This is a genomic window from Streptomyces sp. NPDC057010, from assembly GCF_042673805.1.
Lineage (GTDB): Bacteria > Actinomycetota > Actinomycetes > Streptomycetales > Streptomycetaceae > Streptomyces.
Window position 1 is genome coordinate 65,405 of record NZ_JBHUSC010000021.1, and the last position, 41,302, is coordinate 106,706.

General features: G+C 69.8%; 37 protein-coding genes and 4 tRNA genes. 15 read left to right on the plus strand and 26 right to left on the minus strand.

Translation table 11 applies throughout. The features are described from left to right. Nucleotides 1-209 precede the first annotated feature (209 nt). From ACFTXQ_RS19410 to ACFTXQ_RS19440, 7 genes are all read left to right on the plus strand, one after another. Complete coding sequence (locus tag ACFTXQ_RS19410; RefSeq protein ID WP_382642283.1) at nucleotides 210-2,657, plus strand: YfhO family protein; 2,448 nt, start codon at nucleotides 210-212, stop codon at nucleotides 2,655-2,657. 150 nt (nucleotides 2,658-2,807) lie between these two features. Further along, the gene (locus ACFTXQ_RS19415) at nucleotides 2,808-3,530 is read left to right on the plus strand and encodes a Crp/Fnr family transcriptional regulator (RefSeq protein WP_382642285.1); all 723 of its coding nucleotides are present in this window, start codon (nucleotides 2,808-2,810) and stop codon (nucleotides 3,528-3,530) included. Nucleotides 3,531-3,646: 116 nt separating this feature from the next. Continuing rightward, a complete protein-coding gene (locus ACFTXQ_RS19420) occupies nucleotides 3,647-4,417 on the plus strand; it encodes a hypothetical protein (protein ID WP_382642286.1) in 771 nt (256 codons plus the stop codon). Then, nucleotides 4,414-6,555 (plus strand): hypothetical protein, encoded by a 2,142-nt coding sequence (locus ACFTXQ_RS19425; RefSeq protein WP_382642288.1) that lies wholly within the window; start codon nucleotides 4,414-4,416, stop codon nucleotides 6,553-6,555. Before ACFTXQ_RS19420 ends, ACFTXQ_RS19425 begins: the two co-directional genes overlap by 4 nt. Before the next feature lie 29 nt (nucleotides 6,556-6,584). Next, a complete protein-coding gene (locus ACFTXQ_RS19430; RefSeq protein WP_382642290.1) occupies nucleotides 6,585-7,715 on the plus strand; it encodes a hypothetical protein in 1,131 nt (376 codons plus the stop codon). Then, entirely contained in the window at nucleotides 7,712-8,212 is a 501-nt protein-coding gene (locus ACFTXQ_RS19435) for a Pycsar system effector family protein (protein ID WP_382642292.1), read from the plus strand. The genes ACFTXQ_RS19430 and ACFTXQ_RS19435 overlap by 4 nt, the downstream gene beginning before the upstream one ends. A gap of 301 nt (nucleotides 8,213-8,513) precedes the next feature. Beyond that, nucleotides 8,514-9,329: a M48 family metalloprotease gene (locus tag ACFTXQ_RS19440; RefSeq protein ID WP_382642294.1), complete on the plus strand. Its 816-nt coding sequence runs from the start codon at nucleotides 8,514-8,516 to the stop codon at nucleotides 9,327-9,329. A 59-nt stretch (nucleotides 9,330-9,388) separates the two neighbouring features. Here ACFTXQ_RS19440 and ACFTXQ_RS19445 read toward each other — a convergent pair whose 3' ends face one another. The 11 genes from ACFTXQ_RS19445 to ACFTXQ_RS19495 form a co-directional block, all read right to left on the minus strand. After that, nucleotides 9,389-13,288 carry a DNA-directed RNA polymerase subunit beta' gene (locus ACFTXQ_RS19445; protein ID WP_382642296.1) on the minus strand — a complete coding sequence of 1,300 codons (3,900 nt, stop codon included), beginning with the start codon at nucleotides 13,286-13,288 and terminating at the stop codon, nucleotides 9,389-9,391. Nucleotides 13,289-13,383: 95 nt separating this feature from the next. Continuing rightward, nucleotides 13,384-16,866, minus strand: a complete 3,483-nt coding sequence (gene rpoB / locus ACFTXQ_RS19450) for a DNA-directed RNA polymerase subunit beta (protein WP_382642298.1) — start codon at nucleotides 16,864-16,866, stop codon at nucleotides 13,384-13,386. Between the two features lie 586 nt (nucleotides 16,867-17,452). After that, nucleotides 17,453-17,839 carry a 50S ribosomal protein L7/L12 gene (rplL, locus tag ACFTXQ_RS19455; protein WP_382642300.1) on the minus strand — a complete coding sequence of 129 codons (387 nt, stop codon included), beginning with the start codon at nucleotides 17,837-17,839 and terminating at the stop codon, nucleotides 17,453-17,455. A 110-nt stretch (nucleotides 17,840-17,949) separates the two neighbouring features. Next, a complete protein-coding gene (gene rplJ, locus ACFTXQ_RS19460; protein WP_382642302.1) occupies nucleotides 17,950-18,480 on the minus strand; it encodes a 50S ribosomal protein L10 in 531 nt (176 codons plus the stop codon). A gap of 261 nt (nucleotides 18,481-18,741) precedes the next feature. After that, complete coding sequence (locus tag ACFTXQ_RS19465) at nucleotides 18,742-19,644, minus strand: hypothetical protein (protein WP_382642304.1); 903 nt, start codon at nucleotides 19,642-19,644, stop codon at nucleotides 18,742-18,744. Between the two features lie 50 nt (nucleotides 19,645-19,694). Continuing rightward, on the minus strand, nucleotides 19,695-20,585 hold the full coding sequence (locus tag ACFTXQ_RS19470) for an LppX_LprAFG lipoprotein (protein ID WP_382642306.1): 891 nt from the start codon (nucleotides 20,583-20,585) through the stop codon (nucleotides 19,695-19,697). A gap of 188 nt (nucleotides 20,586-20,773) precedes the next feature. Further along, entirely contained in the window at nucleotides 20,774-21,502 is a 729-nt protein-coding gene (rplA, locus tag ACFTXQ_RS19475) for a 50S ribosomal protein L1 (protein WP_073912938.1), read from the minus strand. Nucleotides 21,503-21,593: 91 nt separating this feature from the next. Then, nucleotides 21,594-22,028: a 50S ribosomal protein L11 gene (gene rplK, locus ACFTXQ_RS19480; RefSeq protein ID WP_382642308.1), complete on the minus strand. Its 435-nt coding sequence runs from the start codon at nucleotides 22,026-22,028 to the stop codon at nucleotides 21,594-21,596. Nucleotides 22,029-22,198: 170 nt separating this feature from the next. Further along, the gene (gene nusG, locus ACFTXQ_RS19485; RefSeq protein WP_382642310.1) at nucleotides 22,199-23,122 is read right to left on the minus strand and encodes a transcription termination/antitermination protein NusG; all 924 of its coding nucleotides are present in this window, start codon (nucleotides 23,120-23,122) and stop codon (nucleotides 22,199-22,201) included. Nucleotides 23,123-23,206: 84 nt separating this feature from the next. Further along, entirely contained in the window at nucleotides 23,207-23,488 is a 282-nt protein-coding gene (gene secE, locus ACFTXQ_RS19490; protein ID WP_030825982.1) for a preprotein translocase subunit SecE, read from the minus strand. A gap of 106 nt (nucleotides 23,489-23,594) precedes the next feature. Then, nucleotides 23,595-23,667 (minus strand) — tRNA-Trp (locus ACFTXQ_RS19495). A gap of 204 nt (nucleotides 23,668-23,871) precedes the next feature. On the opposite strand from ACFTXQ_RS19495, the gene ACFTXQ_RS19500 reads away from it, so the two are divergent. Then, nucleotides 23,872-25,098: a pyridoxal phosphate-dependent aminotransferase gene (locus ACFTXQ_RS19500; RefSeq protein WP_382642312.1), complete on the plus strand. Its 1,227-nt coding sequence runs from the start codon at nucleotides 23,872-23,874 to the stop codon at nucleotides 25,096-25,098. Between the two features lie 331 nt (nucleotides 25,099-25,429). Continuing rightward, on the plus strand, nucleotides 25,430-26,449 hold the full coding sequence (locus ACFTXQ_RS19505) for an adenosine deaminase (RefSeq protein ID WP_382642314.1): 1,020 nt from the start codon (nucleotides 25,430-25,432) through the stop codon (nucleotides 26,447-26,449). Here ACFTXQ_RS19505 and ACFTXQ_RS19510 read toward each other — a convergent pair whose 3' ends face one another. The 10 genes from ACFTXQ_RS19510 to ACFTXQ_RS19555 form a co-directional block, all read right to left on the minus strand. Beyond that, entirely contained in the window at nucleotides 26,450-26,866 is a 417-nt protein-coding gene (locus ACFTXQ_RS19510; protein ID WP_382642316.1) for a hypothetical protein, read from the minus strand. 16 nt (nucleotides 26,867-26,882) lie between these two features. Further along, nucleotides 26,883-28,010, minus strand: coding sequence for a UDP-N-acetylmuramate dehydrogenase (locus tag ACFTXQ_RS19515; RefSeq protein WP_382642352.1), 1,128 nt, complete (start codon nucleotides 28,008-28,010; stop codon nucleotides 26,883-26,885). Further along, a complete protein-coding gene (locus tag ACFTXQ_RS19520) occupies nucleotides 28,007-28,405 on the minus strand; it encodes a DUF3291 domain-containing protein (protein WP_382642318.1) in 399 nt (132 codons plus the stop codon). Before ACFTXQ_RS19520 ends, ACFTXQ_RS19515 begins: the two co-directional genes overlap by 4 nt. A 71-nt stretch (nucleotides 28,406-28,476) precedes the next feature. Further along, complete coding sequence (locus tag ACFTXQ_RS19525; protein WP_382642320.1) at nucleotides 28,477-29,940, minus strand: MFS transporter; 1,464 nt, start codon at nucleotides 29,938-29,940, stop codon at nucleotides 28,477-28,479. Between the two features lie 79 nt (nucleotides 29,941-30,019). Then, the gene (locus ACFTXQ_RS19530) at nucleotides 30,020-30,589 is read right to left on the minus strand and encodes a TetR/AcrR family transcriptional regulator (RefSeq protein ID WP_382642322.1); all 570 of its coding nucleotides are present in this window, start codon (nucleotides 30,587-30,589) and stop codon (nucleotides 30,020-30,022) included. Nucleotides 30,590-30,674: 85 nt separating this feature from the next. Next, a complete protein-coding gene (locus ACFTXQ_RS19535; RefSeq protein WP_382642324.1) occupies nucleotides 30,675-31,103 on the minus strand; it encodes a MaoC family dehydratase in 429 nt (142 codons plus the stop codon). Nucleotide 31,104: 1 nt separating this feature from the next. After that, nucleotides 31,105-31,557 carry a MaoC family dehydratase N-terminal domain-containing protein gene (locus ACFTXQ_RS19540; protein WP_382642326.1) on the minus strand — a complete coding sequence of 151 codons (453 nt, stop codon included), beginning with the start codon at nucleotides 31,555-31,557 and terminating at the stop codon, nucleotides 31,105-31,107. A 148-nt stretch (nucleotides 31,558-31,705) separates the two neighbouring features. Further along, nucleotides 31,706-31,870 (minus strand): 50S ribosomal protein L33, encoded by a 165-nt coding sequence (rpmG, locus tag ACFTXQ_RS19545; protein WP_003956487.1) that lies wholly within the window; start codon nucleotides 31,868-31,870, stop codon nucleotides 31,706-31,708. A gap of 88 nt (nucleotides 31,871-31,958) precedes the next feature. Beyond that, a tRNA-Met gene (locus ACFTXQ_RS19550) sits at nucleotides 31,959-32,031 on the minus strand. A 48-nt stretch (nucleotides 32,032-32,079) separates the two neighbouring features. Continuing rightward, nucleotides 32,080-32,152: transfer RNA gene (locus ACFTXQ_RS19555), tRNA-Thr, on the minus strand. A gap of 339 nt (nucleotides 32,153-32,491) precedes the next feature. Here ACFTXQ_RS19555 and ACFTXQ_RS19560 point away from each other — a divergent pair. Both ACFTXQ_RS19560 and ACFTXQ_RS19565 read left to right on the plus strand, forming a co-directional pair. Then, the gene (locus ACFTXQ_RS19560) at nucleotides 32,492-33,808 is read left to right on the plus strand and encodes an amidohydrolase family protein (RefSeq protein ID WP_382642328.1); all 1,317 of its coding nucleotides are present in this window, start codon (nucleotides 32,492-32,494) and stop codon (nucleotides 33,806-33,808) included. A 54-nt stretch (nucleotides 33,809-33,862) separates the two neighbouring features. After that, nucleotides 33,863-34,519 carry an SDR family oxidoreductase gene (locus tag ACFTXQ_RS19565; protein ID WP_382642330.1) on the plus strand — a complete coding sequence of 219 codons (657 nt, stop codon included), beginning with the start codon at nucleotides 33,863-33,865 and terminating at the stop codon, nucleotides 34,517-34,519. Nucleotides 34,520-34,543: 24 nt separating this feature from the next. On the opposite strand, the gene ACFTXQ_RS19570 is transcribed toward ACFTXQ_RS19565, so the two are convergent. Then, the gene (locus tag ACFTXQ_RS19570) at nucleotides 34,544-34,936 is read right to left on the minus strand and encodes a DUF3574 domain-containing protein (protein WP_382642332.1); all 393 of its coding nucleotides are present in this window, start codon (nucleotides 34,934-34,936) and stop codon (nucleotides 34,544-34,546) included. Nucleotides 34,937-35,022: 86 nt separating this feature from the next. Here ACFTXQ_RS19570 and ACFTXQ_RS19575 point away from each other — a divergent pair, with 86 nt between their 5' ends. Continuing rightward, a complete protein-coding gene (locus ACFTXQ_RS19575) occupies nucleotides 35,023-35,589 on the plus strand; it encodes a maleylpyruvate isomerase N-terminal domain-containing protein (protein WP_382642334.1) in 567 nt (188 codons plus the stop codon). Nucleotides 35,590-35,643: 54 nt separating this feature from the next. Here the strand turns inward: ACFTXQ_RS19575 and ACFTXQ_RS19580 are convergent. Continuing rightward, nucleotides 35,644-35,725: transfer RNA gene (locus ACFTXQ_RS19580), tRNA-Tyr, on the minus strand. Nucleotides 35,726-35,925: 200 nt separating this feature from the next. Between ACFTXQ_RS19580 and ACFTXQ_RS19585 the strand changes: the two genes are divergently transcribed. From ACFTXQ_RS19585 to ACFTXQ_RS19595, 3 genes are all read left to right on the plus strand, one after another. Then, nucleotides 35,926-36,414, plus strand: a complete 489-nt coding sequence (locus ACFTXQ_RS19585) for a YajQ family cyclic di-GMP-binding protein (protein ID WP_150209206.1) — start codon at nucleotides 35,926-35,928, stop codon at nucleotides 36,412-36,414. A gap of 197 nt (nucleotides 36,415-36,611) precedes the next feature. After that, entirely contained in the window at nucleotides 36,612-38,048 is a 1,437-nt protein-coding gene (locus ACFTXQ_RS19590) for a SulP family inorganic anion transporter (protein WP_382642336.1), read from the plus strand. Nucleotides 38,049-38,066: 18 nt separating this feature from the next. Further along, entirely contained in the window at nucleotides 38,067-39,302 is a 1,236-nt protein-coding gene (locus tag ACFTXQ_RS19595) for an APC family permease (protein WP_382642338.1), read from the plus strand. On the opposite strand, the gene ACFTXQ_RS19600 is transcribed toward ACFTXQ_RS19595, so the two are convergent. From ACFTXQ_RS19600 to htpX, 3 genes are all read right to left on the minus strand, one after another. Continuing rightward, nucleotides 39,286-39,810 (minus strand): SMI1/KNR4 family protein, encoded by a 525-nt coding sequence (locus ACFTXQ_RS19600; RefSeq protein ID WP_382642340.1) that lies wholly within the window; start codon nucleotides 39,808-39,810, stop codon nucleotides 39,286-39,288. The genes ACFTXQ_RS19595 and ACFTXQ_RS19600 overlap by 17 nt on opposite strands. Nucleotides 39,811-39,931: 121 nt before the next feature. Continuing rightward, the gene (locus ACFTXQ_RS19605) at nucleotides 39,932-40,324 is read right to left on the minus strand and encodes a YccF domain-containing protein (protein WP_382642342.1); all 393 of its coding nucleotides are present in this window, start codon (nucleotides 40,322-40,324) and stop codon (nucleotides 39,932-39,934) included. Continuing rightward, the gene (htpX, locus tag ACFTXQ_RS19610) at nucleotides 40,321-41,184 is read right to left on the minus strand and encodes a zinc metalloprotease HtpX (RefSeq protein ID WP_382642354.1); all 864 of its coding nucleotides are present in this window, start codon (nucleotides 41,182-41,184) and stop codon (nucleotides 40,321-40,323) included. The genes ACFTXQ_RS19605 and htpX overlap by 4 nt, the downstream gene beginning before the upstream one ends. Between the last annotated feature and the right edge of the window lie 118 nt (nucleotides 41,185-41,302).

Sequence of the window (41,302 nt, forward strand, 5' to 3'; positions counted from 1 at the left end):
GCGGGGCCCGCGGGGGGGCGGGGGGGGGCGGGTGCTCGCGGCGGCGCGCCCCCCCCGCCCCCGGCGGGGGGGGGGGGGGGGGGGGGGGGGGGCGGGGGCCCCCCCCCCCCGCAACGGCGCCGCACCCGACCACCCCCGGCGACCTAAACTGTCGGCTTGCCCCGCGCGGGCGCGAGACGACGACAGCAGGGAGCAGGACATTGGGGACCGTGGCACCGGAGCAGACCACAGTCAACGTCGCTCCCCCGGATCAGGACCGCCCGGCCCCCCGCCAGAGGGTACGGCTGTACGGGCCCCTGCTGGCCTTCCTCGTCACCGCGGCGGCGTTCGGCTCGGCCTGGGCGGCCCGTGGCACCTTCCCCTTCGGGAACACCGGCCGCGCCATCAACGACCAGGCCAACCAGTACGTGCCCTTCCACCGCGCGCTCTGGGACCTGGTCCACGGGCAGGCCGCCGGAGACGTGCTCTTCAGCTGGCGCAGCGGCTTCGGACAGCAGTTCCTGTCCGACTACTACACGTACCTCGGCAACCCGTTCTCCTGGCTGACCGTCCTCGTCCCCCGCGCCCACGTCGACCTCGCCGTCTTCGCGATCACCCCGGTCACGATGGGCACCGCCGCCGCCGTGATGACGGTCTACCTCGGCAAGCTGCACCCCGGGCCGTGGTGGCAGCGCGGGATCCTCGGCGCCACGTACGGCCTGTGCGGATGGGCGCTGAGCGACTCCTCGTACATCCCGATGTGGCTGTGGGGCCTGGTCGCCCTCCCCCTGCTCGGCATCGCCGTCGAGTGGTGCCTGGAGGAGCGCCGCTGGCCGGGCGTGGCGCTGCTGGTCGCGCTCGCCTGGTTCGGCAACTTCTACACCGCGATGATGGCCACGATGGCCGCCTGCGTGCTCCTGGCCATCCGCCTGGCCACCCGCGACATGACCGGCCGGGACCGGCTGCGCGCCGTGTGGCGGGCGGCGACGGCCGCCGGGACCGGGATCCTGCTCACCCTGCCCCTGCTCCTGCCGTCGTTCCTGTCCAGCGGCGCCGCGCAGCCCACCAAGGCCGCCGCCTTCGACCCCGTACGGATCGAGCTGTTCCTGGCGGGCATGCTCCCGGCCACCCACCTGTGGGGCGGCCGCCCGCGCCTCTACGTGGCCTCGCTCGGCCTGATCCTGGCCGGCAGCTTCCTCCTCAACACCGCGATCGCGAAGCGGACCCGCCTGGTCTGGGCGGCGGCGACGCTGCTCGTGGCCGTCTCCTTCCAGTTCCCGCCCACGCAGTACGTGTGGCACGGGCTTGCGGTGCCGAACGGCAACCCGTACCGGGAGGCCTTCGTCTTCAGCGGCATGGTGGTGATCGTCGCCTGGCTGGCCCTGGCCAACCGCCCGCGCCCGCTCCACCTGGCCCTGTCCGCCGCCCTGCTGGTCGCGGCCACCTTCGTGCTGCGCCACGCCGACGACTTCGGCGGCTGGACCTGGCCCGCCGTGCTGGGCGGCGGCGGCGTCTCCCTGCTCGCGCTCGTCCTGCTCCGCCTCGGGGACAAGCGCCGCCACCTGATCCCCGTCGCGGCCGTCCTCATGGTCGGCGTCGTCTTCGCCGAGTCCGCGGTCGCCGCGGCCAACGCGGACGCCCGCCGGGCCCGGGAGCGCTGGGCGAAGCCGGCCCCCACCTCGAACCGTTCGATCACCCACCACTTCGAGGCCGTCCGCGCCGTGTCGGGCTGGCCCGCGTACCGGACCGACTCGGGCGCGCCGCAGACCTCGTACAACGACGCCCTGGCCCTCCGGGCGGAGGGCCCGCAGTACTACAGCAGCTACCTCCCCGAGGCCACGTACAAGGCCCTGGAGCCCCTCGGCTACGGCTTCAAGAACGACGGCCGGACCTTCTTCGGCGCCGACAGCCCGGTCCTCGACGCGATCTTCTCGATCGGTGCCCGGGTCCGCCCCGGCAACGCCCCGGACAGCTGGACGGGCTCGAAGTTCCCGGCGCCCCCGCTGGTCACGGTCCGCTCGGCCCCCTACGCCTCGCCCAACCCGGGCGCCAGCGTCTGGGCCCGCCAGGAGAACGTCCTGGGCGCCACCGTCTACGAGGTCCCGCAGGTCACCCGCGGCGGCAGCGCCACCGAGCAGACCTACACGGCCCGGTGCACCCCCGGCTCCGAGGCCTACTGGTACTCCCCCGCCCTCTACGGCACCCTCGCCTCGGGCGGCACGCACGCGCCCCTGGAGGACCGGATGACGGGGGTCACCCCCCTCGGCACCGTCCCCGCGTCGGGCACGGTCGACGTCACGGTGCACACCCGCACGCAGGGCGCCACGGCCGGCGACCACCCCCTGGGCTGCCTGGACCGTACGGCCCTCGACCGGGCGGTGGCCCACCTGAGCGCCACGGGAGCCACCGAGGTCAAGGCGGGCGGCCACAGCATCGAGGCCACCCTCCCCGAGGGCACCACGGGCACGGCGGTCTTCGCGATGACGGACATCCCCGGCTGGCAGTGCTCGGCCCCGGTCAAGAGCTTCCACGGCCTGGTCTCCCTGGACCTCCCCCGGGCCACGAACAAGGTCTCCTGCACCTTCACCCCGAAAGGCCTCACCCCGGGCCTGGCCGCCGCCGCCCTGGCCCTCCTCACCCTGATCTCGGTCACGGTCGCCTCCCGCCGCCGCACCTGAGCATTCCTCCGGAGCCTCCCGTCACGCGCCGAGGAGCACGGCGGGGGTTTTCCGCACTCTGCGTGATCCCCTGTCTCGAGATCACGCGTTCCGGAGCTACGCGGACCCCGTTGTCAGTACATTAACCGCGCTGATCACCGGGGGGACGTCATGGCTTTGGAACACCTCTTGGGCGACGGAGGGCTGGACGACCGGGTCCCCTTCCTGGCCCGGCTGGAGGACGCGGACGGCAAGGCATTACGCGGGCTCGGTCGCGAGCTGGTCTTCGCGCCCCGAGCTCACCTCATCCACCAGAACGAACCCTCCTCGCACATCCTTCTGATCCTGCGAGGCTGGACCAAGGTCACCGCTGCAGCCGCGAACGGCTACCAGGCGTTGCTCGCCCTGCGCGGGCCGGGCGACATCATCGGCGAATCCGCCGCCCTGACCGGACGCCCTCGGTCTGCCCACGTCACCGCGCTTGAGCCCGTGCAGGCCGTGGCCGTCGACGTCAAACGCTTCCGGGAGTTCCTGGCCGGCTGCCCCGCGGCCGCGCTGCAGTTGCTCGCTCTCACCTCTGATCGGACCCGGGCCGCCGACCGGCGACGCGTGGAGTTCGCCTCCCTGAGCGTCCGCGAGCGACTCGCCGTCCTGCTGCTGGATCTCGCCCACACTCATGGACAGCGCACGGAGGAGGGTCTCGAGATCTCCGTTCCGCTGACGAAACAGGAACTCGCCGGAGCCGTGGGGGCTTCACGCGAAATGGTCCAGCGGCAGTTCAAGGACCTCCGCGAGCGGGGAGTCGTCACCACGGGCCGCCGCGCACTGGTGATCGTACGACCGGATGTGCTCCGGCGGATCGCGCAGGCGCGCCCCCTGCCCACCGAGCCGTGAGCTTCCCCAGCCTTCAGTGCACACCGTCACACTCCGGGTGGGTCATCAGCCCTCACCACGGCGAGCCCACCTGTCGCAGTCTCTTTTCCAGCAGGGATTCCCGACGAGAGGCAATCATGAGCGAGCCACTGCCCCGTACCTTCCTCCTGGTCGACACCGAGCGGTTCAGTGACCGCGACGATGTTCAGCAGGCCTACCTTCGCCGGATGCTCTACGGCATCGTCGATCGCACTCTGCTGGCTGCCGGCATCGACGAGACGTTACGGCTGCGTGCCGACCGCGGTGACGCGATCATGGAGTTGATCGATGTCAGGGCCCCGCTCACCGCTCTGCTTCGGGCTCTCCTCACCGAGGTCCCCGCCCAGCTCCACGCGGTGAACCGGATGGCGGCGAGTACGGCACAGATTCGGCTGCGGGCGGTCCTCGCCACCGGGTACGTGGTGATCGACGAGTACGACGGCTGGGTCGGATCCGATCTCAACCACGCCTGTCGGCTCCTGGACGGCGCACCGCTGAAGGACGCGCTGCGCGAGCGATCCGACGACTACGCGCTCTGCGTCTCGGAGGCGGTGTACACGGGCATCGTCCGCCACGACTACACGGGCATCCCAGCGGAGAAATTCACTCAGATCACCGTCCCCAGCAAGAACGGCCCTCTGCAGGCGTGGCTGTACGGGCCCCCGCCGACAGGTCTCCCCCAACCCTCGGCCGACGCCGCCTCGGCGCCTCTCCCGACTTCTGCCCCTGCCCCTGCCCCTGCCCCTGCCCCTGCAGACCCGAACGGGATCCACTTCCGGGGCGTCAACCACGGCATCGTCGCCGGCCGGATCCAGGGGGACATCAGCATTGGCGCCACGAACCCCCGTCGGTCGGCTGAGCCCTCATGAGCACGCCAGAGCCCGAGGAGCAGCCGCCCGGGCCGGCCACGAACCCGGAGAGCGCCGCGGACCGGACGGTCGGCGAACCCCAGGCCAAAGTGGAGGAACGCGCCCAGCAGGCCTGGGCCACCCACCGCGAGTTGAAGGCCCACGCCCCGCACTCCATGCGGTTCGACGGAACCAACGACGGTGTGGTCGCGGGCCTGATCGTCGGTGACGTCGTCACGGGCGACAGGACCGAGATCAACTACCTGTTCGGGGACCCCGGTGCCACTCACGCATCCGGCGAGGTTCCCGAGACGACCCTGCACCGGCTGGCAGACACGTTCGTTGTCGACGGAACACCCTTCGAGACCCTGCTGGAGCGTTTACGCGAAGAGCGCGTGCTGGTCCTGACCGGTGCGCCCTTCACGGGCCGGCGCACGGCGGCCCTGATGCTGCTGTACCGCGTCGGCGCCTCCCCCGTTCACGCACTGGACCGCGAAGCCTCGCCCGCCGCACTCAGCCGGCAGTTCACCACGCCCGGCAAGGCGCGCGGTCATCTCCTGTGCGACCTGGACATCCGCCGCGACCAGCCGCTGCGCGAGGCACATCTACTCGCCCTGCGCAGCCGCATGAAGGAGCACGACGCCTACCTGGTGGTCACCACCGGCCACAGCCCTTACATCGAGAACGACATCCGCCCCGCCCCATGGTCGCCGCCCTCAGCCACGGCCGTCCTGTCGGCCCGGTTGCAGCGGCAGGCAGGGGACGAGGCCGCCCGGCGTCTGTTGGCACTGCCCTCCGTCACCGAGTTCCTCTCTCGCAACGACCTTCAAGTGCGCGAGGTCGCGGGGTACGCGACCCTCCTGATCCGTCATGCCCAGGGAGCGGTCGACATCTCCCAAGTCGAGGCGTATTCGCTGCTCAGGCTGGAGGACCAGATCCGGGAGTGGTTCGAGGAGGCGGAGACCGGACTCCATCTGCGGGAGAAGGCCTTTCTGATCGCCCTGGCCTGCTTCGACGGCGGACCTTACGCCCTGACGGCCGAGCTGAGCGACTTCCTGTACGCGGAGCTCCGGCGCACGGGAGACCCGTCCTACAACGAAGCGATCCCCGTCTTCGGCACCCACATCGGAAAGCGTCTCCAGGAAGCGCGGGCTCACACCAGCCCTGCGAGAGAGGACACCGAGTGGGGCCCGGTCACCCAGGTCACCGCCTCCTTCAATGACGACCGCACGCCACCCGTGTTGCTGAGGGAGGTGTGGACCGGGCACCCGTCCGCCCGCCCGGCGCTGGTCAAGTGGCTCGGAAAGCTTGCGAACGACGGTCGGCCCCTGGTCCGGACACGGGCCGCCTCCACTGTCGCCGTCCTCGCGTTCACGGACCTGCCGTCGGCCATGGCCTTGGTCATCGAGCCGTGGGCACTTTCCGCCCAGGCCCGGCAGCGCACCAGTGCCGTCAGCGCACTCACCCTCGCCCACCGCATCGGCGCCCCGAACATTCCTCGGATCATCGACGGCTGGAGCACAGCAGCCGACGAGCCTCGACGCTGCTGGGTCGCGATCCGGGCCCAGGGCCTCATCGGTACCGAACGACCGAAGGAAGCCGTCGCCGCACTGATCGCGCAGGCCCGCCTGCAAAGCGGGAAGGGCAAGCCCGACCAGCTGGTGGCCGAGGAGCTTCCCGAGTCAATCGCCCTGTTGCTGCTTTCCCCCAAAGGCGACGAGATCCTCGCCTTCCTGCTGGGCACACTGAACGACCACCGATCCGCTTTCATGCTGGCCATCGAGGGCTTCCTGGCGGCCTGCCGGCGCATAGAGGAGGCAGAAGGGCACGAGCGTCCGCTGGTCCTGGACTGGTACGCGCGGGCGGCGCACGACCGGACTCCGAGCGCACCGGGCATCGCCCTGCTCCTGCGTACCGCGCTCGACGACCGCAGGTTCACCGCTACCGGGACCGAGATCCTGCGGAGCTGGATCGCCGCGGCCGACCGGGACGACGCAGCCGAGTGGGCGCTGGCGGCCATGCTGCCGGCTCTCGTCACCACGACACGCGAGTACGACCGACTGGACTACCTGCTGCGCAAACCGCAAGGGGAGGTGGATGGTCCGCACCCAACGGTAGCCGACCGGCTACGCGCCGCCCTTCCCGTCCGACCCGTCTGAGCACCCGCATTCCGTCGAGGAGACCTGCCATGGCCAACTTCCTTCGCCCGCCCGACTGGGACCAGCACGCCCATCGCCACAGCGAGTTACCCGACCCGGTCGTCACGGTCCGTCAGCTCGGCCGGTTCGATTTCCTGCCTTCCAGAAGGCTGACCCGGATCGACTACGCACTCGTCTACACCACCCCCAAGGGCGCGCACGAGACGTATCTGCCGCCACTACGGCCGACGACCACCAGGCGCTACACCGCCGTGTACGAGGTGGACATGGGTGTCCACAGGGTCCGCGCGGATCTGCGACTGTCCAGCGACAACGACGCCCTCGAGTTCGAGATGGACGTCGCACTGGACTGGCAGGTCGCCGACCCCGCGCAGTACGTCCGCAGCGGCTGCCGAGACGTACCGACCTTGCTCATCTCAGAATTAGAGCAGGCGGCCCGGCCGGTGGCCCGGCGCTTCCCGATCGCCGAGAGCACGGCGGCGGAAGCGGAGATCCTCACGGCGCTGCACGAACAGAAGCCGCTCGGGGAGGCCACGGGCCTGCGCACCGCCTGGACAGTACGGCTGCGCCGGGACTCCGGCAACATCGAGCACGAGCGGCGACTCCAAGCAATCCGGCATACGACAGAGCAGGAGATACTCACTCAGCGTCGCGGCGCGGAGGTCGACATCGAGACGGCCGCGCGCGCGATGGTGCACGGAAGGCGCCAGCACGAACTGGAGCTCCAGCAGCAGCAGTGGGCGCAGGAGCAGGCTGTCCTACGGGCCCAATACGAGCTCGAACTCCAACGCTATGAAGCCCGGAAGGTCGACTTCTACCAGCGGCAGCTGGCCCAGGGCGGGGTGCAGGCGTGGGCGCTGCATCTGGCTCAGCGCCCTGAGGACACACAATTGGTCCTCAACGGGATGCGGGAACACGAGCTGAACCTGATCAAAGCGCAGATCGACCTGGTCAAACAGCTCCTGGGCGGCGGCAAGGGCGAGGCACACGAGCTGGAGGCACCCAAACAGATCGTGCTCCAGATGATCAGCGACTTCTTCTCCCAGCGCCTGCCGCGGGGAGCCGATGCACACGCTCAGGCCCTCCCGGGCTGGCAACCCCCGCCCGGCTACGGCCAAGCCCCGGTCCAGCCCGAGCCGCCAGCAGGCAGTGCCCCATGAGTACCGCGACCGGCAACGAGGCAGCCCTCCGGCTGCTCGCCGAGCTGCGCGGAGAAATGGCCCGAGCCGACGGCAAGGCCTCGGTCCTGGTCGGAGCCCTGGGGATGACGGTCGGGATGATCAGCGCCCTGCTCGCCGGACAGGGCTGGCGACCCGGCTCGCTCTCCACTGCCGGGGCCGTCATCTTCTACACCGGGGCCATAGCTCTCGCGCTGGCCCTGCACGCCCTCTTGCTGGCGGTTCTGCCCAGATACCGCGTCACCGCGTGGCAGCCGGGAACCCCCCTCTCCTACTTCGGCGATATCCGCTCCGCAGACCGGCAGGGCCACCTCGCGGAAGCTCTGGCCGCGACAGAGTCGGATCCCGGTGCCTCCCTGATGACTGCACTCGCTGAGAACAGCAGGATCGCCGCCCTCAAGTACCAATGGATCAAGGCCGGGCTGATCGCCTTCTGTGCCGGTGCGGTGCTGCTGCCCGCCGCTCTGTTCATCGGCTGAAATCGCGTCCTGAAGGAGCACTGTGCGTCAGACACCCGATCCGCAGCACTCCGGGAACCCGAACGGCCCGGCCAGCGAGCCGCAGTATCCCGAGCCCCCAAAGCCTCCCCCACCGTCGCGGCCTCCCCATGCGCAGGCCGGGCTGCGCCTCGACGACCTGCACTACCGCAACGCCCCAGGCACACGCGTCTTCCTGCGTGCCCGACAGCGCGGCACCGATGCCACAGCCTGGGGCAGGCTTGCCCTGCACCTCCCAGGCTTGCTTCTCAGCCTGGCCGTCGTACTGCTGGGTTGCCTCCTCATGCAAGCCTGGATAGGCCTGCCGTACTGGGCGCCCACAGCCCTGTGGCTCGTCTCCGGCGGCCTGGTCTTCCACCGGCCGAGCGAGAGCTTCCTCGCCCGCCACCTCCTGCGCCTCCAGCGCCCGCTGCCCCATGAGCTGGCCGAGCTCGCACCTGTGTGGCGAGAGGTCACCGCTCGTGCCGGTGTCGATGGCAGCCGCTACGAGCTGTGGATCGAGAACAGCACCGGATTCAACGCCTACGCCGCTGCCGGCCACATCGTGGGCGTCACCCGTCTCGCCCTGGAGAAACTGCCCAGATCCCAGCTCGCCGCCGTACTTGCACACGAACTTGGCCACCACACCGGTGGGCACGCATGGTCCGGGCTGCTCGGCTGGTGGTACGCGCTGCCCGGCCGGATCGTCTGGCGAGCACTCGCCCGGGCGACGGTACTCCTCGTCCGGTTCGCGAGCCTCTACTCACTCATGGCCGCAGCCGGCCTGATCATCGCCCTCGGATACATCGCATTCCTGACGATCAGAGCGACGTACGGGCTACCCCTCCTTCTGTTCATCCTGCCCTACCTCACCGCCGCCGTGAGCCGTCGCAGCGAACTTCGCGCCGACCGACACGCCGCCTCGCTGGGGTTCGCGCCCACGCTTGCCCGAATGCTGCACGAGGTGCTGGCCGAGGAGGAGAGATCCAGAGGCGAACCGTCCGCCACCACCAGGAACGCGGTCCCCGAACCGCGCGCACTGTCCCGCTTGCTCTCCCCCCACCCTGACCACCGGACCCGGCTGCACCACCTCCAGCCGTATCTCACACGGGCACGATGAACGCCGCAGGGCGGCCACCCTCTCGGGTGACCGCCCTGCGGTTACTGCTCTGGTCCGACTCAGCCGTTGTACGGGCCGTAGTCGTAGTCCTCCAGCGGGACAGCCTGGCCGGAGCCGGTGCCGAAGGGCGAGTAGTCGATGTCGTCGTAGCCGACGGCCGAGTACATCGCGGCCTTCGCCTCCTCGGTGGGCTCCACCCGGATGTTGCGGTAGCGGGCGAGGCCCGTACCGGCCGGGATGAGCTTACCGATGATGACGTTCTCCTTGAGGCCGATGAGGCTGTCGGACTTGGCGTTGATCGCCGCGTCCGTCAGGACTCGGGTCGTCTCCTGGAAGGAGGCGGCCGACAGCCAGGATTCCGTCGCCAGCGAGGCCTTGGTGATACCCATCAGCTGCGGACGGCCGGAGGCGGGGTGACCGCCCTCGGTGACCACACGACGGTTCTCGGTCTCGAACTTCGACCGCTCGACCAGCTCGCCCGGCAGGAGCTCCGCGTCGCCGGACTCGATGATCGTCACGCGGCGCAGCATCTGCCGGATGATGATCTCGATGTGCTTGTCGTGGATCGACACGCCCTGCGAGTTGTAGACCTTCTGGACTTCGCCGACCAGGTGGACCTGGACGGCACGCTGGCCGAGGATGCGCAGCACGTCGTGCGGGTTGGTGGCACCCATGGTGAGCTTCTGGCCCACCTCGACGTGGTCGCCCTCGTGCACGATGACCTTGGCGCGCTTCGAGATCGGGAACGCCGTCTCGTCGCTGCCGTCGTCGGGCGTGATGACGATCTTCTTCGTCTTCTCGGTCTCCTCGATCCGCACGCGGCCGGCGGCCTCGGAGATCGGGGCGACACCCTTCGGGGTACGGGCCTCGAAGAGCTCGACGACACGCGGCAGACCCTGCGTGATGTCGTCACCGGCCACACCACCGGTGTGGAAGGTACGCATCGTCAGCTGGGTACCGGGCTCACCGATGGACTGGGCGGCGATGATGCCGACCGCCTCACCGATGTCGACCAGCTTGCCGGTGGCGAGCGAGCGTCCGTAGCAGAAGGCACAGGTGCCGACCGCGGACTCACAGGTCAGGACCGAGCGGGTCTTGACCTCCTCGACGCCGTTGGCGACCAGGGCGTCGATGAGGACGTCACCGAGGTCGACGTTGGCCGGCGCGATGACCTTGCCGTCGATGACGACGTCCTCGGCCAGCATGCGGGCGTAGATCGAGGTCTCGACGTCGTCGGCCTTGCGCAGCACGCCGTCCTCGCCGCGAACGGCGATCTTCAGCTTCAGGCCCCGCTCGGTCCCGCAGTCCTCCTCGCGGATGATGACGTCCTGCGAGACGTCCACCAGACGACGGGTCAGGTAACCCGAGTCGGCGGTACGCAGGGCGGTGTCCGCCAGACCCTTACGGGCACCGTGCGTGGAGATGAAGTACTCCAGAACGGTGAGGCCCTCACGGAAGGACGCCTTGATCGGACGCGGGATGGTCTCGTTCTTCGCGTTCGACACCAGACCACGCATACCGGCGATCTGTCGCATCTGCATCATGTTTCCTCGGGCACCCGAGTCAACCATCATGAAGATGGGGTTCGTCTTGGGGAAGTTCGCGTTCATCGCCTCGGCGACCTCGTTGGTCGCCGTGGTCCAGATCTGGATGAGCTCCTGGGTGCGCTCCTCCTTGGTGATCAGACCGCGCTCGTACTGCTTCTGGACCTTCTCGTCCTTGGCCTCGTAGCCCGCGACGATCTCCTTCTTCGCCGCCGGGACGACGACGTCGGAGATGGCCACGGTGACGCCGGAACGGGTCGCCCAGTGGAAGCCGGCCGCCTTCAGGTTGTCGAGCGTCGCCGCCACGATGACCTTGGGGTAGCGCTCCGCCAGGTCGTTGACGATCTCGGAGAGCTGCTTCTTGCCCACCGAGTAGTCGACGAACGGGTAGTCCTCGGGCAGCAGCTCGTTGAAGAGCGCGCGGCCCAGGGTGGTGCGCAGACGGAAGCTGTCGCCCGGCTGGAACTCCTGCTCGCCTTCCTCGGCGACCGGCGGCACCCAGCCACGCGGCGGGATGGTACCCACCGGGAAGCGGATGTCGACGGACGACTGGAGCGCGAGCTCGCCGTTGTCGAACGCCATGGTCGCCTCGGCCGTGGAGCCGAACGCGCGGCCCTCGCCCTTGACGTCACGGAGCTCACCGTCGGTGGTCAGGAAGAACAGACCGAGGACCATGTCCTGGGTCGGCATCGTGACCGGACGGCCGTCGGCCGGCTTGAGGATGTTGTTCGAGGACAGCATCAGGATGCGGGCCTCGGCCTGCGCCTCCGCGGAAAGCGGCAGGTGCACGGCCATCTGGTCACCGTCGAAGTCCGCGTTGAACGCGGTGCAGACGAGCGGGTGGATCTGGATGGCCTTGCCTTCGACCAGCTGGGGCTCGAAGGCCTGGATGCCGAGGCGGTGCAGCGTGGGCGCACGGTTCAGCAGCACCGGGTGCTCGGCGATGACCTCTTCGAGCACGTCGTACACGACCGTGCGGCCGCGCTCGACCATGCGCTTGGCCGACTTGATGTTCTGCGCGTGGTTCAGGTCGACCAGGCGCTTCATCACGAACGGCTTGAAGAGCTCCAGCGCCATGGCCTTGGGCAGACCACACTGGTGCAGCTTCAGCTGCGGACCGACGACGATCACGGAACGCGCGGAGTAGTCCACGCGCTTGCCGAGGAGGTTCTGACGGAATCGACCCTGCTTGCCCTTCAGCATGTCGCTGAGGGACTTCAGCGGACGGTTGCCGGGGCCCGTCACCGGGCGACCACGACGGCCGTTGTCGAAGAGGGCGTCGACCGCCTCCTGGAGCATGCGCTTCTCGTTGTTCACGATGATCTCGGGCGCACCGAGGTCGAGAAGGCGCTTCAGGCGGTTGTTGCGGTTGATCACGCGGCGGTACAGGTCGTTCAGGTCGGAGGTCGCGAAGCGGCCACCGTCCAGCTGCACCATCGGACGCAGGTCCGGCGGGATCACCGGCACGCAGTCCAGAACCATGCCCTTGGGGCTGTTGCTGGTCTGCAGGAACGCGGAGACGACCTTGAGGCGCTTGAGCGCACGGGTCTTCTTCTGGCCCTTGCCGGTACGGATGATCTCGCGGAGGCGCTCGGCCTCCTCCTCGAGGTCGAAGGACTCCAGGCGCTTCTGCAGCGCCGCGGCACCCATCGAACCGTCGAAGTACGTGCCGAAGCGGTCACGCAGCTCGCGGTAGAGCAGCTCGTCGCCCTCGAGGTCCTGGACCTTGAGGTTCTTGAAGCGGTTCCACACCTCGTCGAGGCGGTCGATCTCGCGCTGGGCGCGGTCACGGAGCTGCTTCATCTCGCGCTCGGCGCCTTCGCGCACCTTGCGGCGCACGTCGGCCTTGGCGCCCTCGGCCTCGAGCTCGGCCAGGTCGGTCTCGAGCTTCTTGGCGCGGCCTTCGAGGTCCGCGTCACGGCGGTTCTCGATCTGCTGGCGCTCGACGGAGACGTGGGCCTCCAGCGACGGGAGGTCGCGGGTGCGGCGCTCGTCGTCCACGAACGTGATCATGTACGCGGCGAAGTAGATGACCTTCTCGAGGTCCTTCGGCGCGAGGTCCAGCAGGTAGCCCAGGCGCGACGGGACGCCCTTGAAGTACCAGATGTGGGTGACGGGAGCGGCAAGCTCGATGTGGCCCATCCGCTCACGGCGCACCTTGGCACGCGTGACCTCGACGCCACAGCGCTCACAGATGATGCCCTTGAAGCGGACACGCTTGTACTTGCCGCAGTAGCACTCCCAGTCCCGGGTAGGACCGAAGATCTTCTCGCAGAAGAGTCCGTCCTTCTCGGGCTTGAGGGTGCGGTAGTTGATGGTCTCCGGCTTCTTGACCTCGCCGTGCGACCAGGTTCGGATGTCGTCCGCGGTGGCAAGGCCGATCCGCAGCTCGTCGAAGAAGTTGACGTCGAGCACTGTGCGTCAATCCCTCTTTCGGGGTCGAGTCTCAATCATGGTCTGAACGGTCCCGGGGCGGCCGGGGGATCACGCGGATCCCCCGGCCAGGCCCGTCAGACCTCTTCGACGCTGCTCGGCTCGCGCCGGGACAGGTCGATACCGAGCTCCTCCGCCGCGCGGAAGACGTCCTCGTCGGTGTCGCGCATCTCGATGGACATGCCGTCCGAGGACAGCACCTCCACGTTGAGGCAGAGCGACTGCATTTCCTTGATGAGCACCTTGAAGGACTCGGGAATGCCCGGCTCGGGGATGTTCTCGCCCTTGACGATGGCCTCGTAGACCTTCACGCGGCCGGTCACGTCGTCGGACTTGATCGTCAGGAGTTCCTGGAGCGCGTACGCGGCGCCATAAGCCTCAAGCGCCCACACCTCCATCTCACCGAAGCGCTGACCACCGAACTGCGCCTTACCACCCAGCGGCTGCTGCGTGATCATCGAGTACGGACCGGTCGAACGGGCGTGGAGCTTGTCGTCGACCAGGTGGTGCAGCTTGAGGATGTACATGTACCCGACCGAGATCGGGTCCGGGAACGGCTCGCCGGAGCGGCCGTCGAACAGGCGCGCCTTACCGGTCGGGAGCACCATGCGCTCGCCGTCGCGGTTCGGGATGGTGTGCTGGAGCAGGCCGGCCAGCTCGTCCTCGCGGGCGCCGTCGAACACCGGGGTGGCGACGTTGGTACCGGGCTCGACCTTGTCGGCGCCGATCGCCTGGAGGCGCTGCGCCCACTCGTCCGCCAGACCGGAGACGTCCCAGCCGCGGCTGGCGAGCCAGCCGAGGTGGATCTCCAGGACCTGTCCCGGGTTCATTCGGGACGGGACACCCAGCGGGTTCAGGATGATGTCGACCGGAGTTCCGTCCTCGAGGAACGGCATGTCCTCGATCGGAAGGATCTTCGAGATAACACCCTTGTTGCCGTGACGGCCGGCGAGCTTGTCACCGTCGGTGATCTTGCGCTTCTGGGCGACGTAGACGCGGACCAGCTGGTTCACGCCCGGAGGAAGCTCGTCGCCCTCCTCGCGGTCGAAGACGCGGACACCGATGACCTTGCCGATCTCACCGTGAGGCACCTTGAGCGAGGTGTCACGCACCTCGCGGGCCTTCTCACCGAAGATCGCGCGGAGCAGGCGCTCCTCCGGGGTCAGCTCGGTCTCACCCTTGGGCGTGACCTTGCCGACCAGGATGTCGCCGGCGACGACGTCCGCACCGATGCGGATGATGCCGCGCTCGTCGAGGTCGGCGAGGACCTCCTCGGAGACGTTCGGGATGTCCCGGGTGATCTCCTCGGGGCCCAGCTTGGTGTCACGGGCGTCGACCTCGTGCTCCTCGATGTGGATCGAGGAGAGGACGTCGTCCTGCACGAGGCGCTGCGACAGGATGATCGCGTCCTCGTAGTTGTGGCCTTCCCACGGCATGAACGCGACGAGCAGGTTCTTGCCGAGGGCCATCTCGCCCTCTTCGGTCGCCGGGCCGTCGGCGAGGACCTGGGCCTCGACGATCCGGTCACCCTCGTTGACGATGACCTTCTGGTTGACCGAGGTGCCCTGGTTCGAGCGGGAGAACTTGGAGACGCGGTACGTGGTGTACGTGCCGTCGTCGTTGGCGACGGTGATGTAGTCGGCCGAGACCTCCTGGACGACACCGTCCTTCTCCGCCTTGATCGAGTCACCGGCGTCGACCGCACAGCGGTACTCCATGCCGGTGCCGACGAGCGGGGCCTCCGCCTTGATGAGCGGAACGGCCTGGCGCATCATGTTCGCGCCCATGAGGGCACGGTTGGCGTCGTCGTGCTCGAGGAAGGGGATCATCGCGGTCGCGACGGACACCATCTGGCGCGGGGAGACGTCCATGTAGTCGACGTCGCCGCCGGCGATGTAGTCGATCTCGCCACCACGACGGCGCACGAGGACGCGGTTCTCGGTGAAGCGCATCTCATCGTTCAGGGCGGCGTTCGCCTGGGCGATGACGAAGCGGTCTTCCTCGTCGGCCGTGAGGTAGTCGACCTCGTCGGTGACGACACCGTCGACGACCTTGCGGTACGGGGTCTCGATGAAGCCGAACGGGTTGATCCGGCCGTAGGAGGCCAGCGAGCCGATCAGACCGATGTTCGGGCCTTCGGGCGTCTCGATCGGACACATGCGGCCGTAGTGCGACGGGTGAACGTCACGGACCTCGAAGCCGGCCCGCTCACGGGACAGACCACCCGGGCCGAGGGCGTTGAGACGACGCTTGTGCGTCAGGCCCGACAGCGGGTTGTTCTGGTCCATGAACTGCGACAGCTGGCTGGTGCCGAAGAACTCCTTGATGGAGGCGACGACCGGCCGGATGTTGATCAGGGTCTGCGGCGTGATCGCCTCGACGTCCTGGGTGGTCATGCGCTCGCGCACGACGCGCTCCATACGGGCGAGACCCGTACGGACCTGGTTCTGGATGAGCTCGCCGACGTTGCGGATACGACGGTTGCCGAAGTGGTCGATGTCGTCGGTCTCGACGACGATCTCCCGGCCCGACTCGCCGACCGTCTCGGTCTCGCCCGCGTGGAGCTTCACGAGGTACTTGATCGTCGCGATGATGTCGTCGGTGGTGAGCACACCGGCGTCGAGCGGCTCGTCGGCGCCGAGCTTCTTGTTCACCTTGTAGCGGCCGACCTTCGCGAGGTCGTAGCGCTTCGGGTTGAAGTAGAGGTTCTCGAGCAGCGTCTGAGCGGCCTCGCGGGTCGGCGGCTCGCCCGGGCGCAGCTTGCGGTAGATGTCGAGCAGCGCGTCGTCCTGACCCTGGGTGTGGTCCTTCTCCAGGGTGGCGCGCATGGACTCGTACTCGCCGAACTCCTCGAGGATCTGCTCGGTGGTCCAGCCGAGAGCCTTCAGGAGGACGGTGACGGACTGCTTGCGCTTGCGGTCGATGCGGACACCGACCATGTCGCGCTTGTCGACCTCCATCTCCAGCCAGGCACCCCGGGAGGGGATGATCTTGGCGGAGAAGATGTCCTTGTCGGACGTCTTGTCGATGGAGGAGTCGAAGTAGACACCGGGGGAACGGACGAGCTGCGACACGACGACACGCTCGGTGCCGTTGATGACGAAGGTGCCCTTGTTGGTCATGAGCGGGAAGTCGCCCATGAAGACCGTCTGAGACTTGATCTCTCCGGTCTCGTTGTTCGTGAACTCGGCCGTGACGAACAGCGGAGCCGCGTACGTGAAGTCGCGCTCCTTGCACTCGTCGACGGAGTTCTTCGCCGGCTCGAAACGGTGGTCGCGGAAGGTCAGCGACATCGACCCGGAGAAGTCCTCGATCGGCGAGATCTCCTCGAAGATCTCTTCCAGACCGGACTTGGTGGGGACGTCCTGTCCACTCTCAAGCGCCGACTCGACGCGAGACTTCCAGGCTGCATTGCCGAGCAGCCAGTCAAAGCTCTCGGTCTGCAGCGCCAGGAGGTTCGGAACCTCGAGCGGCTCCTTGATCTTTGCAAAGGAGATGCGCAGCGGGGCGGTGCTGGCACCGGTGTTCGTATTGGTCGAGGCGTTGCGCGAGGCGGCCAAGAGGGGGTCCTTCCGAGGGCTCGGACTCACTACGCGCGTACCGGTCCCAGCCGACACAGAAGACAGACGCTCCCGTTCTGGCCGAAAGACCAGGTCAGGGCGGATCAATCAGGTGTGCTCGAGCGTGGGCATGACCCTGGCGACGGGCAGGGGTCAGCTAACAGGCAGCGCAAAGGGTCAGTGTAGCCACTTGGCTCACTGATGTCCAGACCAGGTTTCCGGAAACCGGCAACAGGCCTTCCCCACTCGTTTCAACCAACACAGTGATCAAACAACACCGTGCCCAACGCTGCGGCCCTCGTACACAGAGCGCGTATCAGTACTGCCCTCTTCGTAGTCGATCCATGCCTCGGATCTCGAATCGAGGTGGTCGAGCTAGCGACGGGTCTGAGAATTGCGCGCCCGGTCCCGTTCGTCAAGGCCCCCTGCTCCGAGCGGATCAGGTCCCGACCCAGCTTCGAGGCAACGAAGATCACCCTACTCCCCAACGAGAGCAGGGCAAGTCAGGCACTGCGGATACGCCAAAGGGCGACCACCCTTACGGGTGATCGCCCCTGGTTGGAGCCTCTAGGAGGCCCCAGAGGTGTTACTTGACCTCGACGGCCGCACCGGCGCCCTTGAGGGCCTCGGCGGCCTTGTCGGCGGCGTCCTTGGCGACCTTCTCGAGGACCGGCTTCGGGGCGCCGTCCACGAGGTCCTTGGCCTCCTTCAGGCCCAGGGAGGTCAGCTCACGCACGACCTTGATGACCTGGATCTTCTTGTCGCCGGCACCGGTGAGGATGACGTCGAACTCGTCCTTCTCCTCGGCCTGGGCGCCAGCGTCGCCACCACCGGCGGCCGGGGCGGCAACGGCGACGGCCGCAGCGGCGGTGACGTCGAACTTCTCCTCGAAGGCCTTCACGAACTCGGAGAGCTCGATGAGGGTCATCTCCTCGAACTGGGCGAGGAGGTCGTCCTGAGAGAGCTTCGCCATGATGGGCGATCCTTCCACTAAATCGGCAGGTGCCGGATGTATATAGAGGCGGGCGTAACGGCCCGCTACGACCCACGCACTAGGCGGCGTGGATCAGTGCGCGAGCCGAATTACTCGGCACCGCCCTGCTCGGCGAGCTTGGCGCGCAGCGCGTCCGCAGTGCGGACGAACTTCGACGGCAGCGCCTGGAAGAGCGAGGCAGCCTGAGACTGCTTGCCCTTGAACGCGCCGGCCAGCTTGCTGAGCAGAACCTCGCGGGACTCGAGGTCCGCAAGCTTCTTGATGTCGTCGGCGGAGAGAGCCTTACCGTCAAGGACACCGGCCTTGATGATGAGGTTCGGGTTCTCCTTGGCGAAGTCACGCAGGGCCTTCGCCGACTCCACCGGGTCACCGGTGATGAAGGCGACCGCGGTCGGACCAGCGAAGTGCTCGTCCAGCGCGGTGATCCCGGCCTGGTTGGCCGCAATCTTGGTCAGCGTGTTCTTCACCACGGCGTACTGGGCGTTCTCACCAAGGGAGCGACGCAGCGTCTTGAGCTGCGCGACGGTGAGACCCCGGTACTCGGTCAGCACGGCGGCGTTGGAGCTCTGGAACGCGTCCGTGAGCTCGGCCACCGATGCAGCCTTGTTGGGCGTCGGCATAGTGCGTTCGCCTCCTTCCGGGTGATGAGGACCGCTCAGAAGGGGCTGAACAAAACGAAACGCCCCGGCGCAAGCGCACGGGGCTTGGGCTCGACCGAATCACTCCGGGAGCTTCTCCACGAACACCTGCGCAGGACGTCCGCACTCAGCGGATCCTTCGGCCACCGTTCCCTTGCGGGCACGGCAACGACCAGCGGTCTTTGGCTTCTGGGGAACCATACGTGAAGCGGTCGAGCCAAGGCAAATCGCCCCGTGGGGCCCTCAGGAGCGGTTCAGACCGCCGAGACCGGCGTCCTTCAGCTTCTGGTCGGCCTCGTCCAGCTTCCGGTCGGTCTCCTTGAGGCTTGCGTCGATGCCCTTCATGACGTCGTCGAAGTCGGCCACCTGGTCCGCGGGCGGTGCGACGACCGGGGCGGCCGTGCCGTAACCGGAGAACCTGGCGGAGATCTTCGTCGTGCTCTTGTCGATCGTGCGGGCCGAGTCGACGCGGACGGGGTGGCCGTCCTTGCCGATCCACAGGTCCACGTCCAGGCTCGTGACGTCCTTCACCGCCTCGCGGAGGGACTGGCGGTTCGCCTCCTCCATCACCTTGGTGGACTCGTCCGCCCTGAGCAGGTCCGCGTTGGTGAAGCTGCCCTTGAAGTGCTGGGCCGGGCCGCCCTCGGTCTGCTCCGTGCCGACGAGCGTGAGCTTCTCCTGGCCCAGGAGCAGGGCCAGGTACTCGGCCGGGTCGTCGTTGAGGCGGTAGCGGGGCTTCCCGTCCTTGTTCAGGTTCATCTTCATCCAGGACTTGCCCTGCACGGGCTTGTCGCTGTGGGTGTAGATGTCGTCGCCGATCATGATCTGGTTGCCGTCCGCGCCCTGGGCGTCGATGGCGGTGGCGGCCGGGTACCAGCCCTTCGTCCCGGTGAGCCGGTCCGCCTTGCCGGAGCTGCCGGTGATGGTCATGTCCATCGTGGCGAACTTCGCCGGCACCGTCTTCAGGTACGAGGCCTTCACCGCGTCCGCGGGGGTCGGGGCCTTCGCGCCGGCCGCCTTGTCGCCGCCGTCGCCCCCGTTCCCGCCCCCGTCCGCCGCGGCTCCGCCGCAGGCCGAGAGACCGCCCACTAGCAGCGCGACGCCTGCCGCGACGACGCCGGCCCGGTTCCGGACAGCCTTGTTCATCTGTACTCCCCCATGGATGGATCTCCGTGTGTACCGGTGCCGCGGGACGATCAGGCGGAGCCCGGGTCCGAGCCCTCGCCGGCGCCCTTGATCATTTCCGCCAGGTCCACGATCTGATCGGCGGGCGGGGCGGCGATCTCGACGGGCTTGTTGAAGTCCAGGAACTTGATGGTCATGTCCATCGGGCCGGACTTGCCGGCGCCCCGGGTGCGGACCTGCTTGGCGTGGTCGGCCTCGTCGATCCAGATGTCCATGGACAGGCTCTTGATGCCCTCGTCCTCCAGCGTCCTGACGTTCTTCTCCCGGCGCTCCTTGGCCTCGGGGGTCGCCGCGGCGCTCGCGGCCCGCAGCTCCTCGATCGTGACCGTGCCGGCGAGGTGCTTCGTCTTCTGGCCGTCGATGGTCTCCTCGCCGACCTCCTTGAGGTCCTTGGCGGCGCTCAGGCTGTCGGCCGAGTCGGCCGGGGTCTGGCTCTGCCCGGCCGAGCCGAGCGAGTCCAGCTCCTTGGCCTGCTCCGGGGCCAGCGCCTTCAGGTCGAACTTGAGCCACTTGCCCTCGGAGCCCACGTACATGGCGCCGTCGACCAGGCGCAGGCCGACCTTCTCCCCGGGCTTCTCGGGCGAGTCCATCGTCATCGCCATGGCCACGCTGGGCTTGAGCAGCATGGAGACCTCACCGGAGACCTTCTGCCCCGAGGCCTCGCCGGTCATGGTGTAGCGGAGGGAGTTGATCTCCTCCGACTTCTTCTTCGTCTTCTGCAGGTACGCGGCCGGCGTGGCGTCGGCCGGCTTGTCCGCCGGCTTGTCCGCCGCCTTGGACGGGGCCGAGGCGGCCCCGCCGTCCTTCTTCGCGTTCTTCCCGTCCTCGCACGCCGTGGCACCGCCGGCGAGCAGGACGGCGGCCAGGACGGCCACGGCGGTCTTCTTGCGGTACGCGTTCATTCGTTCCCCACCCCTGGGCATGCCTGCGATCTTGTCAGTAGTGACAGTACGCCGAACGACTGACAGTAATCGCACAGGGCTCGCACAGCATGCGAAAAAACGGGCCCCCCGCCACCCCGTGAGGGGGGCGAGGGGCCCGTTCAGCCACTCAGAGAGGCCTGGGGCGGCTCAGGGAGCCGTCAGGGCGCTCAGACCGCGGCCGGGTCTTCCTCGACGAGGAGGTTCCGGGTGCGGTTCGGGTCCAGCTGGATGCCGGGGCCCATGGTGGTGCTCAGGGCGGCCTTCTTGATGTAGCGGCCCTTCGCGGCGGACGGCTTCAGACGCAGGATCTCGTCCAGGGCCGCGCCGTAGTTCTCGACCAGCTTGTCATCGGAGAAGGAGACCTTGCCGATGATGAAGTGCAGGTTCGAGTGCTTGTCGACGCGGAACTCGATCTTGCCACCCTTGATCTCGGTGACGGCCTTGGCGACGTCCATCGTGACGGTGCCGGTCTTCGGGTTCGGCATCAGGCCACGGGGACCGAGCACGCGGCCGAGGCGGCCGACCTTGCCCATGAGGTCCGGGGTGGCGACAACCGCGTCGAACTCGTTGAGGCGGTTGCCCTTGGCGATCTCGTTGATCAGCTCGTCGTCGCCGACAATGTCGGCGCCGGCGGCTTCCGCGGCCGCAGCACGGTCACCGGTCGCGAAGACCAGGACCCGGGCGGTCTTGCCGGTGCCGTGCGGGAGGTTCACGGTGCCACGGACCATCTGGTCGGCCTTGCGCGGGTCGACACCCAGGCGGAAGGCGACCTCGACGGTGCCGTCGAACTTGGTCGCGGAGGTCTCCTTGGCGAGACGGACGGCCTCGAGCGGGGCGTACAGCTTCTCCCGGTCGACCTTGGCGTCCGCAGCGCGGAGAGTCTTGCTGCGCTTCACTTCTGCTCCTGTTTGTTCAGCTTCAGGCATGGAGTCGTGGTGCGGACCAGCGCTTGGTCCTACCACTGGTGGTACTAGGGGGGTGGCTGGATCAGCCCTCGACCGTGACGCCCATCGAGCGCGCGGTGCCCTCGATGATCTTCACCGCGGCAGCGATGTCGTTGGCGTTCAGGTCGGGCATCTTCAGCTCGGCGATCTCCTTGACCTGGGCAGCCGTGAGCTTGGCGACCTTGGTCTTGTGGGGCTCGCCGGAGCCCTTCTCGATGCCCGCGTGCTTCAGGATGAGGCGCGCGGCCGGCGGCGTCTTGGTGATGAAGGTGAAGGAGCGGTCCTCGTAGACCGTGATCTCCACCGGCACGACCATGCCACGCTGCGACTCGGTCGCGGCGTTGTAGGCCTTGCAGAACTCCATGATGTTGACGCCGTGCTGACCGAGCGCGGGGCCGACCGGCGGAGCCGGGTTGGCCGCACCGGCCTTGATCTGGAGCTTGATAAGCCCCGTGACCTTCTTCTTCTTGGGAGGCATTGCTCTCTCCGGGTCCTAGTGAGAGTTTTCAGCCGCACATCCGGTCATCCGGATGGAGGCATACCGCACCACGATAACGGGTATCGGAGCGGGGCTAAAAACCGAGCAGGTCAGACCGCCCTTGAGGGGCTGTCTGACCTGTCCGGAAGCTGAGTCTCAGAAGAGGTGGATCAGTTCTTCTGGATCTGGTCGAAGCTGAGCTCGACCGGGGTCTCGCGGCCGAAGATCTCGACGAGGCCCTTGACCTTCTTCGAGTCCGGGTTGATCTCGTTGATCGTCGCCTGCAGCGTCGCGAACGGGCCGTCGGTGACGGTGACCGAGTCGCCGACCTCGAAGTCCAGGACCTCGATGGTGCGCTTGACGGCGGGCGCGGGCAGACCGGCGGCCTCCGCGGCGGCCTTCTCGGCCTTCTCCTTGGCCTCCGGCGCGAGCATCTTGACGATCTCGTCCAGGGTCAGCGGGTACGGGTCGTACGCGTTGCCGACGAAGCCGGTGACGCCAGGCGTGTTGCGGACGACGCCCCAGGACTCGTTCGTCAGATCCATGCGGACGAGAACGTAACCGGGCAGCTTGTTCTGCCGGACGTTCTTGCGCTCGCCGTTCTTGATCTGGACGATCTCTTCCTCGGGCACCTCGGCCTGGTAGATGAACTCCTCGACGTTCAGCGAGACGGCGCGCTGCTCCAGGTTGGCCTTCACGCGCTTCTCGTAGCCGGCGTAGGTGTGGATCACGTACCACTCGCCGGGGAGGAGGCGCAGCTCGTCGCGCAGGGCCTGGATGGGGTCGACGGGCTCGGCGGGCTCGACCTCGGCGGCCTCCTCGGCCTCCTCGTCGGCCGCGGCCTCGAGCTCGACGTCGCCCTCTTCCTCGGCGTCGTCGGCAACCGGCTCGACCTCGGCGTCGTCCTCGACCTCGGCCTCGGCGTCGCCCTCTTCCTCGACGTGCAGCGCGGCCTCTTCGGCGGCGACACCCGCCTTGGCATCAGCGCGCTCGGCCTCGTCAGGGTCCACAGCGTCCGCCGCCTCGACGATGTCGAGCGCGTCCTCGACGGACTCGACGGAGTCGTGGCTCGCGTTCAGGTTCGGGTCAGACACGGTGGCTGCTTCTTCCTGGATACAAAAGGTGGTGGAACATGCGAAAACGGGCGGCACCCATCAAGGCGCCGCCCTCCGCGGGGATCAGCCGAAGACGAACTTGATGGCTTCCTGGAACCCATAGTCAATCACGGTCACCAGACCGATCATGATGACCACGAAGACAATCACCACGGTGGTGTACGTCGTGAGCTGGTTGCGAGTGGGCCATACAACCTTGCGGAGTTCCGCGACGATCTGGCGGTAGAACAGCGCGAGCCGGCCCAGAGGGCCCTTCTTGCCGCGCTTGCCGCCCTTGCGGGCCTTCTTCTCGCGCGTCTCGTCCTCGGCGTCAGGCATGTCGATGGAGCCCAGGGCGTCCGTCACGTCTCTCACCTGAATCCGGGTCGTGGCCGTACCGCGCCCGGTTGCGCCGCACGGCGTTGCATCGAAGTACGTACCTGCGCACACACATCCGAGAAGGAGTGTGGAGCAGGGCCGGAGGGACTCGAACCCCCAACCGCTGGTTTTGGAGACCAGTGCTCTACCAATTGAGCTACGACCCTTTGCGTCCCCCAACCTACCGCATCCGGGCGAGTGCACGGAGTGCTCACGCTCTGGAGCGGCTGGCGAGGTCCAACGACAGGTGAGTGTACGTGAACCGGGCCCTGACGTCGAACAGAACCCGTTCCGGCCCCGGAGCGGTATCCCCCGGTCCGCTAACTGAAACGGTGTGCGGCGCTTCTGGGCCGTCTGGGACGATTGCTCGCATGACCTCTGCAACGCCTTCCTCCGAGCGCCGGGTGTCCGCCCGTATCGGCGCCATTTCCGAGTCCGCCACCCTCGCCGTCGACGCCAAGGCCAAGGCCCTCAAGGCCGCCGGGCGCCCGGTGATCGGCTTCGGCGCGGGCGAGCCCGACTTCCCGACCCCGGACTACATCGTCGAGGCCGCGGTCGAGGCCTGCCGCAACCCGAAGTACCACCGCTACACGCCGGCCGGCGGCCTGCCCGAGCTCAAGGCCGCGATCGCCGCGAAGACCCTGCGCGACTCCGGCTACGAGGTCGACGCGTCGCAGGTCCTGGTCACCAACGGCGGCAAGCAGGCGATCTACGAGGCCTTCGCGGCCATCCTGGACCCGGGCGACGAGGTCATCGTCCCGGCTCCGTACTGGACCACCTACCCGGAGTCGATCCGCCTCGCCGGCGGTGTCCCGGTCGAGGTCGTCGCCGACGAGACCACCGGCTACCGCGTCTCCGTCGAGCAGCTCGAGGCCGCCCGCACCTCGCGCACCAAGGTCGTCCTCTTCGTCTCCCCGTCCAACCCGACGGGCGCCGTCTACAGCGAGGCCGACGCCGAGGCGATCGGCCGCTGGGCCGCCGAGAAGGGCCTGTGGGTCCTGACGGACGAGATCTACGAGCACCTGGTCTACGGCGACGCGAAGTTCGTCTCGCTCCCCGCGATCGTCCCCGAGCTGGCCGACAAGTGCATCGTCGTCAACGGCGTCGCCAAGACGTACGCGATGACCGGCTGGCGCGTGGGCTGGATCATCGGCCCGCGCGACGTCGTGAAGGCCGCGACCAACCTGCAGTCGCACGCCACCTCCAACGTCTCCAACGTGGCCCAGGTCGCGGCGCTCGCCGCCGTCTCCGGCGACCTGGACGCCGTCCACGAGATGCGCGTCGCCTTCGACCGCCGCCGCCAGACGATCGTGCGGATGCTGAACGAGATCGACGGCGTGGTCTGCCCGACCCCCGAGGGCGCGTTCTACGTGTACCCGTCGGTGAAGGGCCTCCTCGGCAAGGAGATCCGCGGCAAGCGCCCGCAGACCTCGGTCGAGCTCGCGGCCCTGATCCTGGACGAGGTCGAGGTCGCGGTCGTCCCGGGCGAGGCCTTCGGCACCCCGGGCTACCTCCGCCTGTCGTATGCCCTGGGCGACGAGGACCTGGTGGAGGGCGTGTCCCGCATCCAGAAGCTCCTGGCCGAAGCCCGCGCCTGACGCGGCCGCCGGCCGACCCCCGAGCGGCGTCTCCCCCTTCCGGGGCGGCGCCGCTCAGGCGTGTCCGGGAGCCGACGGGGCCCCCGCACCTCAAACGCCGGAGAGGCTGGACGTACCCCCCGCCGTCTCACAGGCACGGCGCCGCGGCAGGCAGGCGGCACCAGCCGAAATCCAGCCCCGCCGGCGTTTGAGGCGCGGGGTGCGGGGCGGAGCCCCGGGGGCCCGCGCAGCGGCCGACGCACCGGCCCCCGGCCCCGCGCGCGCGTTCGGCGAGGCCCCCAAAAGGAAAAACCGCCTCCCGCTCAGCGCGTGCGTACGGCAGGATCACCAGATGGAGCACCCCCGCGACCTCACGCTTCTGCCAAAGGCCCACCTCCACCTGCACTTCACCGGCTCGATGCGCCCATCGACCCTCCTGGAGCTGGCCGACAAGTACGGCGTCCGCCTCCCGGACGCCCTCACCGCCGGCGAGCCACCGAAGCTCCGTGCCACCGACGAGCGCGGCTGGTTCCGCTTCCAGCGGCTCTACGACGCCGCCCGCTCCTGCCTCCGCGAGCCCGAGGACATCCGCCGCCTCGTCCGCGAGGCCGCCGAGGAGGACGTACGGGACGGCAGCGGCTGGCTGGAGATCCAGGTGGATCCCACCTCCTACGCCCCCCTCCTCGGCGGGATGATCCCGGCCGTCGAGATCATCCTCGACGCCGTCGACTCCGCGTCCCGCGAGACCGGCCTCGGCATGCGGGTCCTCATCGCCGCCAACCGCATGAAGCACCCCCTCGACGCCCGCACCCTCGCCCGCCTCGCCGTCCGCTACGCCGACCGCGGCATCGTCGGCTTCGGGCTCTCCAACGACGAGCGCCGCGGCATGGCCCGGGACTTCGACCGGGCCTTCGCCATCGCCCGCGAGGGCGGCCTCCTCGCCGCCCCGCACGGCGGCGAGCTCACCGGCCCCTCCTCCGTCCGCGACTGCCTCGACGACCTGCACGCCTCCCGCATCGGGCACGGCGTCCGGGCCGCCGAGGACCCCCGCCTCCTCCGGCGCCTCGCGGACCGGCAGATCACCTGCGAGGTCTGCCCGGCCTCCAACGTCGCCCTCGGCGTCTACCAGCGCCCCGAGGACGTCCCGCTGCGCACCCTCTTCGAGGCTGGGGTGCCCATGGCACTGGGCGCGGACGACCCGCTGCTCTTCGGGTCCCGGCTGGCGGCGCAGTACGAAATCGCCCGCCGCCACCACGCCTTCACGGACGCGGAGCTCGCCGAGCTGGCCCGCCAGTCGGTGCGCGGTTCGGCCGCGCCGGATGACGTACAGGCCAAGCTGCTGGCCGGGATCGACCACTGGCTGGCGTCCTGATCAGCGGGTGAGCCGCAGGTCCCCCTCGTGGCAGTCGGCGCGCACCCGGCCCCCGTCGGGGAAGCCGATCTCCAGGTGGGTGCGGCCCTGCTCGGGCAGCGCGAACTCGGCGACCGAGGCGACGGTCTCCCCGAGGTGCCGCAGGAAGGGGTGGTCGCCGAGGTTCTCGCCGACCTCGATGCGGCCCCACTCCCCCATGTCGTACGGCTCGTGCGGCGCGGAGGACTCGACGATGAGGCACTGGTCGGATCCGGTGGTGATGCGGATGGAGTCGCCGACGCTGTCGATCAGCCAGACGTCGAGGGGAGCCTCGGACCGCTCGCCGTCGCTGATGTGCCAGGACGCGACGACTCGGCTGAGCGTGCGCCCCACGAGGCGGGTCGGGTCCGTACCGGCTCCGTGCAGGGGACAGAGCATGGGCGGCCGGGGCTCCTCAGATGCTGACGCCGACCGTCACCGGCTCGTTGACGAGGGTGACGCCGAAGGCCGCGTGGACGCCCGCGACGACCTCGCGGGCCAGGGCGAGGAGGTCCTCGGTGGTGGCCTCGCCGCGGTTGGTGAGGGCGAGGGTGTGCTTGGTGGAGATGCGCGCGGGGCCGGTGCCGTAGCCCTTGGTGAAGCCGGCCTTGTCGATCAGCCAGGCGGCGCTGGTCTTCGTACGGCCGTCGCCCGCGGGGTAGGCGGGCGGGGTGGTCCCGTCGCCGAGGCGGTCCTGGACGCGGGCGAGGAAGGCGGCGTAGGCCTCGTCGGTCAGGATCGGGTTGTGGAAGAAGGAGCCGGCCGACCAGGTGTCGTGGTCGGCGGGGTCGAGGACCATGCCCTTGCCGGCGCGCAGCCGCAGTACGGTCTCGCGGGCGGTGGCGGCCGGGACCCGGTCTCCGGCCTCGACGCCGAGGGCGCGGGCGGTCTCGGGGTACTTGATCGGCGCGGAGAGCCCGCCGGCGTCCTCCAGGGCGAAGCGGACGCGCAGGACGACGTAGCGCTCGGGGTCGTGCTTGAAGAGGCTGTTGCGGTACGAGAACCCGCACTCGGCGGCGGTCAGGGTGACCGTCTCGCGGCGGGTGCGGTCGTAGGCGACGACCTCGGTGATGGTGTCGCAGACCTCCTGGCCGTACGCACCGACGTTCTGGATCGGGGTGGCGCCTGCGGAGCCGGGGATTCCGGCAAGGCACTCGATCCCGGCGAGGCCCGCCTCGACGGTCCGGGCGACGGCGTCGCTCCAGTTCTCGCCGGCGGCGAGCTCCAGGGTGGTGCCGTCGAGGGTGAAGCCGGTGGTCGCGATGCGCAGGGCGGTACCGGCGAAGCCCTGGTCGCCGATGACCAGGTTGCTGCCGCCGCCGATGACCAGGAGCGGGGTGCCGCTCTCGTCCGCGGCGCGGACGGCGGCGACCACCTCGGCGTCGGTGGTCGCGGTGACCAGCCGGGCGGCGGGGCCACCGAGGCGGAAGGTGGTCAGCGGGGCGAGGGGGGCGTCGTGGAGTTCCTGCACGTGGACAAGAGTACGGTCCGTACCCCTCGCATCCCGGCGGGGCCACGGACCGTACTCGCCCGAGGGGCTCAGTAGCTCGCCGGCTGCTCGGCGAGGCGGCGCTCGGCCTCGGCCCAGGTGATGGGCAGCTCGGAGGCGGGCACGGTCCAGAAGGTGAAGGCCGATTCCTTCATGAACGCGGCGGCCGCGCGGGAGCTGGAGCGGTGGGGCTCGCTGCGGGCGAAGCGGTAGAGCGCGTCCCGGTCCTCCCAGGCGGAGAGGGTCAGGAAGGTCCGGCCGAGGACCCGTGCCCGCAGGGCGACGCCGTGGGCGCCGGGGGCCTTGCGGATCTGGCCGATGATCCCGGGGGCCTTGAGGAAGAACTTGAACGCCCCGGAGAGGGTGGTGGTCTCGAAGCGGGAGGCCATGACGTAGACCTCGGCGTCGGGGGCGGCCTGGGTGGGGGTGGACCAAGGGATGTCGGGCATGGCTGGCTCCTCCGTCGGTCGTACGGACTACGAGGATGGTAAGGGTCTCAGATGCATTTTGGGTAGTACATTCACCGGATGGCGGGAATGTTGTCCGACGCCGCGGCCGGGGCGGGGGCCGGGGCGTCGGCAGGCTCGGGGGCCTTGGAACGGCGGGGCAGCAGCAGGGCGAGCCCGGCGGCCAGGGCGACGGCGGCGGCGCCGATCCACAGGGCCGGGACGGTGCCGTCGGTGAAGGCCTGCGGGGATTCGTAGCCGCCCTGCGCGGAGAAGACGGAGGCCAGGACGGCGACACCGAGGGCTCCGCCGACCTCGCGCAGGGCGTTGTTGGCGCCGGAGGCCTTGCCCTGGTCGGCGGGGGACACGGTGGACATCAGGACGTTGGCGGCCGGGGCGAAGTAGAGGGCCATGCCGATCCCGCTGAGGATCAGCGGCGGCAGCTGGGCGGCGTAGGAGACGTCCGTGCTCAGGATCGCGGCGAACCAGGCGAGCCCGAGGGCCTGGAGCGCGAGGCCGGCGGCGACGACGGGGCGGCCGCCGATGCGGTCGGAGAGGATTCCGGCGACGGGGGCGACGATCATCGGCATGCCGGTCCAGGGGAGCATCCGCAGGCCGGCCTCGGTCGGCGAGTAGCCGATGACGCCCTGGAGGAACTGGCTCAGCAGGAAGATCGAGCCGAACATGCCGAGGAACATCAGCAGGCTGGCCACGTTGATCCCGAGGAAGCCGCGGTTACGGAAGAGCCGCATGGGGAGCATGGGGTTGGCGTTGTTGAAGCCGTGGTGGACGAAGCCGCCGACGAGCGCGGTTCCGGCGATCAGGCCGGTCAGGACCGGGGCGCTGGTCCAGCCCTCGGAGTTGGCGTTGACGAGGGCGTAGACGATGCCGAAGAGGCCGCCGCTGATGAGCAGGGTGCCCGGGATGTCGAGGCGGGCGGCGGGGGCGGTGGACTCGGCGAGCCGCAGGCGGGCGAGCGGTATCAGCGCGAGACCGATCGGGACGTTCAGCCAGAAGATCCACTGCCAGGAGATGTGCTCGGTGAGGCTGCCGCCGATCAGGGGTCCGCTGGCGACGGCGAGGCCGGTGACGGCGCCGTAGATGCCGAGGGCCATGCCGCGGCGGGCGGCCGGGACGGCGGCCGTGAGCAGGGTGAGGGTGAGCGGCATCATGACCGCGGCGCCGATGCCCTGGACGGCGCGGGCGGCGATGAGCGCGTCGATCCCGGGCGACAGCGCGGCCGCGGCAGAGGCGCCGGTGAAGACCGTGAGGCCGCCGATGAACAGCCGCCGGCGCCCGAACCGGTCACCGAGGGCGGCGCCGAACATGAGGAGGACGGCGAAGGTGAGCGTGTACGCGTTCACCGTCCACTCCAGGTCCTCCAGCTTGCCGCCGAGGTCCGCGCGGATGGCGGGCAGGGCGGTGGTGACGACGAGGTTGTCGAGGGCGGCCATGAAGCTGGCGACGCCGGTGAGGACGAGGGCCCAGACGGCGGACCCGCGGAGCCTGGTGTCCGAGTGAGTGTCGTGCGTGTTCACGGTTCCCCCTGAGGGTTGTTAGTTATTGCTGACTAACTTTCGTGGGCGTGAGTGGCCCGCCGGGCGGGCCACACGCCCCTCATTTCTCCAGGCGGCCCTTGCTGCGGGCCTCGGGGTAGAGCCCCTCCCAGACCCGGTGCTCGGGCGGGAAGCCCATGGCGGCGAGGGTGTTGATCAGCATCCCGTACGCCATGAAGGTCGTGGTCTCGCTCACATCACCGCCGAACGGGATGTGGACGGTGTCCCACAGTTCCATCCAGCCCTTGCGGACGAGCTCGCCGAGCTCACTCTCCCCGGCCGCTTCGGCGGCGGCGACGGCGACGTACATCTGGAGCTGCATCTGGAGCTTGTCGGGATCCTCGGAGATGAGCCGCGTATAGGCGTTGGCCATCGCACGCGTGGCCTCCTCCCCGTGGAGCCCCGCGGCGGCCTCGGCGAAGACCTCCCGCGTGTCCCGCAGACACCGCTCGGCGGCGGCGAGGAACATGGCCTGCTTGTTCGGGAACAGCCGGAAGAGGTAGGGCTGCGAAACCCCTACCCGCCGTGCGATCGCCTCGGTGGAGGTCCCGTAGTAACCGCCACGGGCGAACTCGTGCATCGCCGCACGGATGACGCTCTCGCGCCGCTCTTCTGCACTCATCCTTGCCATGCGGCTAAGTTAGTGCTCAATCACTAACTACGCAAGGGGTGGGTTTCGGAGCGGGCGGGGCGTGGCGTGCGCCCCGCCCCCGTCCTCAGGCCAGTGCGACCACCGCGCGGGACATGCCCAGCACCTTCTGGCCGGCGCTCACGGCCGTCAGGTCGACGCGGACGCGGTTGTCGTCCAGCTTGGCGGCGACCTTGCCGGTGACCTCGATCAGGCCGCCCTGCTCGTCGTTCGGGACCACGACCGGCTTGGTGAAGCGCACGCCGTACTCGACCACCGCACCCGGGTCGCCGACCCAGTCGGTGACCACACGGATCGCCTCGGCCATGGTGAACATGCCGTGCGCGATCACGTCCGGCAGTCCGACCTCCTTGGCGAACTTCTCGTTCCAGTGGATCGGGTTGAAGTCACCCGAGGCACCGGCGTAGCGCACGAGCGTGGCGCGCGTCACGGGGAAGGACGCCGCCGGCAGCTCCGTGCCGACCTCGACGTCCTCGTACTTGATCTGCGCTGCCATGTCAGGCCTCCTCGGGGGCGCGGGAGACGAGCTTCGTCCACGCCGTCACCACGTGCTCGCCGGTCTCGTCGTGGACCTCGCCGCGGATGTCGATGATGTCGTTGCCGGCCATCGACTTCACGGCCTCGATGGTGGAGGTCACCGAGAGCCGGTCACCCGCACGCACGGGCCGGGAGTACGCGAACTTCTGGTCGCCGTGCACGACGCGGCTGTAGTCCAGCCCCAGCTGCGGGTCCGCGACGACCTGGCCGGCGGCCGCGAAAGTGATCGCGAACACAAAGGTGGGCGGAGCGATCACATCGGGGTGGCCGAACGACTTGGCGGCCTCGGGGTCGGTGTAGACGGGATTGGCGTCACCCACCGCTACCGCGAATTCGCGGATCTTCTCCCGGCCGACCTCGTACGGATCGGTGGGCGGGTAGCTCCGCCCCACGAAGGACTGGTCGAGAGCCATGACTCACTACCTCCTGCTGAAGGAACACAAATGACACAAAGACAGGTGCGATGACCCACTGCGCACTGGGCGCGGAAACGACACGAGGCCGCCCCCCATTGAAGGGGACGACCTCATGACGGTGCCTATATTCGAGACTTCGCTGGGGTCAGCGGGTCTCGCGGTGCGCGGTGTGCGAGTTGCAGCGCGGGCAGTGCTTCTTCATCTCAAGACGGTCCGGGTTGTTACGCCGGTTCTTCTTGGTGATGTAGTTCCGCTCCTTGCACTCCACGCAGGCCAGCGTGATCTTCGGGCGGACGTCGGTGGCAGCCACGTGAGTGCTCCTTGACGGACTATGGGACGGATGAACGCATAAAAGAGTAGCCGATCGGGAGACCGACCCCGCAATCGGCTACTGTGTGTAGCGGCGACCGGACTTGAACCGGTGACACAGCGATTATGAGCCGCTTGCTCTACCGACTGAGCTACGCCGCTTTGATGTGATCGACTCCCCACCCGAGGGTGGGGAACCTCTCTCACCAGAGCCCCAATGCGGAATCGAACCGCAGACCTTCTCCTTACCATGGAGACGCTCTACCGACTGAGCTATTGGGGCGAGCGATGAAGACATTACACGGTTGCCCGCCGATCGCCCAAATCCTTTGCGGGGACAGGGCTCCGAGGGGGTTCGGAAGTCTTTCTTGATCAGCGCGGCAAGGGCTCCCGGGCCACTTCCGGGCCCGTTTGTGTGCGGGCTCACACCGCGCCGGGGCCGCCGGGGGCCGTGCGGCGCACGCGCGGGCGCCGGGGCGCCTGGGCACCACACCGGTACGACTATTGCGCTCTTCCCTGAAGCGGGGTCCCCGGCGCCCTAGGCTCTGAGCACGCTGCGTGATCTTGGGCCGCAGGCCGCGGCCGGGGGCCCAGGAACCGCCCGAGCCACCGCAGGAGCGCGATGTCCGACAGCCAGCCGCAGCAGCCGTTCCACTCCCCGCGCAGCGGCCGCGGCGAGGGCGGCGGGCACGGACCCGCACACGGCCCCTCCCACGGCACCGGCAACGCGGCCGCCGCCGAGGCCACCACCCTGCTGCTCGCCGGGGCCCGCCTCACGGACGGCCGTACCGTCGACGTCCGCCTCAGCGGCGGCCGGATCCAGGCCGTCGGCACCGCCGGCAGCCTCCCCGCCCCCGCCCTCTCCCGGGTCGACCTCGGCGGCTACCTGCTCCTGCCGGCCCCCGCCGAGCCCCACGCCCACGGGGACACCGCCCTGACCGCCGACGGTGAGGGGCCCGTCTCCTACACCCCCGACGAGGTCCAGCGCCGGGCCACCGAGGCCGCCCTGCTCCAGCTCGGCCACGGCGCCACCGCCGTCCGCTCGCACGTCCGCATCGGCGACGTGCACGGCCTCGGCCCCATGGAGGCCGTCCTCCAGGCCCGCCGCTCGCTGCGCGGGCTCACCGACCTCACCACCGTGGCCGTCCCCCGGCTGCTGACCGGGGTGGCCGGCGCCGACGGGCTCGCCATGCTGCGGGACGCGGTCAAGATGGGCGCCTCCGTCATCGGCGGCTGCCCCGACCTGGACCCCGACCCGACGGGCTTCCTCGAAGCCGTCCTTGAACTCGCCGACGAGCACGGCTGCCCCGTGGACCTGCACACCGACGGTGACGATCCGGCCCGCCTGGCCCGGCTCGCGGCGATGGCCGGCGGGCTCCGCCCGGGGGTGACCATCGGCCCCTGCGGCGGGCTGTCCCGGCTCCCGCTCGACGCGGCGACCCGCGCCGCCGACCAACTGGCCGCGGCCGGCGTACGGGTGACCTGCCTGCCCCAGGGCGACTGCGCGGCCCTGGAACGCCGCGGCCTGCGCACCGCCCCCGTACGGCTGCTGCGCGCCGCCGGGGTGCGGGTCTCGGCGGGCAGCGGGGCACTGCGGGACGCCGGGAACCCGGTCGGGCGCGGCGACCCGCTGGAGGCCGCCTACCTGCTGGCCTCCCAGGGCGGGCTGCGGGCCGGCGAGGCCTACGAGTCCATCAGCAGCGCCGCCCGCGAGGCCATGGGCCTGCCGGAGGTCCGGGTGGAGGCCGGCTTCCCCGCGGAGCTGCTCGCCGTGCGCGGGGACCGGATCGCGGGCGTGCTGTCCCTCGCGTACAGCCGCATCGTGATCCACCGCGGGCGGGTGGTAGCCCGTACGAGTGCCGTACGGGAGTACTGCGACTCCGCCGTCGCGGTGGCCCTGGACCTGCCCCGGCAGGGCCGTACGGAGCCCGGACCCTGAACGTTCGCCGTGCGTTCGCGGGCGTGCGCGGCCCGGTCGTCGTACGGTCGGATCATGCGCATCGTCATCGCTGGTGGACACGGTCAGATCGCGCTGCGGCTGGAGCGCCTGCTCTCCGCGCGCGGGTACGAGGTCGCGGGCATCATCCGCGACCCGGCACAGGGCGACGACCTCCGGGAGGCCGGCGCCGAACCGGTGCTGTGCGATCTGGAGTCGGCCTCGGTGGAGCACGTGGCGGGGATCCTGCAGGGCGCGGAGGTGGCCGTGTTCGCGGCGGGCGCCGGCCCCGGCAGCGGCATCGGGCGCAAGGACACCGTGGACCGGGGCGCGGCGGTGCTCTTCGCCGACGCGGCCGAACGGGCGCGCGTACGGCGCTTCCTGATGGTCTCTTCGATGGGCGCGGACGCGTACCACGAGGGCGACGAGGTCTTCGACGCCTATCTGCGGGCGAAGGGCGAGGCCGACGACCACGTCCGCACCCGCCTGGGCCTGGAGTGGACGATCCTGCGCCCGGGTTCGCTGATCGACGACGCCGGGACGGGCCTGGTCCGCCTGGAGGCGCGGGCGGGCGGCGGGTCCGTCCCGCGCGACGACGTGGCGGCGGTGCTGGCCGAGCTGGTGGAGACCCCGGCCACGGCGGGCCTGACGCTGGAGCTGACCTCCGGTTCGACGCCGGTCACGGTGGCCGTCAAGGACGTGGCCGGCAACTGACGGGCCGGCGCCGGGCCGGCCGCCTCAGAACCCGGCGCTCACCTTGTCGTCGGACCGTCCGACCGAGTCCTGCCGGTACTGGTCCTCGTAGGCCTGCCGGATCCGCTCGATGCGCGTGTTCCGCGCGTCGGCCTCCTTCTCGGGGTACAGCAGCACCACCTCGTACGAGGTCTCGTGGACGACCTTGCCGTCCCCGCCCCGCCACTGGCCGTACCCGTCGTGCAGGGTGAGCCCCTCGGGGAAGGCCGGGGTGATCTCGCGGTCCAGAAACCGCATGAACTCCTGCTCCTCGACCGGCCCCCGGCCGTCGGTGCGCTCGGTGCCGAAATAGAGCCGCGTCTCCTGGTAGGGCTCCCCTACGCTCGGGTGGAGCGCGGCTCCCACCAGCGCCGGAATCCCCGCCCCGAGCAGGGCCATGAGCACCCCGCCGCCGACTTTCCCCCGCGTGTCAGATGTCCATTTCACCCCCGGTGAACGAACAGGAGACGCCAACGATGCGGTCGATGACGGGCCCTGACGTCGAACGGGCGGCGGCCGAAGCGGTGTCGGCCCTCGCCCCGCACGCCGGACTGGACTGGCAGGTGCCGGCCGGTTCCCTCGACTGGTCCTGCTGGACGACGGCGGCCCACATCGCGCACGACCTCACGGCGTACGCCGCCCAGGTGGCCTCCCGGGCCCCGTCCGCGTACCTCCCCCTGGACCTGCGGGTCCGCCCCGGCACTCCCCCGGCCGAGGTGCTGACGGTGGTGTCGGCGAGCGCCCGGCTGCTGAGCACGGCGATCACGGCCGCGGACCCCGGGGACCGGGCCTGGCACTGGGGCCCCTGCGATCCGGGCGGCTTCGCGGCGATGGGCGTGGCGGAGCTCCTGCTCCACACGTACGACATCGCCCAGGGCCTCGCCCTCCCCTGGCGTCCCCCGCCGGGCCTGTGCGCGCCGGTCCTGGCCCGCCTCTTCCCGGACTCCCCGCAGGGCCCGCCCACGGAGACCCTCCTGTGGTCGGCGGGCCGCCTCGCCCTCCCGGACCGCCCCCGCCGCACCTCGTGGTCCTGGCAGGCGGCGCTCCCCTAGTCCATCGAGCATGCGAGAAGACCCCCGCTACAAGTAACGGGGGTCTCACACGCGTGGCGGCGCCAGGATTCGAACCTGGGTAGGCAGAGCCGACGGATTTACAGTCCGTTCCCATTGGCCACTCGGGCACACCGCCATGGGATGTCGCCGGTGAGGCCGCTTTGGGGCGGTGCTCGGTGGCAACGACGTAAACGATACCTGATGATCGGGGGTGCTCCGCCACCGGATTGATCAGCACCGCGGGTGGGCGCGGTGGCTAGGCTTTGCGGAGCTGGCCGGGGACGTCCGGCCGCGCCCTCCGGGGCGATCGCAACCGACTTCAAGGAGCCACAGCACATGGCCGACTCCAGTTTCGACATCGTCTCGAAGGTCGAGCGGCAGGAGGTCGACAACGCCCTCAACCAGGCCGCCAAGGAACTCTCGCAGCGCTACGACTTCAAGGGCACCGGCGCCACGATCGCCTGGTCCGGCGAAAAGATCCTCATGGAGGCGAACTCCGAGGAGCGCGTCAAGGCCGTCCTCGACGTCTTCGAGACCAAGCTGGTCAAGCGCGGGATCTCGCTGAAGGCGCTCGACGCCGGCGAGCCGCAGCTGTCCGGCAAGGAGTACAAGATCTTCGCCTCGATCGAGGAGGGCATCTCCCAGGAGAACGCCAAGAAGGTCGCGAAGATCATCCGGGACGAGGGCCCGAAGGGCGTCAAGGCCCAGGTCCAGGGCGACGAGCTGCGCGTCAGCTCCAAGAGCCGTGACGACCTGCAGGCGGTGCAGGCCCTGCTCAAGGGCAAGGACCTGGACTTCGCGATCCAGTTCGTGAACTACCGCTGACCCAGGTCCCCGACCTGCCCGCACGCCGGCCCGGCGGTCTTCACCGACCGCCGGGCCGCGGCGTTCCCGGGCGCGGGAGCGTGTGCGGGGCGTGAGCGGCGCGTGCGCCACGGCGGGCCTCTGTGCGCACTGGGCCGGGGGCGGGTGCACCCACCAGGCTGGGTGGCATCCATCACCGCTCGGCAGGGGGTTCTCGCATGTCTGGGGCCGGCACGTTTCGCGCGGACTTCGGGGCGTCGGTCGTCGTCGCACTGGTCGCCCTGCCCCTCTGCGTGGGGGTGGCCGTCGCCTCCGGGGTGCCGGCCGAACTGGGAATCGTCACCGGGGTGGTCGGCGGGCTGGTCACCGGGTGGTTCCGAGGCAGCTCGCTCCAGGTGAGCGGACCCGCGGCCGGGCTCACCGTCCTGGTGTACGAGGCGGTGGGGTCGTACGGTCTGCCCGCACTCGGGGTGCTCGTGCTGGCCGCCGGCCTGGTGCAGCTGGGCATGGGGGCGCTGCGGCTCGGACGGTGGTTCCGGGCGATCTCCGTGGCCGTCGTGCACGGGATGCTGGCCGGGATCGGGCTGGTCCTGATCTCCGGGCAGCTGTACGCCCTGGGCGGCGTGCAGGCGCCGGGGCAGACCCTGGCGAAGCTGGGCGGGGTCCACGAGCTCGGAGCGCAGGCCGACTGGGCCGCGGTGGCGCTCGGGGCCGGGACCATCGCCGTCATGGCCGCCTGGCGCCGGATGCCGGAGCGGCTGCGCCCGGTACCCGGGGCACTGGCCGGGGTGGCGGCCGCCACCGCCGCCGCGGCCCTGCTCCGGCTGCCCGTCGAGAAGGTGCGGGTGACGGGGATGGTGGAGGCCGTATCCCCGCCCGGCTGGGGTGACTTCGGGGTGCTGGCCTCCCTCGGGGCGGTCGGGACGGTGATCGCGCTGGCGTTGATCGCCTCCGCCGAGACGCTGTTCAGCGCTGCCGCCGTGGACCGCATGCACGACGGACCGAGGACGGAGTACGACCGGGAGCTCATCGCCCAGGGCATGGGAAACAGCGTGTGCGGGCTGCTCGGGGCGCTGCCGATGACCGCCGTGATCGTGCGCAGCGCCACCAATGTGGAGGCCGGCGCCCGCACCCGGGCCGCCCGGATCCTGCACGGCGGCTGGCTGCTGCTCTTCGCGGTGGCGTTCCCGCAGGTGCTGGAGGCCGTGCCGCTCGCCGCGCTGGCCGGGGTGCTGCTGCACGCGGGCTGGAAGCTGCTTCCGGCCCGGGCGGTGGCCGCGCTGTGGCGGACGCACCGGGGCGAGGCCGTGGTGCTGCTGGCCACGGCCGGAGCGATCGTGGCCACCAATCTCTTCGAGGGCGTGCTGGTCGGCCTGGGGCTCGCCATCGCGAAGGCGGCCTGGGAGACCTCCCACGTGCACATCGAGGAGGTGTGGGAGGGCGAGGAGCTGTGCGTACGGGTCGTGGGGAACGCCAGCTTCCTGCGGCTGCCCAAGCTGCTCGACGCCCTCGACGCACTGGAGACGGTGCCGCGCGGGCGGGTGATCCGGCTCGATCTGAGCGGGCTGCGCCATCTCGACCACGCCTGTCTGACGGCATTGGAGGGGTGGGAGCGCACGCGGATGCCCCTCCCCGGCAAGGAAGGCGTCAGCTAGGACCGCTACCCTCCGCGCGTGGAGCACCAACTGAAGCGCACCCTCGGCGTGTCCGACGCCGTCGTCGTCGGACTGGGCGCCATGGTCGGCGCCGGCATCTTCGCCGCCCTGGCCCCGGCGGCGCGCGCGGCGGGCGGTGCGCTCCTCGCGGCGCTCGCGCTGGCGGCCCTCGTGGCCTACTGCAACGCGCACTCTTCGGCGCGGCTCGCCGCCCGGTACCCGTCCTCCGGCGGCACGTACGTCTACGGGCGCGAGCGGCTCGGGCCGTTCTGGGGCTATCTGGCCGGCTGGGGATTCGTGATCGGCAAGACGGCCTCCTGCGCGGCGATGGCGCTGACCGTCGGTGCGTACGTCTGGCCCGGGCAGCAGCACGCCGTGGCCGTCGCGGCGGTGGTGGCGCTGACCGCCGCCGGCTACGGCGGCGTGCAGAAGTCCGCTCGGCTCGCCCGGCTGATCGTGGCCGCGGTCCTGGCGGTGCTGGCCGCGGTGGTGGTCGTCTCCCTGTCGTCCGACGCGGCCGATGCGGGGCGGCTCGGCGGCTCGGACTGGACTGCCCTCGGGCTGTTGCAGGGCGCTGGCCTGCTGTTCTTCGCCTTTGCGGGCTATGCCCGGATCACCACCCTGGGCGAGGAGGTGCGTGACCCGGAGCGGACGATCCCGAGGGCGGTGCCGCTCGCGCTGGGGATCGCGCTGCTGGTGTACGCCGCCGTGGCGGTGGCGGCTCTGTCGGTGCTCGGTGCCGACGGGCTGGCGGGCTCGGCGGCCCCGCTGGCCGATGTGGTGCGGGCGGCCGGATGGCCCGGGCTGGCCCCGGTCGTCCGGGTGGGTGCGGCCCTCGCCGCGCTGGGCTCGCTGCTGGCCCTCGTACTGGGTGTCTCGCGGACGGCCCTGGCGATGGCCCGGGACGGCCATCTCCCGCGCGCGCTGGCCGCCGTACATCCCCGGCATCAGGTGCCGCACCATGCCGAGCCGGCAGTGGGTGCGGTCGTGGCGGTGCTCGCGGCCACCGCCGATCTGCGGGGCGCGATCGGTTTCTCCTCCTTCGGAGTGCTGGCCTACTACGCGATCGCGAACGCCTCTGCGTGGACTCTCGATTCAGGTGTCAAGGGTCGGGCCGTGGCAGCGGTCGGGCTGTCCGGCTGTGTGGTGCTGGCCTGCACGCTGCCCCTCGCCTCGGCGGTCGCGGGGGCCGGGGTGCTGGCGCTGGGCGCGGTGGCCTACGGGGTGCGCGGGCGGCTCAGATCCTGGACCTGAACCCCTCCCAAGGGGTCAGCTCCAGGTCGTACTCCTCCCCCGCCGGCGAGTCCTCGCAGTACCAGGCGGTGCCGTCCAGCCAGCCGCGCAGCCAGCCCGCCAGGCTGGGGGTGTCGACGGACCAGGCGAGGTCCGGTTCCCCGAGACTCGGGTCGAACAGCAGCACTTGGGCGGTTTCGGAGCGGCAGTCGACGCAGGCGTACATGGTGCAGCCGAAGTCGGCTATCGGCAGCACGCCCTCCGGCCAGCGCCATGCGGAGGCGCGGTGGGCCTCGTACGCCCGGACGGCCCGGCCCAGCGGCAACAGCCCGCACTCCGGGCCGAATCCGCCGTCCGCGACGCGGGTGTAGAGCGCGGCGAGCAGCGGGGGCATGGCGAAGCCGAGTATGTGCTCGGCCCGGGCCGGCTCCCCGGCGGCCAGCGGCGCCGGCAGGGGCTTTCCGTGCCCCTGCGCGGAGTTGCGCACGCGCTCTGCGACTTGCTCCAGCAACTGCTCGGTCTCGTTCATGCGTTCATGGTGACCGACGCCACTGACATTCGCCCCGGCCTGTGGAAAACCCGGTCGGCCCCGATGTGCCGACGGGGCGGCGGAGAGGATCTCCGCCGCCCCGACCAGGGACTGCGACTGCCTACCGAGAGGCGAAAGGGGCGTCCGTCGGGACGATTTCGCGGCCCAGGGGGAGCAGGGAGAGCGGGACCATCTTGAAGTTGGCGATGCCGAACGGGATGCCGATGATCGTGATGCAGAGCGCGATGCCGGTGAAGATGTGGCCGAGGGCGAGCCACCAGCCCGCCAGGATCAGCCACAGGACGTTGCCGATGGCGGAGCCCGCGCCCGCGTCGCGGCGCTCGACGGTGGTGTAGCCGAAGGGCCAGAGGGCGTAGACGGCGATGCGGAAGGCGGCCACCCCGAAGGGGATGCCGATGATGGTGATGCAGAGGATCAGACCCGCGAGGCAGTAGCCGAGGAACAGCCAGATGCCGCTGAGTACGAGCCAGATGAGGTTGAGGATGGTCTTCACTGCCTGCGGCCTGCCATCTGTTCGAGCCGGGCGATGCGCTCGGCCATCGGGGGGTGTGTCGAGAACATCTTGGACAATCCTTCGCCGGGGCGGAAGGGGTTGGCGATCATCATGTGGCTCGCCGTCTCCAGCCGTGGTTCGGGGGGCAGCGGGAGCTGTTTGGTGCCCGCGTCGAGCTTGCGCAGGGCGCTGGCCAGGGCCAGCGGGTCCCCCGTCAGCTGGGCGCCCGAGGCGTCGGCCTCGTACTCCCGTGAGCGGCTGATGGCCAGCTGGATCACGGAGGCGGCCAGCGGGCCGAGGATCATGATCAGCAGCATGCCGAGGAGGCCCGGGCCCTCGTCGTCGTTGGAGCGGCCGATCGGGATGAACATCGCGATGTTCACCAGGAACATGATCACCGAGGCGAGGGCGCCGGCGACCGACGAGATGAGGATGTCGCGGTTGTAGACGTGGCTGAGCTCGTGGCCGATGACCCCGCGCAGCTCGCGCTCGTCGAGGATGCGCAGGATGCCCTCGGTGCAGCAGACCGCGGCGTTGCGCGGGTTGCGGCCGGTGGCAAAGGCGTTGGGGGCCTCGGTGGGCGAGATGTAGAGCCGTGGCATGGGCTGGCGCGCGGACGTGGAGAGCTCGCGCACCATGCGGTAGAGCTCGGGGGCCTCGAACTCGCTGACGGGGCGGGCGCGCATCGCGCGTAGAGCCAGCTTGTCGCTGTTCCAGTACGCGTACGCGTTCGTCCCCAGGGCCACGAGGACGGCCACGATCAGGCCGCCCCGGCCGAAGAAGCTGCCGATGACGATGATGAGTGCGGACAGTCCGCCGAGGAGTACGGCGGTCTTGAGCCCGTTGTGCCGGCGGTGCACGGTACGCCCTCCAGGTGGTGCGGCAGGGGAGCCCGTCATGGGTGTGAGGGTCTACGGTCCAGTGGACCCTCCCTTCCTGGTCAACGCGAGGTGGGGGCGCGTGGTTCCCACCGCGCAC

Coding starts and splice junctions, on each gene's coding strand:
- ACFTXQ_RS19420 (WP_382642286.1), top strand. CDS start 3,647: ATGAGCGAGCCACTGCCCCGTACCTTCCTCCTGGTCGACACCGAGCGG.
- ACFTXQ_RS19430 (WP_382642290.1), top strand. CDS start 6,585: ATGGCCAACTTCCTTCGCCCGCCCGACTGGGACCAGCACGCCCATCGC.
- ACFTXQ_RS19415 (WP_382642285.1), top strand. CDS start 2,808: ATGGCTTTGGAACACCTCTTGGGCGACGGAGGGCTGGACGACCGGGTC.
- ACFTXQ_RS19440 (WP_382642294.1), top strand. CDS start 8,514: ATGCAAGCCTGGATAGGCCTGCCGTACTGGGCGCCCACAGCCCTGTGG.
- ACFTXQ_RS19510 (WP_382642316.1), bottom strand. CDS start 26,866: ATGCTCTGTCCCCTGCACGGAGCCGGTACGGACCCGACCCGCCTCGTG.
- ACFTXQ_RS19585 (WP_150209206.1), top strand. CDS start 35,926: ATGGCCGACTCCAGTTTCGACATCGTCTCGAAGGTCGAGCGGCAGGAG.
- ACFTXQ_RS19520 (WP_382642318.1), bottom strand. CDS start 28,405: ATGCCCGACATCCCTTGGTCCACCCCCACCCAGGCCGCCCCCGACGCC.
- ACFTXQ_RS19535 (WP_382642324.1), bottom strand. CDS start 31,103: ATGGCAGCGCAGATCAAGTACGAGGACGTCGAGGTCGGCACGGAGCTG.
- rplL (WP_382642300.1), bottom strand. CDS start 17,839: ATGGCGAAGCTCTCTCAGGACGACCTCCTCGCCCAGTTCGAGGAGATG.
- ACFTXQ_RS19570 (WP_382642332.1), bottom strand. CDS start 34,936: ATGGCCCTGCTCGGGGCGGGGATTCCGGCGCTGGTGGGAGCCGCGCTC.
- ACFTXQ_RS19575 (WP_382642334.1), top strand. CDS start 35,023: ATGACGGGCCCTGACGTCGAACGGGCGGCGGCCGAAGCGGTGTCGGCC.
- ACFTXQ_RS19560 (WP_382642328.1), top strand. CDS start 32,492: ATGTCCGACAGCCAGCCGCAGCAGCCGTTCCACTCCCCGCGCAGCGGC.
- ACFTXQ_RS19565 (WP_382642330.1), top strand. CDS start 33,863: ATGCGCATCGTCATCGCTGGTGGACACGGTCAGATCGCGCTGCGGCTG.
- rplK (WP_382642308.1), bottom strand. CDS start 22,028: ATGCCTCCCAAGAAGAAGAAGGTCACGGGGCTTATCAAGCTCCAGATC.
- ACFTXQ_RS19500 (WP_382642312.1), top strand. CDS start 23,872: ATGACCTCTGCAACGCCTTCCTCCGAGCGCCGGGTGTCCGCCCGTATC.
- ACFTXQ_RS19465 (WP_382642304.1), bottom strand. CDS start 19,644: ATGAACAAGGCTGTCCGGAACCGGGCCGGCGTCGTCGCGGCAGGCGTC.
- ACFTXQ_RS19470 (WP_382642306.1), bottom strand. CDS start 20,585: ATGAACGCGTACCGCAAGAAGACCGCCGTGGCCGTCCTGGCCGCCGTC.
- ACFTXQ_RS19425 (WP_382642288.1), top strand. CDS start 4,414: ATGAGCACGCCAGAGCCCGAGGAGCAGCCGCCCGGGCCGGCCACGAAC.
- ACFTXQ_RS19530 (WP_382642322.1), bottom strand. CDS start 30,589: ATGGCAAGGATGAGTGCAGAAGAGCGGCGCGAGAGCGTCATCCGTGCG.
- ACFTXQ_RS19540 (WP_382642326.1), bottom strand. CDS start 31,557: ATGGCTCTCGACCAGTCCTTCGTGGGGCGGAGCTACCCGCCCACCGAT.
- ACFTXQ_RS19435 (WP_382642292.1), top strand. CDS start 7,712: ATGAGTACCGCGACCGGCAACGAGGCAGCCCTCCGGCTGCTCGCCGAG.
- ACFTXQ_RS19600 (WP_382642340.1), bottom strand. CDS start 39,810: ATGAACGAGACCGAGCAGTTGCTGGAGCAAGTCGCAGAGCGCGTGCGC.
- ACFTXQ_RS19590 (WP_382642336.1), top strand. CDS start 36,612: ATGTCTGGGGCCGGCACGTTTCGCGCGGACTTCGGGGCGTCGGTCGTC.
- rplJ (WP_382642302.1), bottom strand. CDS start 18,480: ATGCCGACGCCCAACAAGGCTGCATCGGTGGCCGAGCTCACGGACGCG.
- ACFTXQ_RS19505 (WP_382642314.1), top strand. CDS start 25,430: ATGGAGCACCCCCGCGACCTCACGCTTCTGCCAAAGGCCCACCTCCAC.